This is a genomic window from Brevibacterium sp. 2SA, assembly GCF_005502845.1.
In the GTDB taxonomy this organism is placed as follows: domain Bacteria; phylum Actinomycetota; class Actinomycetes; order Actinomycetales; family Brevibacteriaceae; genus Brevibacterium.
Genome location: NZ_SCMW01000001.1, coordinates 173,015 through 227,149, shown reverse-complemented (window position 1 = coordinate 227,149; position 54,135 = coordinate 173,015). Strand labels below are relative to the sequence as shown.

Annotated in this window: 57 protein-coding genes, 1 tRNA gene and 1 pseudogene (2 of these 59 only partly in view); 19 read left to right on the top strand and 40 right to left on the bottom strand. The window is 68.8% G+C overall.

Annotation, left to right across the window (positions count from 1 at the left end; genetic code table 11):
* Positions 1-104: the 5' portion of a ubiquitin-like protein Pup gene (locus FFS20_RS01045; protein WP_137824073.1), read on the bottom strand. The gene continues 88 nt to the left of window position 1, outside the view; 104 of the gene's 192 nt are visible here — the first part of the coding sequence; the start codon lies at positions 102-104; its stop codon lies off the left edge, out of view.
* The gene (gene dop, locus FFS20_RS01040) at positions 104-1,642 is read right to left on the bottom strand and encodes a depupylase/deamidase Dop (RefSeq protein ID WP_137824072.1); all 1,539 of its coding nucleotides are present in this window, start codon (positions 1,640-1,642) and stop codon (positions 104-106) included. The genes FFS20_RS01045 and dop overlap by 1 nt, the downstream gene beginning before the upstream one ends.
* 32 nt (positions 1,643-1,674) lie before the next feature.
* Between dop and FFS20_RS01035 the strand changes: the two genes are divergently transcribed.
* The gene (locus tag FFS20_RS01035) at positions 1,675-2,070 is read left to right on the top strand and encodes a DUF3054 domain-containing protein (protein WP_137824071.1); all 396 of its coding nucleotides are present in this window, start codon (positions 1,675-1,677) and stop codon (positions 2,068-2,070) included.
* A gap of 37 nt (positions 2,071-2,107) precedes the next feature.
* On the opposite strand, the gene arc is transcribed toward FFS20_RS01035, so the two are convergent.
* The 3 genes from arc to FFS20_RS01020 are packed head-to-tail and all read right to left on the bottom strand — an operon-like array spanning position 2,108 to position 6,100.
* Positions 2,108-3,754 carry a proteasome ATPase gene (gene arc / locus FFS20_RS01030; protein WP_137824070.1) on the bottom strand — a complete coding sequence of 549 codons (1,647 nt, stop codon included), beginning with the start codon at positions 3,752-3,754 and terminating at the stop codon, positions 2,108-2,110.
* A 14-nt stretch (positions 3,755-3,768) separates the two neighbouring features.
* Positions 3,769-4,893, bottom strand: coding sequence for a tRNA (adenine-N1)-methyltransferase (locus tag FFS20_RS01025; RefSeq protein WP_137824069.1), 1,125 nt, complete (start codon positions 4,891-4,893; stop codon positions 3,769-3,771).
* A gap of 46 nt (positions 4,894-4,939) precedes the next feature.
* Positions 4,940-6,100 carry a site-2 protease family protein gene (locus tag FFS20_RS01020; protein WP_137824068.1) on the bottom strand — a complete coding sequence of 387 codons (1,161 nt, stop codon included), beginning with the start codon at positions 6,098-6,100 and terminating at the stop codon, positions 4,940-4,942.
* A gap of 142 nt (positions 6,101-6,242) precedes the next feature.
* Here FFS20_RS01020 and FFS20_RS01015 point away from each other — a divergent pair, with 142 nt between their 5' ends.
* A complete protein-coding gene (locus FFS20_RS01015; protein ID WP_137824067.1) occupies positions 6,243-7,052 on the top strand; it encodes a PD-(D/E)XK nuclease family protein in 810 nt (269 codons plus the stop codon).
* On the opposite strand, the gene FFS20_RS01010 is transcribed toward FFS20_RS01015, so the two are convergent.
* Positions 7,030-7,689, bottom strand: a complete 660-nt coding sequence (locus FFS20_RS01010; protein ID WP_137824066.1) for an HAD family phosphatase — start codon at positions 7,687-7,689, stop codon at positions 7,030-7,032. The genes FFS20_RS01015 and FFS20_RS01010 overlap by 23 nt on opposite strands.
* A 22-nt stretch (positions 7,690-7,711) precedes the next feature.
* Between FFS20_RS01010 and FFS20_RS01005 the strand changes: the two genes are divergently transcribed.
* On the top strand, positions 7,712-8,542 hold the full coding sequence (locus tag FFS20_RS01005; protein ID WP_137824065.1) for a PAC2 family protein: 831 nt from the start codon (positions 7,712-7,714) through the stop codon (positions 8,540-8,542).
* Position 8,543: 1 nt separating this feature from the next.
* Here the strand turns inward: FFS20_RS01005 and mshC are convergent, their stop codons facing one another.
* From mshC to FFS20_RS00990, 3 genes are read right to left on the bottom strand one after another with little or no spacing between them, the layout of a single operon-like run.
* On the bottom strand, positions 8,544-9,803 hold the full coding sequence (gene mshC, locus FFS20_RS01000) for a cysteine--1-D-myo-inosityl 2-amino-2-deoxy-alpha-D-glucopyranoside ligase (protein WP_137824064.1): 1,260 nt from the start codon (positions 9,801-9,803) through the stop codon (positions 8,544-8,546).
* Between the two features lie 40 nt (positions 9,804-9,843).
* A complete protein-coding gene (locus FFS20_RS00995; RefSeq protein ID WP_249356349.1) occupies positions 9,844-10,677 on the bottom strand; it encodes an SCO1664 family protein in 834 nt (277 codons plus the stop codon).
* Positions 10,664-11,227, bottom strand: coding sequence for a DUF3090 domain-containing protein (locus tag FFS20_RS00990; RefSeq protein ID WP_137824063.1), 564 nt, complete (start codon positions 11,225-11,227; stop codon positions 10,664-10,666). The genes FFS20_RS00995 and FFS20_RS00990 overlap by 14 nt, the downstream gene beginning before the upstream one ends.
* A gap of 95 nt (positions 11,228-11,322) precedes the next feature.
* On the opposite strand from FFS20_RS00990, the gene FFS20_RS00985 reads away from it, so the two are divergent.
* Positions 11,323-11,625, top strand: coding sequence for a hypothetical protein (locus FFS20_RS00985; RefSeq protein ID WP_137824062.1), 303 nt, complete (start codon positions 11,323-11,325; stop codon positions 11,623-11,625).
* Between the two features lie 56 nt (positions 11,626-11,681).
* Here the strand turns inward: FFS20_RS00985 and FFS20_RS00980 are convergent, their stop codons facing one another.
* On the bottom strand, positions 11,682-12,581 hold the full coding sequence (locus FFS20_RS00980) for an aldo/keto reductase (RefSeq protein ID WP_137824061.1): 900 nt from the start codon (positions 12,579-12,581) through the stop codon (positions 11,682-11,684).
* Between the two features lie 72 nt (positions 12,582-12,653).
* On the opposite strand from FFS20_RS00980, the gene FFS20_RS00975 reads away from it, so the two are divergent.
* Positions 12,654-13,487: an undecaprenyl-diphosphate phosphatase gene (locus tag FFS20_RS00975; protein WP_137824060.1), complete on the top strand. Its 834-nt coding sequence runs from the start codon at positions 12,654-12,656 to the stop codon at positions 13,485-13,487.
* 2 nt (positions 13,488-13,489) lie between these two features.
* On the opposite strand, the gene FFS20_RS00970 is transcribed toward FFS20_RS00975, so the two are convergent.
* Positions 13,490-14,230: a histidine phosphatase family protein gene (locus FFS20_RS00970; protein WP_137824059.1), complete on the bottom strand. Its 741-nt coding sequence runs from the start codon at positions 14,228-14,230 to the stop codon at positions 13,490-13,492.
* A 54-nt stretch (positions 14,231-14,284) separates the two neighbouring features.
* On the opposite strand from FFS20_RS00970, the gene FFS20_RS00965 reads away from it, so the two are divergent.
* Entirely contained in the window at positions 14,285-14,488 is a 204-nt protein-coding gene (locus FFS20_RS00965) for a DUF5703 family protein (protein WP_232623601.1), read from the top strand.
* A gap of 8 nt (positions 14,489-14,496) precedes the next feature.
* Positions 14,497-15,474, top strand: coding sequence for a DMT family transporter (locus tag FFS20_RS00960; RefSeq protein WP_249356347.1), 978 nt, complete (start codon positions 14,497-14,499; stop codon positions 15,472-15,474).
* Here the strand turns inward: FFS20_RS00960 and FFS20_RS00955 are convergent.
* From FFS20_RS00955 to FFS20_RS00935, 5 genes are all read right to left on the bottom strand, one after another.
* Positions 15,428-16,735, bottom strand: coding sequence for a M20/M25/M40 family metallo-hydrolase (locus FFS20_RS00955; protein WP_137824058.1), 1,308 nt, complete (start codon positions 16,733-16,735; stop codon positions 15,428-15,430). The genes FFS20_RS00960 and FFS20_RS00955 overlap by 47 nt on opposite strands.
* A 112-nt stretch (positions 16,736-16,847) precedes the next feature.
* Positions 16,848-16,935: transfer RNA gene (locus tag FFS20_RS00950), tRNA-Leu, on the bottom strand.
* Positions 16,936-17,072: 137 nt separating this feature from the next.
* Entirely contained in the window at positions 17,073-17,933 is an 861-nt protein-coding gene (locus FFS20_RS00945; protein ID WP_137824057.1) for a MaoC/PaaZ C-terminal domain-containing protein, read from the bottom strand.
* Positions 17,933-19,288 carry a 3-oxoacyl-ACP reductase gene (locus FFS20_RS00940; RefSeq protein WP_137824056.1) on the bottom strand — a complete coding sequence of 452 codons (1,356 nt, stop codon included), beginning with the start codon at positions 19,286-19,288 and terminating at the stop codon, positions 17,933-17,935. Before FFS20_RS00940 ends, FFS20_RS00945 begins: the two co-directional genes overlap by 1 nt.
* Complete coding sequence (locus FFS20_RS00935) at positions 19,285-20,574, bottom strand: acetyl-CoA C-acetyltransferase (RefSeq protein WP_137824055.1); 1,290 nt, start codon at positions 20,572-20,574, stop codon at positions 19,285-19,287. The genes FFS20_RS00940 and FFS20_RS00935 overlap by 4 nt, the downstream gene beginning before the upstream one ends.
* 62 nt (positions 20,575-20,636) lie before the next feature.
* Between FFS20_RS00935 and FFS20_RS00930 the strand changes: the two genes are divergently transcribed.
* Together FFS20_RS00930 and FFS20_RS00925 are read left to right on the top strand one after the other, a co-directional pair.
* Positions 20,637-21,290: a TetR/AcrR family transcriptional regulator gene (locus FFS20_RS00930; RefSeq protein ID WP_137824054.1), complete on the top strand. Its 654-nt coding sequence runs from the start codon at positions 20,637-20,639 to the stop codon at positions 21,288-21,290.
* Between the two features lie 55 nt (positions 21,291-21,345).
* Positions 21,346-23,382 (top strand): acyl-CoA dehydrogenase, encoded by a 2,037-nt coding sequence (locus FFS20_RS00925; protein WP_137824053.1) that lies wholly within the window; start codon positions 21,346-21,348, stop codon positions 23,380-23,382.
* Positions 23,383-23,395: 13 nt separating this feature from the next.
* Here FFS20_RS00925 and FFS20_RS00920 read toward each other — a convergent pair whose 3' ends face one another.
* The 6 genes from FFS20_RS00920 to FFS20_RS00895 all read right to left on the bottom strand — a co-directional run bounded on the left by FFS20_RS00920 (position 23,396) and on the right by FFS20_RS00895 (position 32,712).
* On the bottom strand, positions 23,396-24,430 hold the full coding sequence (locus FFS20_RS00920; RefSeq protein WP_137824052.1) for a homoserine O-acetyltransferase: 1,035 nt from the start codon (positions 24,428-24,430) through the stop codon (positions 23,396-23,398).
* Position 24,431: 1 nt separating this feature from the next.
* The gene (locus FFS20_RS00915) at positions 24,432-25,754 is read right to left on the bottom strand and encodes a bifunctional o-acetylhomoserine/o-acetylserine sulfhydrylase (RefSeq protein WP_137824051.1); all 1,323 of its coding nucleotides are present in this window, start codon (positions 25,752-25,754) and stop codon (positions 24,432-24,434) included.
* Between the two features lie 130 nt (positions 25,755-25,884).
* On the bottom strand, positions 25,885-29,295 hold the full coding sequence (locus FFS20_RS00910) for an error-prone DNA polymerase (protein ID WP_137824050.1): 3,411 nt from the start codon (positions 29,293-29,295) through the stop codon (positions 25,885-25,887).
* Positions 29,295-30,917 carry a DNA polymerase Y family protein gene (locus FFS20_RS00905; protein ID WP_137824049.1) on the bottom strand — a complete coding sequence of 541 codons (1,623 nt, stop codon included), beginning with the start codon at positions 30,915-30,917 and terminating at the stop codon, positions 29,295-29,297. The genes FFS20_RS00910 and FFS20_RS00905 overlap by 1 nt, the downstream gene beginning before the upstream one ends.
* Positions 30,907-31,626 (bottom strand): DNA recombination/repair protein RecA, encoded by a 720-nt coding sequence (locus FFS20_RS00900; RefSeq protein ID WP_249356344.1) that lies wholly within the window; start codon positions 31,624-31,626, stop codon positions 30,907-30,909. The genes FFS20_RS00905 and FFS20_RS00900 overlap by 11 nt, the downstream gene beginning before the upstream one ends.
* Positions 31,627-31,782: 156 nt before the next feature.
* A complete protein-coding gene (locus tag FFS20_RS00895) occupies positions 31,783-32,712 on the bottom strand; it encodes a cation transporter (RefSeq protein ID WP_137824048.1) in 930 nt (309 codons plus the stop codon).
* A gap of 211 nt (positions 32,713-32,923) precedes the next feature.
* Here FFS20_RS00895 and FFS20_RS00890 point away from each other — a divergent pair, with 211 nt between their 5' ends.
* From FFS20_RS00890 to FFS20_RS00880, 3 genes are read left to right on the top strand one after another with little or no spacing between them, the layout of a single operon-like run.
* Complete coding sequence (locus FFS20_RS00890; protein WP_137824047.1) at positions 32,924-33,610, top strand: class I SAM-dependent methyltransferase; 687 nt, start codon at positions 32,924-32,926, stop codon at positions 33,608-33,610.
* A gap of 24 nt (positions 33,611-33,634) precedes the next feature.
* Positions 33,635-34,099: a tRNA (cytidine(34)-2'-O)-methyltransferase gene (locus tag FFS20_RS00885; RefSeq protein ID WP_137824046.1), complete on the top strand. Its 465-nt coding sequence runs from the start codon at positions 33,635-33,637 to the stop codon at positions 34,097-34,099.
* Between the two features lie 35 nt (positions 34,100-34,134).
* Positions 34,135-34,959 carry a PfkB family carbohydrate kinase gene (locus FFS20_RS00880; protein ID WP_137824045.1) on the top strand — a complete coding sequence of 275 codons (825 nt, stop codon included), beginning with the start codon at positions 34,135-34,137 and terminating at the stop codon, positions 34,957-34,959.
* A gap of 139 nt (positions 34,960-35,098) precedes the next feature.
* Here the strand turns inward: FFS20_RS00880 and FFS20_RS00875 are convergent, their stop codons facing one another.
* Positions 35,099-35,353 (bottom strand): type B 50S ribosomal protein L31, encoded by a 255-nt coding sequence (locus tag FFS20_RS00875; protein WP_009375892.1) that lies wholly within the window; start codon positions 35,351-35,353, stop codon positions 35,099-35,101.
* Between the two features lie 177 nt (positions 35,354-35,530).
* Between FFS20_RS00875 and FFS20_RS00870 the strand changes: the two genes are divergently transcribed.
* Complete coding sequence (locus FFS20_RS00870) at positions 35,531-36,094, top strand: YbaK/EbsC family protein (RefSeq protein WP_137824044.1); 564 nt, start codon at positions 35,531-35,533, stop codon at positions 36,092-36,094.
* 89 nt (positions 36,095-36,183) lie between these two features.
* On the opposite strand, the gene FFS20_RS00865 is transcribed toward FFS20_RS00870, so the two are convergent.
* A complete protein-coding gene (locus FFS20_RS00865; RefSeq protein WP_249356341.1) occupies positions 36,184-36,969 on the bottom strand; it encodes a phosphatase in 786 nt (261 codons plus the stop codon).
* 272 nt (positions 36,970-37,241) lie between these two features.
* On the opposite strand from FFS20_RS00865, the gene FFS20_RS00860 reads away from it, so the two are divergent.
* Complete coding sequence (locus FFS20_RS00860; protein WP_137824042.1) at positions 37,242-37,739, top strand: hypothetical protein; 498 nt, start codon at positions 37,242-37,244, stop codon at positions 37,737-37,739.
* Positions 37,740-37,755: 16 nt separating this feature from the next.
* Here the strand turns inward: FFS20_RS00860 and FFS20_RS00855 are convergent, their stop codons facing one another.
* The 5 genes from FFS20_RS00855 to FFS20_RS00835 form a co-directional block, all read right to left on the bottom strand.
* Positions 37,756-38,358, bottom strand: coding sequence for a maleylpyruvate isomerase family mycothiol-dependent enzyme (locus FFS20_RS00855; RefSeq protein WP_137824041.1), 603 nt, complete (start codon positions 38,356-38,358; stop codon positions 37,756-37,758).
* 75 nt (positions 38,359-38,433) lie between these two features.
* A complete protein-coding gene (locus FFS20_RS00850; protein ID WP_283202117.1) occupies positions 38,434-39,456 on the bottom strand; it encodes an RNA polymerase subunit sigma-70 in 1,023 nt (340 codons plus the stop codon).
* Entirely contained in the window at positions 39,453-40,406 is a 954-nt protein-coding gene (locus FFS20_RS00845; RefSeq protein WP_137824039.1) for an RNA methyltransferase, read from the bottom strand. The genes FFS20_RS00850 and FFS20_RS00845 overlap by 4 nt, the downstream gene beginning before the upstream one ends.
* A 25-nt stretch (positions 40,407-40,431) precedes the next feature.
* The gene (locus FFS20_RS00840; RefSeq protein WP_137824038.1) at positions 40,432-41,250 is read right to left on the bottom strand and encodes a sulfite exporter TauE/SafE family protein; all 819 of its coding nucleotides are present in this window, start codon (positions 41,248-41,250) and stop codon (positions 40,432-40,434) included.
* A gap of 15 nt (positions 41,251-41,265) precedes the next feature.
* Positions 41,266-42,051 carry an ABC transporter ATP-binding protein gene (locus FFS20_RS00835; protein ID WP_137824037.1) on the bottom strand — a complete coding sequence of 262 codons (786 nt, stop codon included), beginning with the start codon at positions 42,049-42,051 and terminating at the stop codon, positions 41,266-41,268.
* Positions 42,052-42,094: 43 nt separating this feature from the next.
* Here FFS20_RS00835 and FFS20_RS00830 point away from each other — a divergent pair, with 43 nt between their 5' ends.
* Both FFS20_RS00830 and serB read left to right on the top strand, forming a co-directional pair.
* Entirely contained in the window at positions 42,095-42,829 is a 735-nt protein-coding gene (locus tag FFS20_RS00830; RefSeq protein ID WP_137824036.1) for a hypothetical protein, read from the top strand.
* A complete protein-coding gene (gene serB / locus FFS20_RS00825; RefSeq protein WP_137824035.1) occupies positions 42,826-43,485 on the top strand; it encodes a phosphoserine phosphatase SerB in 660 nt (219 codons plus the stop codon). The genes FFS20_RS00830 and serB overlap by 4 nt, the downstream gene beginning before the upstream one ends.
* Here the strand turns inward: serB and FFS20_RS00820 are convergent.
* From FFS20_RS00820 to FFS20_RS00810, 3 genes are all read right to left on the bottom strand, one after another.
* Positions 43,463-43,951, bottom strand: coding sequence for a histidine phosphatase family protein (locus tag FFS20_RS00820; RefSeq protein WP_137824034.1), 489 nt, complete (start codon positions 43,949-43,951; stop codon positions 43,463-43,465). The two genes, serB and FFS20_RS00820, sit on opposite strands and share 23 nt — an antisense overlap.
* A 4-nt stretch (positions 43,952-43,955) precedes the next feature.
* Positions 43,956-44,714, bottom strand: coding sequence for an enoyl-ACP reductase FabI (gene fabI / locus FFS20_RS00815; RefSeq protein WP_137824033.1), 759 nt, complete (start codon positions 44,712-44,714; stop codon positions 43,956-43,958).
* Between the two features lie 77 nt (positions 44,715-44,791).
* On the bottom strand, positions 44,792-45,502 hold the full coding sequence (locus FFS20_RS00810; RefSeq protein ID WP_137824032.1) for a beta-ketoacyl-ACP reductase: 711 nt from the start codon (positions 45,500-45,502) through the stop codon (positions 44,792-44,794).
* Between the two features lie 119 nt (positions 45,503-45,621).
* On the opposite strand from FFS20_RS00810, the gene FFS20_RS00805 reads away from it, so the two are divergent.
* From FFS20_RS00805 to FFS20_RS00795, 3 genes are read left to right on the top strand one after another with little or no spacing between them, the layout of a single operon-like run.
* Entirely contained in the window at positions 45,622-46,194 is a 573-nt protein-coding gene (locus tag FFS20_RS00805) for a DUF3099 domain-containing protein (protein WP_137824031.1), read from the top strand.
* The gene (locus FFS20_RS00800) at positions 46,191-46,403 is read left to right on the top strand and encodes a hypothetical protein (protein ID WP_137824030.1); all 213 of its coding nucleotides are present in this window, start codon (positions 46,191-46,193) and stop codon (positions 46,401-46,403) included. Before FFS20_RS00805 ends, FFS20_RS00800 begins: the two co-directional genes overlap by 4 nt.
* On the top strand, positions 46,403-47,299 hold the full coding sequence (locus tag FFS20_RS00795) for an SURF1 family protein (RefSeq protein WP_137824029.1): 897 nt from the start codon (positions 46,403-46,405) through the stop codon (positions 47,297-47,299). The genes FFS20_RS00800 and FFS20_RS00795 overlap by 1 nt, the downstream gene beginning before the upstream one ends.
* Positions 47,300-47,339: 40 nt before the next feature.
* On the opposite strand, the gene FFS20_RS00790 is transcribed toward FFS20_RS00795, so the two are convergent.
* The 8 genes and pseudogenes from FFS20_RS00790 to FFS20_RS00755 form a co-directional block, all read right to left on the bottom strand.
* A complete protein-coding gene (locus FFS20_RS00790) occupies positions 47,340-48,938 on the bottom strand; it encodes an ABC-F family ATP-binding cassette domain-containing protein (RefSeq protein ID WP_137824028.1) in 1,599 nt (532 codons plus the stop codon).
* Between the two features lie 266 nt (positions 48,939-49,204).
* A pseudogene (locus FFS20_RS18190) lies at positions 49,205-49,660 on the bottom strand (ribonuclease H); the annotation flags it as partial.
* A 277-nt stretch (positions 49,661-49,937) separates the two neighbouring features.
* Positions 49,938-50,948: a DNA-binding protein gene (locus FFS20_RS00780; RefSeq protein WP_137824026.1), complete on the bottom strand. Its 1,011-nt coding sequence runs from the start codon at positions 50,946-50,948 to the stop codon at positions 49,938-49,940.
* 430 nt (positions 50,949-51,378) lie between these two features.
* Positions 51,379-51,705, bottom strand: a complete 327-nt coding sequence (locus tag FFS20_RS00775) for a helix-turn-helix transcriptional regulator (RefSeq protein WP_171006932.1) — start codon at positions 51,703-51,705, stop codon at positions 51,379-51,381.
* Positions 51,706-51,710: 5 nt separating this feature from the next.
* A complete protein-coding gene (locus FFS20_RS00770; protein WP_137824024.1) occupies positions 51,711-52,037 on the bottom strand; it encodes a type II toxin-antitoxin system RelE/ParE family toxin in 327 nt (108 codons plus the stop codon).
* Positions 52,038-52,370: 333 nt separating this feature from the next.
* The gene (locus tag FFS20_RS00765) at positions 52,371-52,706 is read right to left on the bottom strand and encodes a metal-sulfur cluster assembly factor (RefSeq protein WP_137824023.1); all 336 of its coding nucleotides are present in this window, start codon (positions 52,704-52,706) and stop codon (positions 52,371-52,373) included.
* Complete coding sequence (sufU, locus tag FFS20_RS00760; RefSeq protein WP_249356339.1) at positions 52,706-53,209, bottom strand: Fe-S cluster assembly sulfur transfer protein SufU; 504 nt, start codon at positions 53,207-53,209, stop codon at positions 52,706-52,708. The genes FFS20_RS00765 and sufU overlap by 1 nt, the downstream gene beginning before the upstream one ends.
* On the bottom strand, positions 53,206-54,135 hold the 3' portion of the coding sequence (locus tag FFS20_RS00755; protein ID WP_137824022.1) for a SufS family cysteine desulfurase. Its footprint extends 354 nt past the window's final position; 930 of the gene's 1,284 nt are visible here — the last part of the coding sequence; its start codon lies beyond the right edge, outside the window; the stop codon is at positions 53,206-53,208. Before FFS20_RS00755 ends, sufU begins: the two co-directional genes overlap by 4 nt.

Below are 54,135 nucleotides of genomic sequence, written 5' to 3'. Positions count from 1 at the left end.
ACGTTCTCGGTGTTGATCTGGGCGGACACCACCTGCGGCGGATCGACCGGCGGCTCGTCCCCACCGGCCGAGTGGTCCTTGTTGATCTGTTCGTTCGAGCTCATCACAGCCTTCTCTCTTGCGTCTTGGCGCTCAGTCTAGTCACTCCCAGGGCCGTGAGCAGGCCGTCGACGTCGTCGACGTCGGCCAGTCGCTCGGCGAGGAGGGCGCGGGTTCCCTTGCGGGGTTCGCTCATCGGCAGGCGCACCAGCCCGGCGGTCCCGGCGTCGAAGACGAGGGAGTCCCAGCTCGCGGCGACGAGAGCGTCGGAGAACCGCGTCACCGCGAGTCCCCTGAGGTAGGCGCGAGTGCCCTCCGGCGGGGTGGTGACGGCGGCCTCGACCTCCTCCGGTGTCGTCAGGCGGGTGATCCGCCCGGCCCGCTCGAGCTTGTGGAAGAGGCCCTTCTCAGGGCGCACATCGTGGTACTGGACGTCGATGAGGGCGAGCTTGGGATGATCCCAGGACAGTCCCTCCCGCTGCCGGTAGCCGTCGAGGAGCACCCATTTGGCGACCCAGTCGATCGAATCGGCGAGCGTGGTGGGATCGGTCGCGAGACCGTCGAGGAAGCGGCGCCATTCGGCGAGCACCTCCTGCGTCTCCGGGTCGTCACCGGCCTGTTCCCGGCAGGCGCTCCAGTAGAGGTCCTGGATCTCCAGGGCGGTCAGGTGCGACCCGTCGGCCAGGGGCAGACGGGTGCTCAGCTCAAGATCATGGGAGACGTCCCAGAGCGCCTGGAGCGGGTCGGCGAGCTCGATCCGGGGAGCCAGACCCGCCTCGATGAGGCCGAGGACGAGGGCGGTCGAGCCGAACCGGACGAGGGTCGCAGGTTCGGCCAGGGTGGCGTCGCCGATGATGACGTGGAGGCGGCGGTACCGGTCGGGATCGGCATGCGGTTCGTCACGGGTGTTGACGATGGGCCGGCGCAGCGTCGTCTCGAGTCCGACCTGGGCTTCGAAGAAGTCCGCCCGCGAGGAGATCTGGAAGCCGGGGGTCTCCCCTTCGCGGCCGATCCCGACCCGCCCGGAGCCACAGAGGATCTGCCGGGTGACGAAGAACGGGATGAGCCCGGCGACGAGGTCGTCGAAGTCGACGGTGCGCTCGACGAGGTAGTTCTCATGGGTGCCGTAGGAGGCGCCCTTCGAATCGGTGTTGTTCTTGTAGAGGTTGACCGGGGCGTCGGTCGCGGCCAGGCGACGGACGGAGGCCAGGGCGACGAGGTCCCCGGCCCGGTCGTAGGTGACGAGGTCACGCGGGGTGAGCACCTCGGGTGAGGAGTACTCGGGATGGGCGTGGTCGACGTAGTAGCGGGCGCCGTTCTCGGTGACGACGTTGGCGAGGTACTCGGCTTCGACCGCCTCGGCGGGCAGGTGCGTGAGCTGGGAGACGTCGGCGTCGGCGACGTTCATGAGGAACCCGCGGGCATCGGCGAGCGGGGACTCGGTCTCGAAGTCCCAGAAGCTCTGGGACGACTTGAGACCGCGCGGCCCCGCATACGCGTCGACGACGCGCGCGGAGTCGCGCATCGGGTTCGCCCCGGGGTTGCCCGGCTGGCTCAGCCCGAACTCGGTCTCGGCTCCCATCACCCGGTGCACCGTGATCATGACCTGCTCCCTCCACCGTTAGACTCGCAGTCGTGGCTGCGAAGAAATCTCATCTCCCGATCGCCCTTGTCGTCGACCTCGTGCTCGTGATCCTCTTCACGATCATCGGTCATTACACCCACTCTAACGACCTCGACCCGCAGGGCATCGTCACGACCGCATGGCCGTTCGTCGCCGCCCTCGTCGTCGCGTGGGTGCTCGCCGCGGTGTGGGACCGACCGCTGTCCCCGCTCGCCTCGGGCACGGGGATCTGGGCCATCACCGTGCTCCTCGGACTCGTCATCCGCGGCCTCACGGGCGCCGGCGGCGATCCCGGGCAGGTTCCCGTGAGCTTCATGGTCGTCGCCACGACGCTCAACTTCATCACCCTCGTCGGCTGGCGGGTCATCGCCACCGCCGTCTCCGGCGGCGGCACGCACCGACGCTGATCCCGCGGCCCCGTCGGACCGGGACCGGCCACCGGTCTCAGAGCAGGTCGGGGTTCGGGGTCGCCTCGGCGATCTCCGACTCGAGCGTCGGGGCTCCGCGGGTCGTGTCGAGGTGCATCATCCGCAGATGGGTGACCCGCTCGCCCTTGCGCCCGGAGATCCGCGCCCACTCGTCGGGGTTCGTCGTGTTCGGCAGGTCCTCGTGCTCGCTGAACTCCTCGGCGATCGCCTCGGCGAAGTGCTCGGGGTGCAGACCCCGCTGCCCGGTCTCGAGCAGTGACTTGATCGCTCCCTTCTTCGCACGGTCGACGATGTTGTGGATCATCGCGCCCGAGGCGAAGTCGGAGAAGTGGAGGACCTCGCGGGAGCCGTCGGCGTAGGTGGCCTCGACGAACTCGTTCTCCGGCACGCTCGCGTACATCCGCTCGACGCAGTAGTCGATGAGGGCGCTGACCGTGGCCTCGGCTCCCCCGTGCTCGGCCACGAGGCTCTCCCGCAGCGGCAGCGCCGGGGTGAGGTACTTGCCGAAGATGTCGCGGGCGGCCTCGGCGTCGGGCCGTTCGATGCGGATCTTGACGTCGAGGCGACCGGGGCGCAGGATCGCGGGGTCGATGAGGTCCTCGCGGTTCGAAGCGCCGATGACGATGACGTTGTCGAGCTGCTCGACGCCGTCGATCTCCGTGAGCAGCTGCGGAACGATCGTCGTCTCGACGTCGGAGGACTTGCCGGTGCCGCGGGTGCGGAACAGCGATTCCATCTCGTCGAAGAAGACGACGACGGGGAACCCGGCCGAGGCCTTCTCACGGGCCCGGGCGAAGATCAGCCGCAGCTGCCGCTCCGTCTCTCCCACGTACTTGTCGAGGAGTTCGGGACCCTTGATGTTGAGGAAGTAGGTCCGGCGCGCCCGTTCCGAGCTGCGTTCGGCGAGCGAGTTCGCGACCGCCTTGGCGATGAGCGTCTTGCCGCAGCCGGGCGGACCGTAGAGGAGGATGCCCTTGGGCGGTTTGAGCCCGTGCTCGGTGTAGAGCTGCGGGTGTTCGAAGGGCAGCTCGACGGCGTCCTGGATCTGCCCGATCTGATCGGCGAGGCCGCCGATGTCCGAGTACGTGATGTCGGGGACCTCTTCGAGCAGGAGCGAGGACACCTCCGGCTTCTCGACGACCTCGAGGGCGAAATGGGTGCGGGTGTCGACGACGACGGCATCGCCGAGGCGGACGCCTGAGTCGAGGACCTCCTGTGTGAGGACGTAGACCTGCTCGTCATCGCCGGGAGCGCCGACGAGGATGCGGGTGTCGTCGATGAACTCGCGGACGGTGACGACGCTGCCGACCGAGCCGAAGTCGCCGGTGCCGATGATGACGAGACCTTCGGACAGGAGCACCTCGGTGCCGGGCCGCAGCGTCGCCGTCTCGACCTCGGGACCGACCGCCACCCGCATCCGCCGTCCGCCGACGATGACATCGGCGGACAGACCCTCGGCGTCGACGGCGATGAGAGTGCCCCAGCTGTTCGGGGGTTCGGTCAGCCGCCGGGCCTCCTCCTTGATCCGCCCGAGCTCCTCCCGGGCGGTGCGCAGCGTCGTCGACAGCGCCTCGTTCCGCTTGCCGGCGGTGAACAGCTGCTGGCGCAGGGAAGCGGTGTCCTCCCGCAGCTTCTTCACCTCGCTCGTCGGTGTCTCTGTCATCGGCTGTCCTCCTTCTACTCTGGTTCCGTGGCCGCTGCCGGTTCCGTGGCCGCTGCGGCCGGTTGGGCGGGGTCGGTCTGGTCTGCGACCGGCTGTGCCGAGTCGGTCTGGTCTGCGAACGGCTGGTCTGGCGCGGGCTGTGGCTGGTCCGTGCCGGGGGTCTCGAGCCGTCTGCCGGCCTCGCGCATCACGCGACGCAGCTTCTTGCCGGTCGCCACCCGGGTGCCGATCGCCGTCTCCGTCACCTCTCCCCCGGTCCACGCCTCGACGTCGGCGCTCGATGCCGGCGCGCCCTGGGGGCGCTTCTTCTTCTCCAGGGGAACCTCCCCCGGTGCCATTCTGCGGGCGATGACGAGGAAGCCGGTGTGGGCGATCATCCTGTGGTCGGGGCGGACGGCGAGTCCGTCGACGTGCCAGCCGCGGACCATCGACTCCATCGCGTTCGGCTCGCTGAAGCACCCGGTCTCCCGGACCGCCTCGACGAAGCGCGAGAGCTGCGGGACGGTCGCGACATAGGCGATGACGACTCCCCCGGGAGCCAGCGCCTGCGTCACGGCGGCGAGCACGTTCCACGGGGTGAGCATGTCGAGGACGACGCGGTCGACCGTGCCGGGAGCGAACTCGGCAGGCAGGGTCTCGGCGAGGTCGCCGACCGTGACCGCCCAGTTGTCGGGGGCGCCGTCGAAGAAGTCGGCGATGTTGCCGGCGGCGATGTGGGCGAACTCCTCCCGCAGCTCGAACGAGTGGAGGCGGCCCTGCGGTCCGACGGCGCGCAGCAGGGCGATCGACAGGGCGCCTGACCCGACGCCCGCCTCGACGACGGTGGCTCCGGGGAACACATCGCCGAGGGTGACGATGAGGCCCGAATCCTTGGGGTAGACGACGGCGGCCCCGCGCGGCATCGAGAGCACGAAGTCCTCGTAGAGGGGGCGGAAGACCTGGAAGTCCACACCCCCGGAGTTCGTCACGACGATGCCCTCGGGTCGGCCGATGATGTCGTCGTGGCTGATGAGTCCCTTGTGGGTGTGGAACACCTCTCCGGAGGCGAGCACGATCGTGTGCATCCGGCCCTTGGGATCGGTGAGTTGGATCTTCTCCCCCGCGCGCAGTGCGGTGTCGGGTCGGTGAGGCTCAGTCATGATGCTTCTACTCTACGCTGGTGAGGTGTGCCTTACGCACACCGGTTCAGGCCGCGAGAAGCTCGTCGAAGAACTCCTGCAGATCGATGACGCCGACGAGCGTGTTGCCGTCCATGACCAGGCAGAACTGCGCCTTGGGGCGGTGGGTCAGCGACTCGAGCAGGTGCGGTGCCGTGATGTCCTTGGGCACCCCGATCCAGCCGGCAAGGGGCCTGGCCACTTCGCCGACGGGGATGTGGGTCATCGATTCGGCAAGGCGGCCGGCCGCGGCGTGGCGGTCGACGAGACCGTAGGGCAGTCCCTTCTGGTCGAGGACGACGATGAGCGTGCGCTCCTTGGCGTGGCCGAGGGTGTTCGCATAGTCGAGGGTGTCGGCGAGATCGGCGTCCCAGGTCGCGGCGATCGCCGGCTGGATGACCTGCCGCAGGTCGTAGGTCTCCATCTTCCGGGCCCGCTTCGCATGGGTCGCGGCATCCCCGGCGGAGAACCACAGCATGATGGCGATGAGCGACATCCAGGCGACGTTGAGCGGATCGGGCCGCTGCCCGGCGAGCAGCGGGGTGATGACCGACCAGCCGATGAAGCCGATCGCGATGATCCGCCCCACCCAGCTCGCGACGATCGTGCCGAGGTACTGGGAGCCGGTGATCCGCCACATCAGCGCCTGCAGCGCCCATCCGCCGTCGAGCGGGATGCCCGGCAGAAGGTTGATCGCGCCGAGGGCGACGTTGGCGAAGGTGATCGCGATGAGGAGCAGCCACGGCACCGAGTACGGGGTGACCGCGCTCAGGCACCACCACCCGAGGAGGGCGAGGACGATGTTGACGATGGGCCCGACGATGGAGATGACGAAGCTCGTCATCGCCGCCTTGTCGCGCGGATTGTCCACCTGCGGTTCGAAGCGGGTGAAGCCGCCCCAGATGTTGAGCTCGATCGCCGCGACCTTCTGCCCGTAGAACTGTCCGGCGACGCCGTGGGCGAGTTCGTGGAGGAACACCGAGGCGAAGAGGAGGACGGCGTAGGCGAACGCCACCGCCCACGACCACAGACCGAGGTCGGGGCGCACGGTGTGCACCCAGGGGGCGAAGAGGATCGTGATGACGATCGCGGCGAGGAACCACGACCACGCGAGGATGACGGGGGCGCCGAGAACGGTCCCCAGGCGCACGCCGGATGAGGCGCCGGTCTGGTGGTTCTTCGCGGCCATGAAAAGGACATCCTCTTGCACGTCGGGGTCGGGATTCTCAGCCTAACAGCGGCAGAGGCCTTCACCATGTCAGACGCGTCGTGTCCGCTCAACTCGACGGCGGCGCCCTGCCCGTGTCAGGACCCCTCGCTAGAGTGGGTGCATGGCCGAGCTCACCAGTCTCTCTCCGTCCCGTGCGAACGACTTCGTGCAATGCCCCTTGAAGTTCCGCTTCCGCAGCATTGACAGGCTTCCGGAACCCCCTTCACAGGCGGCATTCAAGGGCACGCTCGTCCATTCCGTGCTCGAGCAGCTCTTCGCGCTGCCGGCGGCCGAGCGCACCGAGGACGCCGCCCAGGCGATGCTCTCCCCGAGCTGGGACGCACTCGTCGAGAAGGACCCGACCGTGCTCGAGATCTTCGCCGACGATGCGGAGAAGGAGACATTCTTCACATCCGCCCACAACCTCGTGCGCGCGTACTTCACCCTCGAGTACCCCGAGCATCTCGAACCGGAGACGACGGAGAAGTACGTGACGACGACGCTGGACAACGGCCTTGAACTGCGCGGATTCATCGACCGGGTCGATGTCGCTCCGGGCGGGGAGAAGCGCCTCGTCGACTACAAGACCGGCAAGCAGCCGAAACCCCAGTACGGGCGGGAGGCGAAGTTCCAGATGGGCTTCTACGCGCTCGTCGAGTACCGGCTCACCGGGGAACTCGTCCACACGCTCCAGCTCATGTACCTCGGCTCGCGGAGCATCCTCAAATCGCATCCGACGCCGGCCGACCTCGAGGCCAGCGAATTCGAGATCGCCGCGATCTGGAACGACATCGTCGCGGCGGCCGAAGCCGATCGCTGGCGTCCCCGGAAGTCCCCGCTGTGCAACTGGTGCTCGTTCAAGCCCCTGTGCCCGGCCTGGGGCAACGCCGCTCCCCCGACCCCGGAGATCACGCGGATAGTCGGGACGTGAGCGCGCGCAGATCGTCGACGTCGTGTCCGGCGAGGCTCGTCCACAGCGTCGTGCCCGGGGCGGGGTCGAGGTCGACGAGGTGCGGGATGCCGATCGCGATCGTGCCCGCCGCCTCGGCGCTGGCCAGTCCGGGCCGGGAGTCCTCGAGGGCGATGCAGCTGCCGGGATCGAGACCGAGCAGCGCGGCTCCCGCGAGGTAGGGCTCCGGGTCGGGTTTGCCGGCGCTGACCTCGTCACCGGAGATGAGCCCGACGAAGCTGCCGGGCGGGCACGCGGCGATGACCGCCTCGGCGAGGCTGCGGTAGGACATCGTCACCATCACGCACGGAATCCCCTCCTCCCGCAGCGCGCTCAGCAGCTCCAGCGCCCCGGGCCGGAAGGGCACGGACTCGGTGATGCGGGCGATGACGGCCGCGAGCAGGGTGTCGACGATGACGGGTGCCGGCAGGTCGAGCCCGGCCTCTCGCATGAGGTTGCCGGAGGTGAGGAGATCGTTGCCGACGAACTCGAGCCCCTGCTCCTCCGACCACGGCAGTCCGTGGGCGGCCATGAGCTCGGTCTCGGCCTCGATCCAGTACGGTTCGGTGTCGACCAGGGTTCCGTCCATGTCCCAGAGGACCGCGCCAGGATTCGTCATGGTTCCAGCGTAATGTGGTCGCATGACATTTCTCCCATCAGGTCACGGTGCGCTCGTCTTCATCGCCTTCGAGGGGCAGGATGCCGATGCTTCGGAGGCGGCGAGCTCGCTGGTCAAGGACATCATCGACACGTGGGGGCTCGACGACAGCGAGATCCTCGACACCGACGGCTTCTACGAGTTCCGCTTCTCCGAACCGGAGATCGAACGCGATGAGACGGGGCGGGCGAGCATCGCGTGGCCCGGTGTCGAGGTCCACCGCGGCACCCATGAGGGGCGCGCGGTCACCGTCATCCACGGGCACGAGCCCGGACTCAAGTGGCGGGAGTTCCTCTCCCTCATCCTCGCCGAGGTGGGTGAGGACGATTCCGTCGTCCTCCTCGGCGGTCTCCACGCCGAGGTGCCCCACACCAGGCCGCTGCCGGTCGTCGCGAACACCGAGGACCCCGACCTCGCCGCGCAGCTGGGCATCGAGATCAACAGCTACGAGGGGCCCATCGGCATCCTCGGACTCCTCGGGGTCGCGTGCTCGTGGCGGCAGCTCACCGCCATCAACCTCTGGGTGGGCGTGCCCGACTACCTCGGCGACTCGCCGTCGCCGAAGGCCGAACTCGCCCTCGTCCGGGCCGTCGAGAAGACCACGGGGGTGGAGATCGACATTCCCATCCTCGAGGAGGAGAGCCGGGCTTGGGAGCTCGGCGCCGATGAGGTCGTGTCGGCGAATCCGCAGCTGGGCGAGCTGCTCGGACGCCTCGAACAGCGCATCGACGCGACCGAGCTGCCCGAGGCCAGCGGCGAGGCGATCGCCGCGGAGTTCGAACGCTACCTGCGCGGTCGCGGCCGCGAGCGCTGAGTCAGTCGCGCAGTCGGATGCCGAGCAGGGCGTCGACGGCGTCGGCGACCCGCTCGCCCGTCACCGGGCCGGGCTGTCCAGCCGGGGTGTCGGCGTAGTGCTCGGCCCATTCGTCGAGGATCCCCAGGGCCCGCGGGCTGTCGAGGTCGTCGGCGAGGGCTTCGCGCAGGAGGCCGATGATATGGGTGCGCAGCCCCTCCCGGCACTCCGATTCGCACGTCGCCGCGTGTCGCCATGCGGCGAGGCGCTCGGCGGCGGAGTCGAGGAGGTCGCGGGTGAAGTTCCAGTCGCTGCGGTAGTGGTTCGACAGGAGCACGGTGCGGATGACCATCGGGTCGACGCCTTCGGCGAGCAGCTGCGAGACGAGGACGAGGTTGCCCTTCGACTTGCTCATCTTCTCGCCCTCGAAGCCGACCATGCCGGTGTGCATGAACGTCCGCGCCAGCGGCGTGTGCTGCCACGCCGCGGCATGGGCGGCGCCCATCTCGTGGTGCGGGAAGATGAGGTCGCTGCCGCCGCCCTGGACGTCGACGGGCAGTCCGAGGCAGTCGTCGGCGATGACCGTGCACTCGATGTGCCAGCCGGGGCGTCCCGGGCCGAGCGCCCCGCCGTCCCAGGAGGGTTCGCCCTCGCGGGCCGCGCGCCACAGCAGCGGGTCGAGTGGATTCTCCTTGCCGGGGGTCTCGGGGTCGCCGCCGCGTTCGGCTGACAGGCGCAGCATCGTCGCGCGATCGTCGTGGCTGACGCTGCCGAACGGCGGCTGGATCGGGGTGTCCACCCGGTAGTAGACGTCGCCGTTGTCCAGCGTGTACGCCGCCCCCTCGGCGAGGAGGGCGCTGACCGCGGCGGCGATGCGCGGAATCGATTCGACGACGCCGACGTAGTCCTGCGGCGGGATGACGCGCAGGGCCTCCATGTCGTCGCGGAAGAGCTGGATCTGCGATTCGGCGAGTTCGCGCCAGTCCACGCCCGTGGCCGCGGCGCGTTCGAGCAGCGGATCGTCGACATCGGTCGTGTTCTGGACGTAGACGACTTCGAGGCCGGCATCGCGCCACACCCGGCCGAGCAGGTCGAAGGCGACGTAGGTCGCGGCATGACCGAGGTGGGTCGCATCGTAAGGAGTGATCCCGCAGACGTAGAGGGCTGCTCGGCCGTCGCGTCCGCTCAGTCGCCTCGGGCTGCGCGCCCCGGTGTCGAAGACGGTGGGGACTGTGCCGGTGGTGGACAGCTGGGGCAGCTCAGGTGCGGACCATGATTTCACGCAGACCAGCCTAACCGAGACCGACGGTCGCGAGCACGTCCTAGATCGGCGGCCAGGGAATCGCCGTCCGGTCCTCGGGCGGGGCGGGGAACACCCCGGTGTCGGCAAGGGTCTGCGCCCGCTGCGCGAGCGCCGTGATCTCCGTCTCCTTCAGGCATCCGGTGAGCGCGTCCCCGAGCACCGCAGGCATGGCCGCGACCTCGTCGAGGGCAGCGCGCTCGGTGTCATCGAACGCGGAGTCGGCGAACCCCCAGAGCACCGTGCGCAGCTTCTCCTGCCGGTGGAAGCTCAAGCCGTTGTCGATGCCGAACGTCCCGAGTCCCCCGGCCGCCCCGGGCAGCACGCTGCCGGTGATGATGTGTCCGGCCTTGCGGTCGGCGTTGCCGGCGAGCAGATCGAAGAAGGCGACCCGACGCAGCTCCTCGCCGAGGCTGTGGGAGAGGACGAGGTCCCGTCCCTCCTCGGTGCGCAGAGCGAACATCGGGGCGAAGGCCTCGGGGATCCCGTCGATCTCGGTGAGGGCGACATCGGCGTCGTCGCCGGCGTCCTCGACGTAGGCCTGGAGGGAACCGGGGCCGTGCGGCAGGTCGGTGCGGAGCACGGTGGGCGGGACGACCCGCAGGCCGAGATGGGCGCTGAGCCGGTAGGCGGCGACTTCGCGCCGCCCAAGGGTCCAGTCGGGGAAGTCGCGAAGGGGTCTCTCGCCGGCGATCGGCTTGTAGACGGCCTTGAGCACGCGGCCGGCGTGGTCGACGACGACGAGCGAGGTCGCGTTGCTCGCCCGCGGGATGTCTCCCATGAGCGTCAGCTCCCCGCCGGTCAGCGCGGATTCGACGAGGCGGTCGACCGCCGCCGGACCCTCAGGCTCGTGCAACACCGTTGGCGCGCGGGCAGAGGTGGCCTTCGGGTTCGAGCGGCAGCGAGCAGAACGGGCAGTCCCCGCGCCCGGCGGAGACGACCTGCTCGGCGCGGCGCGCGAACTCGCGGGCACCGGCCGCGTCGAGGACGGTCCGCAGCACGTCGCGCTCGACCTCGTCGTCATCGGGGTCGGCCGAGGTCCCGGCCTGCGCGTCCTCCTCGGTGAGTTCGAAGCATTCGACGACGAGTTCGTGGGCGACGGTGTCCCACCCCAGGCTCATCGTCCCGACCCGGAACTCGGGGTCGATGGGGACATTGAGTCCCGCGTTGTCGATGCGGTCGTCGATCGCAGTCTGCGGCACGCGGGCGGCAGGGTCCTTGATCATCACCATGTCGAGGAGCTCGGTGATGCGGTCGGCGAGGATCTCGACCTGCTCCTTCTCGACGATCACCGTCGTCAGGGCGTCGCCGGACTTCGCTTGGAGGAGGAAGGTCCGCTCCCCCGGCAGGCCGATCGTGCCGACGACGAAGCGGTCGGGTGTGGGGTGATCGTAGAGTGAGGCCATGTGGCCCAGCCTAATCCACTGCCGCCCGGTGTTCGGAACCCCGGCCATCTGCGCCGACTCTAGGCGTGACCGTCGTGCTGGGATACATTTGACTCATGAGCACAGATCCTCGTGAGGCCCTGGACGCGTTCCTCGAAGCGGTGAGGGAGCACTTCGCCGCATCCGCACATCGCAATGGAGACCAAGACCCCCGAGTCGAAGCCGCCTACATGGCTTTGGCCGACGCCTTCGAGATCTACGAAGACGCCATCTACACCGCGTACGACGAAGTCACCCCGTTCGAGCTCTTCGACGATGTCGAGGATGCGAAGGCCGACGACGAGGACGAGGACTACGACGAGTTCGGCGTCGCCGATGACGACGATGACGAGGACGACATCGACGACGCCCGGCGCTGACGGCTGACGGGAGCTCACGACCTCACGGGAGCCGGTGCCTGTCGGGAGCCGAGGCCTCAGGAGATCTGCTCGAGCACCTCGGCGATCTCCGGTTCGAGGGTGACGTCGCTTCCCATGATCTGATTCAGCTGCTCCGGGGTGCGCGCGGAGACGAGGGTGGAGGCGATGCCGCGTTCGCGGTTGAAGGCCAGGGCGATGTCGGTCGTGCTCACCCCGAGGGCCGCCGCGGCCCGGCGCACCCCGGCGAGCACTCGCGACGCCCTGTCGTCGAGGTAGGGCGAGACGTAGTCGGAGAGCTCCCCCGCCAGCCGCGAGTCCTGCGGAGTGCCGCGCTGGTACCTGTCCGCGAGCACCCCGCGGCCGAGACCGGCACCGGCGATGAGGCCGATCCCCGCATAGTCGCAGGCCGGCCCGAGTTCGGCATCGGCGTCGCGGTTGAGCAGAGAGTATTCGCTGATCGCGCACGCGATCGGGATGCCGGCCCCGCGCATCTCGGCGAGCTGCCACCCCGTGTGGTGGGAGACGCCGACGTAGCGGACGGTGCCGAGCGTGAGCAGGGTGTCGATCGCCGAGGCGGTCTCGGACCTGTCGACCTCAGCGTCGAAGACATCGAGGACGAGGACGTCGAGGTGGTCCCGGCCGATCGCGCGCAGCAGCTCGGCGACCTGGTCGAGGATGCGGGCGCGCCCGAGCCCGAGCTCGATGTGGGATGACTCACTCAGCGACACCCCGACCCTGCCCATCACGCTCACCGCGTCCGGCAGGTCGACCTGTCCGAGGATCTCAGCCGCATGGAGGCCTGAGCTGGGAAGTTCGAGAAGATTGCCGCCCGCCTCGGCGTATGCGTCGACGAGCCTCTGCGCGTCCCGCCCGTCGACCCGGTGCCCCCACTCGAAGGTGCCCAAACCCACATCGCTGACGTCAAGACCGGTCGTTCCCAGGCGGTTGGAGTTCATGATTCTTGAGGTTACCCGATTCGCCGACTACCGTGGTCACGTTCCCACCAACCCTCTTCTCCTAGGAGACGCATGTACGAATGGCTCGTGGCCGCCGTGCTCGGAATCGTCCAGGCACTCACGGAATTCCTGCCGATCTCATCGTCGGCGCACGTGCGCATCGTCGGCGAATGGCTCCTGCCGGGTCGGGATCCGGGCGCGTTCTTCACCGCGATCATCCAGATCGGCACCGAGCTCGCCGTCGTCGTCTACTTCTGGCGCGACATCGTCTCCATCATCTCGAAGTGGTGCCTGGCGCTCGTCGGCAGGCATGACCGCAAGGACCCCGAGGTGCGCCTGGGCTGGCTCATCATCGTCGGATCGATCCCCATCGTCATCCTCGGACTCCTCTTCCAGGACTACATCGAGACGACCTTCCGCAGCCTGTGGATCACCGCGACGATGCTCATCGTCTTCGGCCTCATCATCGGCCTCGCGGACTGGGTGGGGAAGAAGCAGTACACGATCGAGGACATGACCTGGGGACAGGGCATCGTCTACGGCTTCGCGCAGGCCCTCGCCCTCATCCCCGGCGTCTCCCGCTCGGGAGGCACGATCATGGCCGGCCGGTTCATGGGCTTCGACCGGCCCGCGGCCGCGCGCTACTCGTTCCTGCTGGCCATTCCCGCCGTGCTCGGGTCGGGCCTCTACGGCATCGTAAAGAGCCTCGGCGACACCGAGATGGTGCTCGGCTGGGGTCCGACGATCCTCGCCACCGTCATCGCGTTCTGCCTCGGACTCGCCGTCATCCACTGGTTCCTGCGCTACATCCAGACGAAGTCGTTCGCGATCTTCGTGTGGTACCGCGTCGCGCTCGGCATCCTCCTCTTCATCCTGCTCGGCACCGGGGTCCTCGCCGCAGGCTGAGGTCACTCGGGGTCGCTGAGACCGCCGCCGCCGGGCACACCGGCCTCCGCGAGTCCGGCGGCGGTCACCGACATCGCCGTGAGCACCGGGAACGGCCCGGACCAGTCGATGATCGTGAACGAGCCGGGGGCGACCGCGAGCCGCTGGAAGTCATCGAGCGGCATGCCGAGCGCCTCGGCGATGATCGCCTTGATGATGTCGCCATGGGAGACGATCATCCCCCACGCGGGTTTCGGCTTCTCCCCCGCCGCCGACTCCGCGGTTCCTGGCGCGTCCGCCGGCTCGGTCCGCTCCGCTGCCTGCTCCCGCCTCTCGAGCTCCCGGAGTTCGCCGACGAGGAACCGCACGCCGGACACGGCCCGGTCAGCCGCCTCGGCGATGGCCTCACCGGCCGGGAACCGCATCACCGAGGCCCGCTCGGTCACCGTCTTCCAGTCGGGTGTCATGACGAGGTCGGCGAGGCTGCGACCGGTCCAGTCCCCGTAGTCGAGTTCGACGAACTCCTCGCCGATGCGCGTCTCGGTCACCTCGATGTGCCTCTGGGCGATCTCGGCGGTCTGCACGCAGCGCAGCAGCGGCGAGTGGATGAGGCGGGCGAAGGAGGTGTGCGGAAGCAGCCGCAGCGTCGCCTCGAGTGCGCGGGTACCGTCCTCGGTCAGCGACACGCCGGGCGTGCGTCCGGCGAGGATCCCTGCCGTGTTCGCGCTCGAGAGTCCGTGTCGGAGGAGGACGATGACGGGCATACGATCCAGATTAGCCCACATCGTCTACAGTGGCCCTATGAAGGAGGTGGGCGCATGAAACGCCAGCGACCGAGGATGACCTACGAGTTCCGGAAGGTCTCGTTCTCCAAGGACGTCCCGCGCTCCGTCAGTCTCCAGGAGCTCAACGACCAGGCCGAATACGGTCAGTGGGAGCTCGCACGGACCCGGATCTCCGCAGGCGGAACCCGCACTGTCTGGCTGCGCCGCAAGATCATGCCGCTCCCGACCGCCGGCTGACCGCGGGATTGGGAACGCACTCGGGCTTCCTGTCCCTCCTCCTCGCCGGCTCCGCGACGATCCTCGCGGGGGCGGCGATGTCGTTGCAGGGACGCGCCAACGGTCTGCTCGGGGCGGTGCTCGGAGGCGCCGTCTTCGCCGCCCTCATCTCGTTCGCCACAGGCCTCCTCGTCGTCGGTGTCGTCCTCGCCGCGTCCGCGCCGTCGCGGGCCGGCGCCCGTGAGCTCGTCGTTCGGGTGCGCTCGGGGCGGCTGCCGTGGTGGATGCTCCTCGGCGGGCTCAACGGCGCGTTCGTCGTCGTCGCCCAGGCCGTGACGGTCCCGCTCATGGGCGTCGCGATGTTCACGATGGCGTTCGTCGCCGGTCAGGTCACCGGCGGCATCATCGTCGACGGCACGGCGCTGCCGCCCGGCGGCCGTCAGCGGCTGACGGTTCTGCGCATCATCGGGGTCCTCATCGTCCTCGGAGCCCTCGTCGTCGGCGCCGCCGAGCGGCTCGACCTCGGGGTGCCGTGGTGGGCACCCCTGCTGCCGTTCATCGCCGGCGGTCTCGTCAGCGTCCAGCAGGCCTTCAACGGCCGTGTCCGAGCGGCCACCGGATCGGCCGTCGTCGCGACGACGGCGAACTTCGCGACCGGGTTCCTCGCCCTCCTCGCGGCGACCGCCGTCGTCATGGCCGCCGGTGTCCGGTGGCAGGGGTTCCCGACGGCGCCCGATCAGTGGTGGCTGCTGCTCGGCGGAGCCTTCGGGGTGATCTTCATCGGGATCACCGCGCTCACGGTCAGTCGCCTCGGCGTACTCCTCCTCAGCCTCTTCTCGCTGTTCGGGAACCTGCTGGGCGCGCTCCTCCTCGATTACCTGCTGCCCCTGCCGGGATCCCTCGTGAGCGTGACGACGGTGCTCAGCGCCGCGCTCGTCCTCGTCGGGATCGCGGTGACGATCACGCCCGCATCAGGAAGTCGCCGAGGACGCGGGTCCCGAACCTGAGCGCGTCGACGGGCACGCGCTCGTCGACGCCGTGGAACATCGCCGGGAAGTCGAGATCCCCGGTGAGCCGAAGAGGTGCGAAGCCGTAGCCGGCGATCCCGAGCTCCGACAGCGACTTGTTGTCGGTGCCGCCCGAAAGCGTGTACGGCAGCACCTTGGCGTCCGGGTCGGCGGCGAGCAGGCTCGCGTTCATCTGGGCCACCAGCGGGGTCTGATAGTCGGCTTCGAGTGCGGGGCCCTGTTCGCTGACCTCGATGTCGATGCCCGGACCCGCAAGCTCCTTGATCGTGAGCATGACGTCCTCGTGCTGGCCGGGCAGAGTGCGGCAGTCGACGTACCCGGTCGCGGTGCCGGGGATGACATTGTGCTTGTAGCCGGCCTCGAGGAAGGTCGGGTTCGACGTGTTCTGCAGGGTCGGGGCGACGAACTTCGCGACGGAGCCGAGTTCGGTGAGCAGCTCGCCGATCGTCTCCGAGGTGAAGGCGATCCCGGTGATCTCCGAGACCCCTTCGAGCAGCTGCCGTGTCGCCGGAGGGATGTCCTGCGGCCATTCGTGCTCGCCGATCCGGGTGATCGCCGCGGCAAGGCGGGTGACGGGATTGTCGTCGTTGCGCTGGGAACCGTGGCCGGCGGAGCCGTGGGCGATGAGGTTGAGCCACGCCAGCCCCTTCTCCGCGGTCTGGATGAGGTAGACCCGCTGTCCGCGGATGTCGACGGAGTAGCCGCCGACCTCGGAGATCGCCTCGGTGGCGCCGGCGAAGAACTCGGGGTGGTTGCGCACAACGTAGCGGGCCCCGTATTCGCCTCCCGCCTCCTCGTCGGCGAAGAAGGCGACGATGAGGTCGCGGCGAGGCTGCAGGCCCTGACGGATCATGTCGCGGATCGCTGCGATGATCATCGCGTCCATGTCCTTCATGTCCACCGCGCCGCGACCCCACAGCAGACCGTCCTTGATGACGCCGGCGAAGGGGTCGACGCTCCAGTCCTCGGCGGCGGCCGGGACGACGTCGGTGTGGCCGTGGACGACGAGGGCGGGGGCCGTCGCATCGACGCCGGAGATCCGGGTGACCAGCGACGCCCGGCCGGGAGCGGATTCGACGATCGTCGACTGCAGCCCCACCTCGGCGAACCAGCTCTCGATGAGCTCAGCGGCCGGCCTTTCCGGGTTCGCCTTGTTCATCCCCCAGTTCTGGGTGTCGATGCGGATGAGCTGCTGGCACAGTGATGTGACCTCGTCCTCGGCGGCACTGAAATCAAACATGGAGACTCCCCTTCGACGCGACGGTTCTGAACAGGATCAACGTTAACGCACGGGCGCGACGGTGAATGAGCGAAGGCCCTCCCGGATCACTCCGGAAGGGCCTTCCCTGTTGTGCGCGAAGGGGGACTTGAACCCCCACGTCCGATAAGTTGGACACTAGCACCTCAAGCTAGCGCGTCTACCAATTCCGCCACCCGCGCTGGCAACAGGAATTACTCTACACGCGTTCGGCGGCGGCGCAAAATCGAATCGGCCGTTTGTGACCGACCTCACTGACCACCGTCTCTGACCTCAGGCGATGCCGCTCGACAGGCTCAAACGATGCCGGTCGGCGGACTCAGACGCTGCCGGTCGGCGCGGCGACCTCGGTGACGCTCGAGAGCACGTGCGGCTTGCCCTTGGCCGGGTCGAAGACCGCGAAGTCCGCCGCTTCGTGCCGCGCTCCCTCGGTGAAGGCGAACCCGACGGTCCCGGGAAGCAGGATCGGCTTCGCGAAGGAGACATCCCAGCGGTAGGACTCGAGTCGGGGATCGGCCACCGCCAGCGCCCGGGACGCTGTGTACATCCCGTGCGCGATGACCTTGGGGAACCCGAAGCCGCGGGCGGCGAGCCCGTTGAGGTGGATCGGATTGTAGTCGCCGGAGACCTTCGCGTAGCGCTGTCCGATGATCGGATCGAGCCGCCAGCGCGCGGTCGGCAGCGGCGCGACGAAGTCCTCACGCTCCGGCTGCGGCTGCTCCTTCGCGCCGGCGAGCCGCTTGCCCTTCGCCAGGTACGTCGTCGTCTCCGTCAGCACCGTCTCGCCGTCGACCTGCGCGGTGACCTCGACGTCGATCGTCGTCCCCGACGGATGCCCGTACGGACCGGCCAGGGAGACGTGGAAGTCGACGACGTCGCCGATGCGCACCGGGCGCAGGACCTCGACCCGATTGCGGATGTGGACCATCCCGACGAGCGGCAGCGGCACCGCTGGGTCGCTGAGGAGCTGCATGCTCAGCGGGAACGCGAGCACGTGGAGGTAACCGGGATGGACGACGTCGCGCAGCGGGGCTTCGATGACCTTCGCGAACCCCGCATAGGCGGTGGCGTCGATGGCGATGCTGCGCCCGATAGTCCGGTCGGGCAGATCCGTGCCGGGACGCGTGCCGAACGGCAGGGCCTTGAGGACGGCCTTCGCATAGACGGGAAGCATGCTCATCACGCACCCACCATGTTCTGCCCGCACACCCGCAGGGTCTGGCCGTTGATGCCGCGCGCCGAGGCGGAGGCGAGGAACGCAATCGTCTCGGCGACGTCGACGGGCAGTCCGCCCTGCTGGAGACTCGAGAGGCGACGCGCGACCTGCCGGGTGAGCGGGGGCATCGCCGCGGTCATCTCGGTTTCGATGAACCCGGGGGCGACGGCGTTCGCGCTGCCGCCGAGTGCCGCGAAGTCCCCCGCCGAGGCGGCCGTGAGTCCGATGACGCCGGCCTTCGACGTCGCATAGTTCGTCTGCCCGCGGTTGCCGGCGATGCCGGAGGTCGAGGCGAGCGAGACGACCTGCGCGCCTTCGGCGAAGCGTCCGGTCTCGAAGAGGCGGGCGTTGATGCGCGCCTGGGAGGCGATGTTGACCGCGATCACCGAGTCCCACCGGGAGGCGTCCATGTTCGCGAGCAGCTTGTCACGGGTGATCCCGGCGTTGTGGACGAGGATGTCGACGGTGCCGTCAGCGGCTTCGGCGATCGCGTCGGCGGCCCCGTCGGCGGTGATGTCGAGCTGGAGGGACTTCCCGCCGACCTCGTTCATCACCTGCGCCAGGGCCTGCCCGGCCTGGGGCATGTCGACGCCGATGAGGTGGGCGCCGTCGCGGGCGAGCACACGGGCCACCTCGGCGCCGATCCCGCGGGCGGCCCCGGTGACGACGGCGGTGCGCCCGGCGAGCGGACCGGTCTGACCGGTGGCGAGGAACTCGGCGTCGGTCACGTTCGTGCCGGCATCCGAGGTCACAGTGATGAACTGACCGTCGACATAGGCCGATTTCGCCGACAGGAGGAACCACAGCGCCGACGCCACCGACGGGGCGTCGATGCCGACGCCGCGCCCGAGGAGGATTCCGTTGGCTGTTGCGCCGCGCCGCATCTCATGGGCCAGTGACCGGGTCAGACCGGTGATGCCCTGGGTGGCGGCGGCCACCTGCGGATCCTGAGCGGTCGGGTCGGGGGCTGCCGAGATCGTCACGACGCGACCGCACTTGGCCAGCGACCGCACCGCACCGCCGAGGCCGAGCGCGGTCTCGGAGAGCGCGGAGGGCGAGGTCACGTCGTCGAGGACGGCGATGATCGCCCGCAGCGACTCATCGGGTGCTGCGTGCCGCCGGACCTCGAATCCGTTGTCGAGGAGGAGGTCGGCGATCGTCTGGGCCCCGCTGCCGGAGCCGAGGACGAGGACGGGCCGGCGCAGATAGGACTCGGGAGTCGAGCCGAAGCGCTGGAGTTCGACGGGCTGCGGGAGACCGAGGGTCTTCGCGATCTTCCCGAGCGGGCCGCCCATGAGTTCGAGGTACTTGTCCTTCATGCCGCCTCCACGATCGCCGTGAGTCCCTGTCCGCCTGCTGCGCAGATCGAAACGAGGGAGCGCTTCTTGCCGGTCTCCTTGAGGTACTTCGCGGTCGTCGCGATGATGCGTCCGCCGGTCGCGGCGAACGGATGTCCCGCTGCGAGCGAGGAGCCGAGCGGGTTGAGCTTCGTGCGGTCGAGGGTTCCGAAGGCCCCGTCGAGACCGAGCTTCTCGCGACCGAACTCCTCGGACTCCCACGCCGCCAGATGCGCGAGCACCGTTGAGGCGAAGGCCTCGTGGATCTCGAAGACGTCGAAGTCGTCGAAGGTCAGACCGTTGCGGGCGAGCAGCCGGGGTACCGCGTAGGCGGGAGCCATGAGCAGGCCCTCGGCCCCGTCGACGAAGTCCACGGCGGCCGCCTCGGCGTCGATGAGCCGGGCCAGCGGGGTGAAGCCGCGCTCGGCCGCCCACTCCTCGCTGCCGAGCAGGACCGATGCGGCCCCGTCGGTGAGCGGGGTCGAGTTGCCTGCGGTCATCGTCGCCGGGGTCGGCAGGCGCTTGCCGAAGACCGGGGAGAGCTTCGCCAACGACTCCAGAGTCGAGTCGGGGCGGAGGTTCGTGTCGCGGCTGACTCCGAGGTACGGGGTCACGAGGTCGTCGAAGAAGCCCTCGTCCCACGCCCTGGCCAGTCCCTGGTGGGAGGCGAGGGCGAGCTCGTCCTGGGCCTCCCGGCTGATCTGCCATTCGGCGGTCGTGATCGCCTGGTGCTCACCCATGCTCAGGCCCGTCCGCGGCTCTCCCGTCGACGGCGCCTGCGGAGCGAGGTAGGCGGGCCGGATCTGCGCGGCGATGCGCACGCGCTGTGCCAGCGTCTTCGCCCGTGAAAGCTCGAGGAGGATCTCCCGCAGCGAGTCGTTGACGACGATCGGCGCGTCCGAGGCCGAGTCGACGCCCGCGGCGATGCCCGATTCGATCTGCCCGGCGTTGATCTTGTTCGTCAGGCTGACGACGGTCTCGAGGCCCGTCGCGCAGGCCTGGCCGATGTCGTAGGCCGGTGTCGTCGGGGACAGCGCCGAGCCGAGGACGGCCTCGCGGGTGAGGTTGAAGTCCTTCGAATGCTTGAGGACGGCACCGCCGGCGACCTCGCCGATCGTCTCTCCGGCCAGCCCGAAGCGGGCGACGAGGCCGTCGATCGTGCTCGTGAGCATGTCGAGATTGCTCGCCTTCGCGTACTGCTTGTTCGACCGCGCGAAGGGAATGCGGTTGCCGCCGAGAATGACGGCGCGTGAGGTGGGTGCGGGCATGAGCGCCTCCGTGTCTGTCGAGGAATTAGCTGTTACCGACAGTACCTGATACCGTCTGTATCATGAAATCGCTCACAGACGGCCGCTCGACGCGGTGGCAGGAACATCGCGACAGTCGTCGCCGCGAGCTGCTGCGGACGGTCCGCCATGTCGTCGACGAACACGGTGACGATCTGTCGATGGAGCAGATCTCCGAGCACTCCGGGACGACGAAGGCCGTGCTCTACCGCTACTTCACCGACCGCGCCGGGCTCCAGGAGGCGATGGGCGGCTGGGCGATGCAGGTGATTGCGAACTCGCTCGACGAAGCCAGCGCATCCCGCGTCCCGACCCCGGACTCCGCCGGTCCGACCCCTGACCGCCGCGAGACCCTCGAGGCGATGATCCGCGCGTTCGTCAGCCTCGCCGCCGAGTCGCCGAGCATCTACCGCTTCTGCGACCAGGCGGTGGGGCGCTTCGATCCCGGTGAGGAGGGCGGCTTCTTCCGCGAAGTCGCCGACCTCCTCGCCGAACGCCTCGACCTCGATGTCACCGACGGACGGTTCGCCGGTGACGACGGGAAGCTGTGGGCCGCCGGCGCCATCGGCTTCGTCCGCGCCGCGACGGAGACGTGGCTCTCGGCCCCCGGCTCCCCCGAGGCGTTCGCCGCCTCGGTGAGCACATGGCTGTGGGCGTCCCTGCCGCCCGAAGCCAGGGGCGCACCGCCGACAGCCTGAGACACTCCCTCCGATCCGACCACGCACCGCCATCGCACAGACCAGGAGCACACGCATGACCGACTTCGCGCTCGACCTCGATCCCACTGCCATCCAGACCGTCCTCGACGGACGCTGGGCCGATGCTCGCCGCCAGGGACGCAGCCTCGCCCTCGACGAGTCGACCCACCTCGACCCCGCTGACGACCTCGAGACCACCCGCGCGAACACCCTCGCCGCCGTCGGGCTCATGGCCGGCACGAAGCTGCCGATGGCCGCGCTGCCGGAGACGCTCGGGGGGACGAACGAACACGCGAAGACCGTCGCCGGGTTCGAGGAGACCGTGACCGCCTCGCCGAGCCTGCAGATCAAGGCCGGGGTGCAGTTCGGACTCTTCGGCGGCGCGATCCTCCACCTCGGCAACCCCACCCAGCACGCCGACTGGCTCGTGCCCGCCCAGCAGGGAGAGCTGCTCGGGTCGTTCGCGATGACCGAGATCGGCCACGGTTCCGATGTCGCCGCGATCGGCACGACCGCCACCTACGATGCCGCGACCGAGGAGTTCGTCATCGACACCCCGTTCCGGGCTGCGACGAAGGAGTACATCGGCAACGCCGCCCGGGACGCACGGGCCGCCGTCGTCTTCGCCCAGCTCATCACCGCCGGAGTCAACCACGGCGTGCACGCGTTCTTCGTGCCCATCCGCACCGCCGACGGTCAGCCGCTGCCGGGTGTGAGCATCGAGGACGACGGATACAAGGGCGGACTGCGGGGAGTCGACAACGGTCGGTTCGCCTTCGACGCCGTGCGCATCCCGCGCACGAACCTCCTCGACCGCTACGGCGCAGTGACCGCCGACGGCGAGTACTCCTCCCCCATCGATTCGCCCGGACGCCGGTTCTTCACGATGCTCGGCACCCTCGTCCAGGGCCGCGTCTCCCTCGACGGATCCGCGGTCGTGGCGAGCAAACTCGCCCTTGACATCGCCGTGCGCTACGGGCTCGAGCGCAAGCAGTTCACCACCGTCGACGACTACACCGAGACGACACTGCTCGACTACCAGCAGCATCAGCGCCGGCTCATGCCCGGCCTCGCCGCGGTCTACGCCTCGAGTCTCGCCCATGAGAAGCTGCTCACCTCGTTCGAGGAGGTGTTCTCCGGCGTCGACGACAGCGAGGAGAACCGCGCCCTGCTCGAGACCCGGGCCGCGGCGTTCAAGGCCGACTCGACGTGGATGGCCCTCGACGTCATCCAGGAGTGCCGCGAAGCCTGCGGCGGTGCCGGGTTCATGGCCGAGAACCGCCTCGTGGGTCTGCGGGCCGACCTCGACGTCTACGTGACGTTCGAAGGCGACAACACGGTCCTCCTCCAGCTCGTCGCCAAGCGCATCCTCGGCGACTACGCCAAGGAGTTCGCGCACATCGACGTCGGCGGAGCCGCCCGCTTCATCGGCACCCAGGCCGCCGAGCACACGCTCTACCGCAGCGGCCTGGCCAATGCCGGACGCGCGATCTCCGATGTCTTCACCCCCAATCTCAGCGAGAGGCGGATCCGATCGGGCCGACTCCAGCGCACCCTGCTCGAGACCCGTCTCGAGGTCATGGTCTCCGGGCTCGCCGCAGCGCTGCGTCCGGCGGCGAAGATGCCGGCGGCCAAGGCGGCCGAGCTCTTCAACTCCCAGCAGCACGAACTCGTCGAGATGGCCCGCGCCTACGTCGAGCTCGAGAAGTGGAAGGCCATCGACGAGGCGATGAGGGAGCAGAAGGATCCCGCCCAGGCGAAGATCTTCCGCCGACTGCGCGACACCTACGGGCTCAGCCTCATCGAGAAGCACATCGGCTGGCACCTCATGTACGGCCGTCTGCCGATGTCGCGCGCCCGCCAGGTCGGTGAGACGCTCAACCGCCTCTGCGCGAAGCTCGCGGCCAACGCCCTCGAGCTCGTCGACGCCTTCGGCTACGGGGACGATCACCGGCGGGCGACGATCGCCACCGGCGTCGAAGCCGAACGTCAGGCCGAGGCCGCCGCCCACTACCGGCGGGCCCGCGCCCAGAGCGACTACCCGGTCCCGGAGAAGCAGCTGAAGAAGGCCGCGAAGTCCCGCACCGCCTGATGAGGCGAGTGCCTCACGCGGTGAGGAAGTCCCGCAGCGCCGCGGACACGGCGGCGGCCTCGGTGAGGAAGCCGTCGTGTCCGACCGGGGAGTCGATGACCCGGTAGTCGACCCGCCCGGGCAGATGCCTCGCGAGCTGTTCGACCTGCGCCGGCGGGTAGAGCCGATCCGAGGACACGGAGACGACGAGGCTGTCGGTGCATGCCTGCGCGAGTGCCGTGCGCAGGTCGGCCGAGCGTCCCGTGCGCACATCGTGGTCGCGCAGCGCCTTCGACAATAGGACGTAGCTGTGCGGGTCGAAGCGCGCGGTGAGCTTCTTCGCCTGGTGGTCGAGGTACGAGCTCACCTCGTAGTAGCCGGCTGAGCGCAGCCGCCGGGAGAAGCGCTCGTTGAGGTCGGCGTCGTTGCGGTAGGTCAGGTGGGCGATCTGCCGGGCGAGTCCGAGGCCGGCGGCGGGGAACCTGCCGATCGCCGCATAGTCGCCGCCGCAGTAGTCGGGGTCGAGTTCGATGGCGCGTTCCTGCGTCATCGCCCACGCGATCTGGTCGGCCTCGGAGAAGGCGGGAGCGGCGATGATCGCACACTTCGCGGTCTTGCGCGCATCGAGGAGACCGAATTCGAGGGCCCTCGCCCCGCCCATCGATCCGCCGATGACGGCATGCCAGGTCTCGATGCCGAGGATCTGCGTGAGATTGTGCTCGAGGCGCGCCATGTCCCTGATGGTCACCGCAGGAAAGCGCGACCCGTAGGGCAGACCGTCGCCGAAGGCCGACTGCGGACCCGTCGTGCCGCTGCACCCGCCGAGCGCGTTCGCGCAGACGACGAAGTACTCGTTCGTGTCGACGGCCCGACCCGGTCCGACGACCCCCGACCACCAGTCGGTGGCCCGGGTGTCGCCGGTGAGCGCGTGTTCGACGAGGATCGCGTTCGACCGGTCGGCGTTGAGGGTGCCGAAGGTCTCGTAGGCGATCTCGACGGTCCCGAACGTGTGTCCGGAATCCGTGGTGAAGCCGAGGATCGACTCCACGGACGTGCTCTGGGTGGTCATCTCAGGCGGCGGTCTCGGCCGTCGCCGCTGCGGCGGCGAAGCCCGCATCGAGGTCGGCGAGGATGTCGTCGATGCCCTCGAGGCCCACCGAGAGGCGCACGAGTGCGGGGTTGACCCCGGAGGCGGCCTGCGCGGCGTCGTCGAGCTGGGAATGCGTCGTCGAGGCCGGGTGGATGACGAGCGAGCGGACATCGCCGATGTTCGCGACGAGGGAGTGGAGTTCGAGCGCGTCGACGAAGGCCACGGCCGCGTCGTAGCCGCCGGCGATGTCGAAGGCGAGGACCGAGCCGACGCCGTCGGGCAGGTACGTCTGCGCCCGGTCGTGCCACGGGCTGGATTCGAGACCGGCGTAGGCGACGCGCGTGACCTGGTCGTGGCCTTCGAGGTAGGCAGCGACCCGCTCGGCATTCGCGACGTGGCGTTCGATGCGCAGGCTCAGCGTCTCGAGTCCCTGGGCGATGAGGAACGCGTTGAACGGGCTGACGGCGGGACCGAGGTCGCGCAGCAGCTGGACGCGGAGTTTGAGGCCGTAGGACACGTTCGCTCCGAACGCGGAGTCCGCACCGAGGTCGCGGGCGTAGACGAGACCGTTGTACGACTCGTCGGGAGTGTTGAAGCCGGGGAAGCGCTCGGGGTGGGCGCCGTAGTCGAAGGTGCCGCCGTCGACGACGACGCCGGCGATCGAGGTGCCGTGACCGCCGAGGTACTTCGTCGCGGAGTGGATGACGACGTCGGCGCCGTGTTCGATGGGGCGCACGAGGTACGGGGTGGCGAGCGTGTTGTCGACGACGAGCGGCACCCCCGCGGCGTGGGCGATGTCGGCGACCGCGGTGATGTCGAGGACGTCGGAGCGGGGGTTGGAGACCACCTCGGCGAAGAAGAGCTTCGTGTTGTCCTCGACGGCGTCGCGCCAGGCGTCGAGGTCGTCGACGTCGACGAAGGTCGTGGAGATGCCGAGCTTGCGCAGGGTGACGTCGAGGAGGTTGTACGTGCCGCCGTAGAGGCTCGAGCTGGCGACGATGTGGTCACCGGCCTCGGCGATGTTCGCGATCGCGAGGAACTCGGCGGACTGGCCCGAGGCGGTGAGCACGGCATGGACGCCGCCTTCGAGGTCGGCGATCCGGTTCTCGACGACCTCGGTCGTCGGGTTGGTGATGCGGGTGTAGATCGGGCCGAGTTCGGCGAGGGCGAACCGGTTCTTCGCCTGGTCGTTGTCGGCGAAGACGTAGGAGGTCGTCTGGTGGATCGGCAGCGCACGGGAGCCCGTCGCGGGGTCGGGAACCTGTCCGGCATGGATCTGGCGGGTTTCGAATGACTGGGCCATGGCATCTCCTCTGAGTGAGCGGGTGCCTCCACTCTCACCTGTGACCGCTCCTGCTCTGCGCGTTCTCGTCATGGAGCTGTCACCGACCGTCATCTGCCGTCATGTGGCCGACCTCACCGAGGCGGCCCCGTCACCGGAAGTTGCGGGCCTTCGTCGGCAGCTGGACCTCGAGCGGGACGAGCTTATGGGCATAGAGGCTCACGACGTCTCCGCCGCGCTGGATGAGCCCGGTGACGACGAGGGCGTTGCGGGAGGTCGCGACCGCCCGGAACCGCTTCATCAGCCCGGCGGTGGCGACGACGTTGAGCATCCCGAACTCGTCCTCGAGGTTGATGAAGGTGATCCCCGAGGCGGTCGCCGGGCGCTGCCGGTGGGTGACGAGCGCGGCGACGGTCATCCGCTTGCCGTCGGGGGCAGCGGCGGCATCGGCCGTCGAGGCGTACCCGCGTTCGCGCAGCGACTGCCGGAGGATCTCCGTGGGATAGCCGTCGACGGTGATCCCGGTGGAGAAGAGCTCGGCCAGGGTCGTCTCGAAGGCGTCCATCGTCGGCAGGGCCGGGGCGTGGGAGACGGCGCCCGTGCCCGGCAGCACGCCCGGATGGGATCCGGCGACGCCCCCGGCCAGCCACAGCGCCTGCCGCCGGTCGAGGTCGAAGCCGGACAGGGCCCCGGCGGTGGCGAGTCCTTCGAGGGCCTGCTTCCCGATGCCGGTGCGTTCGGCGAGGTCGGCCACCGAGGCGAACGGCGCGTGTTCGCGTTCGGCGACGATCACCTCGGCGAAGGAGCCGACATGGGAGACCGAGTCGAGGCCGAGCCGGATCCCCAGCTCCCCGGTCTCCGTGGCCTCGAGATCGGTGCCGGCCGAGGAGCGGCTGAGGTCGACGGGCAGGATCGGCACCGCGTGCCGGCGGGCGTCGGCGATGAGCGACTGCGGGGAGTAGAAGCCCATCGGCTGGGCGCGCAGCAGGCCCGCGGTGAACGCGGCATGGTGATGGTATTTGAACCATGCGGACTGGTAGACGAGGTTGGCGAAGCTGATCGCATGCGATTCGGGGAACCCGTAGTTCGCGAACGCCGCGATCGTGTCGAAGATCTTCTCCGCGGTCTCCGCGCCGACGCCGCGCTCCTGGGCCCCGGTGCGGAACTTCTCCGCGAGCTCGGCCATCCTCCGCTGGGAGCGGCGCGAGCCCATCGCCTGCCGCAGCCGGTCGGCGTCGGCCCCGGAGAAGCCGCCGACGTCGATGGCCATCTGCATGAGCTGCTCCTGGAACAGCGGGACCCCGCACGTCTTGGCCAGGGACTTCTCGAGCAGCGGGTGGAGGTATTCGACCGCGTCGAGTCCCTGCCGCCGTCGGATGTAGGGGTGGACCGACCCGCCCTGGATGGGGCCGGGGCGGATGAGCGCGACCTGGACGGCGAGGTCGTAGAACTCGAGCGGTCGCAGGCGGGGCAGGGTCGCGAGCTGGGCGCGGGACTCGACCTGGAAGACGCCGACGGCGTCGGCCCGGCAGAGCATCTCGTACACCCGCGGGTCCTCATCGTCGATGAGGGCGCGGTCGATGCGCTCCCCGGTGTGCCGGTCGACGAGGTCGACCATCTCGTGGAGGGCGGTGAGCATCCCGAGGCCGAGGAGGTCGAATTTGACGAGGTCCATCGCCGCGCAGTCGTCCTTGTCCCATTGGACGACGGTGCGATGGTCCATCGTCGCATGTTCGATGGGCACGACCTCGCCGATGGGACGGTCGGCGAGGATCATCCCGCCGGAGTGGATGCCGAGGTGGCGGGGCGAGCCGAGCAGGTCACCGGCGACGTCGATGACCTGGGCCGGCACCGGGGAGTCCGCGGCCTCGGGCAGGGTCGACCAGCGGTTGCTCGCCTTCGAGAACGCGTCCTGCTGCCCCGGGGCAAAGCCGAGGCTGAAGGCGGCGTCGCGGATCGCCGACTTCGCCCGGTAGGTGATGACGTTGGCGACCTGGGCCGCCCGCTCCCGCCCGAAGTGGTCGTAGACGTACTGGATGACCTCCTCCCGCCGGCCCGATTCGATGTCGATGTCGATGTCGGGGTAGCCCTTGCGGTCCGGGGAGAGGAAGCGGTCGAAGAGGAGGTTGTGCTTGACCGCGTCGACGGCGGTGATGTCGAGGACATAGCAGACCGCGGAGTTCGCCGCCGATCCCCGGCCCTGGCAGAAGATCGCCTCCCGATGGCAGAAGCTCGTGATGTCGTGGACGATGAGGAAGTACCCGCAGAACCCGAGCCGGGCGATCATGTCCATCTCCCGGTCGAGCTGCTCCCAGGCCCGCGGATGCTCCGCCCGCGTCCCGTAGCGGGCGAGGCCGCAGTCGGTGACGAGCTCCCGCAGGTACTCCTCGGCCTCACGGTCATCGGGCATCGGCGCCTTGGGCAGTTCGGGGCGGGCCGAGCTCAGGGTGAACGCGCACTCCTCGCCGATCCGCACGGCCCCGTCGAGTGCGGCGGCGGGGAACTGCGCCGCCATCTCCTCTCCTGTGTGGATGCGGCCCACCGCTGTCGCCGGCAGCCACCCGGCGAGGTCGTCGAGGGAGCGCCGCGACCGCACGGAGGCCCGCACCTGTGCTGAGCGCCAGTGCGCCCGCGTGGCGAAGTGGACGTTGCTGCTGGCCGCGGTCGGCAGTCCCGTCCGGGCGGCCAGATCGGTCAGGTGACGCAGCCGCTCGTCGTCGTCCGGGGTGCCGTCGCGGCTGAGTTCGACCGCGACGTGGTCGGGACCGAAGAGCGCACTCAGCCGCCGCAGGGCGCCCAGCCCGCCGTCGGGGTCGCGCAGCGCCCGACGCAGGGGGCCCTTGCGGCAGCCGGTGAGGATCATCCAGTCCGCACTGGCCGCGGCGAGCTCCTCGAGGTCGAAGACGGGGCGGTTCTTCTCCCCGGCGAGGTTCGCCTGCGTGATCGCCGCCGAGAGGCTGCGGTAGCCTGCGACTCCGCGGGCGAGGACGAGCAGGTGCGTGGCCGCGGGATCGGTCTGGCCGGGGATCTTCTCGCTCAGCCCGACGGAGAGCTCGGCACCGAAGACGGTGGGCAGTCCCGCCTCGGCGGCGGCATGGGCGAAGCGGACGGCCCCGTAGAGTCCGTTGTGGTCGGTCAGGGCCATCGCGGTCAGGCCTGCGGCGGCACCGGCGGTGACGAGGTCCTCGGGGTCGGAGGCCCCGTCGAGGAAGCTGAACTGGGAGTGGACGTGCAGCTCCGCCCACGGTCGGGTCGCCGAGGGCAGGAGAATCGGGCCGCCGACGCCCGAGCTGTCTCCGAGGGCTCCCGGGTAGCGGGCGAGGCCGTCGGGGCCGCGCGGGCCGACGGAGACCGGGTAGCGGTCCGGGCGGGAGAAGGCCGGGGCGTCGGAGCCGTCGGCGTGCTTGTCGACCGGGGTGCGGTTCGAGCCGGAGGGGGTCGGCGTGCTGTCTGCCGGAGTGCCGCCGGTCTGTTTGCCACCTGCCTGCGTGCGTCCGGTCGGTTTGCCTTCGAGACGTCGGGCGAGTTCCGACCACGGGGTGCGCGGGTTCGAGAATCCCATCAGCGGTACCGTCCCGTGAGATACCACTGGCCGGATTCGCGGCTCAGCAGCAGCGCCTGACCGGACTCCGTGACGACCTGCAGCCGTGTCCGGTACGTCGACCGGGACGGATCCCACCACCCGGATTCGATCGGCCACGAGCCGGAGAAGTCGACGATCGCCTCGGTGGTCCCGGTCGGGAAACGGATCGTCTGCGGGGCGGCGCCGAGGCCTGCGGGACGCGCCTCGACGGGAAGGCCTCCGGCGGCGAGCACATCGACGGCGACCCGGTCGACGGTCGTCGGCCGCGGGGTGCCCAGCGATCCCGGCCAGGGAGCCTGCGGGTCCCGGGCCGGGGCGGCGGTCTGCTGCCACGGGGTCCAGAGGTTCGTCTCGGCTGGATCCCAGCCGCCCTGCAGGCGGGGCACGAGGACGGCGTCGGGGCCGAAGAGGCCCTGCAGGCGTTCGAGGGTGTGGGTGATCTGCCCCGTGTTCTCGTCGAAGAGGCTCTTCGTCGCACCCACCGGTGTCGTCAGCTCCGCGGCGATGAGGCCGAGCGCGGTGATCCCCTCCTCGGAGAAGTCCTCGGGATCGGGGCCGGGGTCATCGCCGTCGTCGGTCGGGCCGCCGAAGCTCCGGCCCCTGCCGAGGTTCCGGCCTCCGGTGCGGGGACGGCCGAGGCCGGCCAGCCAGCCTTCGGCCTGCCACCGCAGCCGGTCGGCGATGGCGTTCTCGGTCATGTCCTCGATGCGCCATGTCCGCCGCGCGGAGCGGTCGCCGGCGGCGCGGAGGTCGATGGTGATCTGCGTGCACACGAGGCCTCCCGCGCGCACCCGGGTCAGCAGGTCGGCGGCGAGCTGCCGGGCGAGGAAGCCGAGGGTGTCGCTGCGGGTGGTGGGGACGTCGAGGACGCTCTCGACCTGGAGGTCCTCCGTGCGGAGGTGGTCGCGCAGGGGCCTGCCGGGACGACCCGAGGCGAGATCGTGGGCGCGCCGACCGGCAGGGCCGAACCGGGACATCACATCGGTCGCGTCAAGGGCGGCCAAGGCGCCCAGACTCCGCAGGCCGAGGTGGACGAAGACGTCGATGAGGTCGGTCCAGTTCTCCCCGGTGACCTCGAGGGCGGTGATCGGCTGGGCGCTGAGGAACGCCACGGTCTCCCCCGGCGGGACACGTGTGGCCCTGCCGGCGGCGATCCGGGCGGCGAAGACGGTGTCGGCGATGCCGGGGAAGAACTCCCAGCCGGTCGTCGCGACGAGCGCGGAGATGAGGGCCTCGACGGCGTCGGCTTCGTCGGCATAGCCGTGCCGCAGAGCGTCGAGGGGAACGGCGAGGGTTCCCGGAGCGAGCAGGGTGAACCGGGCGACGAGGTCTTCGAGCGCCCCCACCCCGGCCGAGAAGTGCCGGTTGTCGACGTCTTCGTCCCACACGAGGATCTGCGCCTCGGGACAGCGGAAGCCCGCGGCGCGCTTGTTGTTGCCCACCGCGATGCCGGCGGTCCGGGCCGGAGCGTTGGCGGCGATGACCTTGCCGGCGTGGAGGACGGCGACCGGGGTGCCGGGACTGAGGTCATGCTCGACGGCAGCGGCCACCGCCGGCCAGTCGGGGACGGTGAGGACGAGGGTGCGCGTGTCAGCTGACACTGCGGATCACCGGCCTCTGCTCTGGGCCGGGCCCGACGGCTGGTTCGGCACTCGGCCCGGCACCCGGCACGGCATCCTGCCCGGCGGAGGCCGGCGCGGGGGTGCCGTCGGGTCCGGGGAGGAGGAAGCGGTGGACTCCGGTCTGCGAGCGGGCTTCGACGAGGCACGAGCGCAGTCGGCCGTGCCCGTGGTCGGTGCCCGACCAGTGGACGTCGGTGATCTCGATCTGCTCCGTGCTCCCCTGCAGCGGCGTGAGACTGATGAAGCTCATCTTCCTCTCGCGGACCTTGGCCAGCAGACGGGCGCGCTCGCCCGCGCTCGGCTGGTAGGCGGGATCGACGAGGAGGATGTCGAAGGATTCGATGAGGATCGAGGCCACCCGCAGCCAGTCCTGCGGTGGGGTGACGAGATTGACGAAGTGGTCGAGGTCGACGCCGAGGTCGGCGATCGAGGACACCGCCGGTTCGCCGAGGCCGATGCCGGCGCACCACTTCTGCTCCCGGGTGGCCGCCGCGACCGTCGCCAGGGCGCAGCTGAGCGACTGTCCGCCGGTCAGGGAGACGATCTCCCCGCGCGGCAGACCGCCGCGACGGAAGATCGGCGCGAGCACGGGATGCACGGGCCGAGGCGGATGGCCGTCGAACAGGGACGTTGCCGTGGAGATCCCCATCTCCCGGCTGAGCTGTTCGACGAGTGGTGCAGCGGACATGACATCTATTATCGAACTAGTGTTCGAAATAGGCAACATTCAGGCGGCAGCTGCGTTCGCTCGGGCGTGTCGCATCTTCGGCAGATACGGAATGTACGGGTTCATACGGACCCGAGCACTGAGCGCCCGAGTCCGGTCCCGTCCCTGCCCTCTGCCTCACTCGGGCAGCGCCGGGGCCTCCTTCGTCGTGAAGGACACCGTGATCCACGCGTGCGGATCGTCGCCGCCGAGGCGCGCCTCGGCCTCGTCGCGGATACGATCCCAGTCCTCGAGCGGACGGGCAGGCAGACCGCGGGGAACGTAGAAGACGATCTCGATCGTCCGCGCACGGCCCTGCGCCGTCGCATACACCCGGAAGTCGTCGAAGCCCTCGGCCGCGCAGATGTCTCGGGCGACCGCCTCGGCGTCCTTCCGCAGCGCGGGCGGGGTGACGAGGGAGACCTGGGCCAGGGCACGGCGCGCCGTCGACAGCGGCACGGGGATGAGGACGGCGGCGACGACGGTGAGGACGGCCGGGTCGACGTAGGGCATGAGCCAGGCGGCCTCGGTGCCGTCGATGAGCATGCCGATGATGAACGCGACGAGCAGGGCACCGGTGACGCCGCCGGCCATGATCCACCCCTTGACGTCCATCGCGACGAACTCGGAGCCGATCCGCCGGTTCGCCCGGTGTTCGAGGGTGCCCATGACGGCGGTGATGAGGACGACGACTGCGGCGTAGACGACGGCGGGGCCGAAGTCGACCGGGCGCCCGCCGCTGAGCAGCGCCGAGACCGCTTGGAACAGGGCGTAGGCGGCCACGCCCATCATGAGCACCGAATTGATGAGGAGGACGATCGGCTCGAAGTGCCAGAATCCCATCGTGAACGCGTTCTGCGTGCGCAGCGACAGTCGGTTCGTCACCGACCGTGAGATGAGACCGGCCACGGTGAGCGAGACGACCGACATCACCGCGTCCATGAGGGAGAACACGCCGTCGAAGAGGATCGCGAACGACCCGGAGACGAGTCCGAAGCCGATCCCGAGCACGGACACGAGGAGGATCGCGGCCAGGGAGACCTTGAGTGCCTGCTGTTCGGTGCGCATGTGGCGGCGAGCCCCTTCACCTCGGCGGATGTCCGATCTCCATCCTATAGAGCGCCGAGGCGGTCATCCGGTCCGCACCGGACGGACCCATCCGCACCGGACTGACCCATCCGCACCGGGCGAAGCGTCCCCACGGGGACACAGGGCCGTCAGGGCGCGCTGTCCCCGCGGAGGCGTTTCGTTTGTGCCCGGCACGGTCTAGGCTCAGGGCATGAACGCCTCCGACTACGTGACCGCGACCCGCACCTCCTATGACGCGATCGCCAAGACCTACACGGACTGGGTCTCCGCCGAGCTCACCGCCAAGCCCCACGATCGCGCCGTTCTCGGCGCCTTCGCCGAACTCGTCCTTGCCACCGGGCACCCCGAGACCCTCGATCTCGGCAGCGGACCGGGGCGGATCACGGCGTTCCTCACCGGGCTCGGCCTCGACGCGACCGGTCTCGATCTCTCCCCGGAGATGATCGCCTCCGCCCGCAGCCTCTACTCCGATCTCGAGTTCACGACCGGTTCGATGACGTGCCTGCCGTATCCGGCGAGCAGCTTCTCCGGCCTCGTCGCGTGGTATTCGATCATCCACGTCCCCGATGACGACCTCGATCAGGTCTTCGCCGAGGCGGCGCGCGTGCTCCGCGCCGGCGGGTACTTCCAGCTCGCCTTCCAACTCGGCGACTCCGTCGACCACTTCTCCGACCTCGCCGGGTTCGACGTCGACCTCGACTTCCACCGCCGCAGTCTCGACGACGTGCTCGAGCGCCTCCGTCCCCACGGCTTCTCTCCCGTCACCCGGCTCGAACGCGAACCCGACGCCGCCGGCCGCTTCCCCGAGTCGACCCGGCAGGGATACCTTCTCGTGCGCCGGGACTCCGGTGACCGCCTCGGCGAGGATCATTACTGACCGAGGTGAGATGATGTCAGTGATATGAGCATCGACATCGTCTTCCACACCCCCGAGATCCCCGGCAACACCGGCAATGCGATCCGTCTGGCCGCCGTCACCGGGGCACACCTCCACCTCGTCGAACCGCTCGGCTTCGATCTCACGGACGCGAAGCTGCGGCGGGCAGGTCTCGACTACCACGACCTCGCCCACGTCACGGTCCATCCCGATCTCGACCACCTGTGGGAGGTCCTCGGCGACAGGCGGGTCATCGCGTTCACGACGCACACGTCCGACTCCTTCGCCGAGGTGGCCTACGCGGACGGCGACGTCCTCCTCTTCGGTCAGGAGTCGACGGGTCTGCCCGATGCCGTCGTCGACGATGAGCACGTGAACCTGCGGGTGCGGATCCCGATGCTGCCGGGCCGGCGCTCCCTCAACCTCGCGAACTCCGCCTCGATCGCCGTCTACGAGGCATGGCGTCAGCGCGGATACGCGGGCGCGTAGACTTCTCGTCGACAGTTTTTCCCGAAAGGACCACCATGACCGCCAAGTTGCTCACCATCGCCGGCTCCGACGTCTCCGGCGGGGCCGGACTCGAAGCCGACCTGAAGATGTTCGAGGAGTACGGTGCCTTCGGCACCGCCGTCGTCACCTGCATCGTCACCTTCGACCCGGAGGACTCGTTCAACCACGCGATCGACTTCATCGAGCCCGAGGTCGTCAATCGCCAGCTCGCCTCAGCACTCGCGATCCACCGCTTCGACGCGATCAAGTCCGGCATGCTCGGCTCGGTCGAGTCCGCCCTCGTCCTCGCCGAGGACCTCAAGGACAATCAGCTGCCGTACGTCTTCGACCCCGTCCTTGTGTGCAAGGGCTCCGGGTCGATGGTCGACCTCCGCGACCTCTTCGTCGAGAACCTCGTGCCCCTGGCCACCGTCATCACCCCGAACCTCGAAGAGGCGGCCGTGCTCGCCGGCATCGACCCCATCGACTCCGTCGAGGGCATGATCGAGGCCGCGCAGATCATCCACGGGCAGGGAGCTCAGAACGTCGTCGTCAAGGGCGGAGCGCGCCTGGCCGGTGAGGACGCCATCGACATCCTCTTCGACGGCCAGACCGTGACGACCCTGCGCTCGCGCAAGGTCAACGACAAGCTCGTCAACGGCGCCGGCTGCTCGTTCGCCTCGTCGATCGCCGCCGGCATCGCCACGGGACTGTCGATCCCCGACGCCGTCGTCAAGGCCAAGGAGACCGTCGCCCACGGGATCGCAGCGAGCCTCGACAACGCCACCGGCGTGTCCTCGCTCCTCCACCCGGCCGCCCGCACGACGCCGTCGGCCGAGGTCGCCGTGACCGTCGCCTGAACGCCACTGCGGCCTGAGGCCCACCGCGCCCGGGGCCTCCCCGCGGGGACGCCCCTGGGATGCAGAACTGCCCCGCACACCACTTGGTGTGCGGGGCAGTTTCGCGTTCGCAGATTCGCGGTGGGAACCGCGAGGGGGATCAGCGCTTGCCGAAGCCCTTGTAGCGGTCCTTGAACTTCTCGACGCGGCCCGCGGAGTCGAGGATGCGCTGCTTGCCCGTGTAGAACGGGTGCGAGGCGCTGGAGATCTCGACGTCGATGACGGGGTAGGTGTTGCCGTCTTCCCACTCGATCGTCTTGTCGCTCTTCGCGGTCGAGCGCGTGAGGAACTTGGTGCCGGACGCGAGGTCGTTGAACACGATCGGCGCGTATTCCGGGTGGATGTCCTTCTTCATATTCTTACCTTTGCTGAATCCGCTCAGGCGCCTGGTATGGGTCCGACCCATCCGCCAGTGCCCGAATTCGTCTGCTGAAAACGCTTCGCGCCGTAGGAACCGGACGCGAACCGACAGTCCAGTCTAACCGACGCAGGCCCCCAATGCGATTCGACACCGGTCTCCTAGACTGTGGGCATGAACACTGCCCTCCCCACCCGGGCCCGTCTCAGCGCCCAGTTCGACGTTCGCCCCGCCGCGCAGGCACCCGACCTCATGGCCGCCCCGACGGCCGCGGCTCTGCCGACGGTCACCGGTGACGTCGAGGTCTTCGCGATCGATCCCGAGATCGCCGACACCGCGGCCCTTCTCGCCGCGACCGGGCTGGGCCCGGAGACCTCGGCGAACTGCGTCCTCGTCGCCGGTGCCCGCTCGGGCGAGGAGCGGATCGCCGCCTGCCTCGTCCTCGCCGACACCCGAGCCGACGTCAACAAGCGCGTGAAGAAGCTCCTCGACGTCCGCAAGGCATCGTTCCTGCCGATGGACCGGGCCGTCGGCGAGTCCGGCATGGAGTACGGCGGCATCGGCCCGATCGGTCTGCCAGGCACCTACCGGATCCTCATCGACTCCCGCGTCGCCGAGGCCGATGAGCTCATCATCGGCTCCGGCATCCGCGGGTCGAAGCTCCTGCTCTCCGGTGCGGCTCTCGCGTCGCTGCCGGGCGCCGAGGTGATCGAGGGCCTGGCGACAACGATCAACTGAGGACGGCGCCCGGACTCACCCGGCGGCGCCAAGTCTCACCTGGCGCCTTCCGCTCCTGCTCAGTCGAGTTCTGCTCAACCGAGTTCAGTTCAGTCGAGTTCTGCCCGTTCGAGGCCGGCCCGGTCGAGGACGAACTCGACGAGCGGACCGTAGAGGTAGGGGTCGACGTCGTCATCGAGGGGCACGACCGTCTCGATGGCACCCTGGGCCTCGGCGACGAAGAGCGCCGGATCGTTGCAGTCGGCATAGCCGACGGTGCGCAGTCCCCTCGCCGAGGCGGCCCCGGCCCAGCCGTGATCGGCGACGATGAGGTCGGGCAGCGGCTCGCCCCGGCGCGCGAGGTCGTCGAGCAGGGTCTGCATCGGTTCGGCCAGATGCGTGTGCGGGGTGCCGCCGTGGAGCTGCCAGACCCAGACCCGGTCGATCTCGCGCAGGTCGCCGCCGAGTTCGGGCAGCGGGACCGAGGACGACTGGCGCACGATCACAGCCCCGCGCTCCTCAGCCGCTTCGGCGATGGCCATGTGCACGGGCAGGAGGCCTGCCGGGTGGCCGGTGGCGAAGAGGATCCGTCCTCCGGTCCGGGCGACGTCGCCGATGGCGGCCGCGAGTCGTTCGAGGGCGTCGATGCAGCGCTCGGTCGAGATCGTGTCGACCCCGTGGGTGAAGTCCTTCTCCGGGCGCAGACCCGCACGCTCGACCATGAGCGCGAAGACGGAGTCGAAGTCCCAGTCCTCGGTGAGGGTCACCCCGAAGTCGAACTGGCGTTCTCCGGTGAGGAAGCGCCGCATGTGGTCGAGGTTGTTGTCCCGCGGAGTCGCCACCTCCCCTGTGATGCGTCCGGTCTCCAGGGCTTGGGCTAGGGTCGTGCGGTCCACTGATCTCCTCATACGGGGCGGCTGTGCTGTCACAGCGCCGGTCTCTCCGCCATCGCCTCTCTGTCTCCGGCAACGGCTCTCACAACTCTATACAGTCCCGCGACCGCGCGGCCCCAGCACGCCCGAGAGGGCGGAGGCGGCGACGGGTGTTCCCGAGGTGTTCATGCGGAGGTCACATCACCTCAGCGCTGAGGTCGTCCATCGGGACTGCTCGCCGAGGCGGGTCACCGCGGGACCTCCCCAACCGGGCGGAGTGCGCGTACCCTGGTGGCATGAGCTCAGCGATGCGCGTCATCAGTGATCCGGCCGCCTGGCTCGAGCGCGCCTTCGCCGCTCCCGACGAGGACGTCATCCTCGTCAGCCCTCACCTCGCCCGCAGTTTCGGTGAGCGCATCGCCGAGGCGGCCGCAGGCTCTCCGCGGACGTGGGCAGTGGTGACGACGATCGATCCCGTGGCCGTCGCCGGCGGTTATCTCTCGGTCGACGGTCTCCAGCGCCTCCTCGACACCGGAGTCCAGATCCAGCATGTCGACCGTCTGCGCACGCACTGCTTCTTCGTCGGCCGTCGCGCCCTGCTCGGGTCGCCGAATCTCGGTGCCGCGGCACCCGGGGCTGCCTACCTCGATGAGGACGATTCCCAGTCCGGTGAGCTCGCCGTCGAACTCACCGACGACGACCTCGCCGCAGCGTGGCGGGAGATCGCGGCGCTCCGCTCCGTCATCGTCGATGCCCGCGACCTCAACTGGCTGCGGCAGCAGGCCGGTCGCTGAGCGCGGGGCAATCCCGCTACACCACCGCGCCACCGGCACGCTTCGTCACCGTCAGCAGCATCTCCTTGGCGCTCATGCGGATCTCGCGCGGTCCCTCCCCGAGGGTGAGGTCGACGTCGTCGGCGATGAGCCGCGAACCGGTGAGGTCGACGCCGAAATGGGAGAGGTTCCGCTCCCCCGCGTTGTCGAGGACGAGACGGATCCGCTCGGGAGGCGCCGCCGGCAGTCCGAGTGGTTCGGTGATGTCGAGGCCGTGGATGACATCGTGGCTGAGCGCGCCGGCGACGCCGCCTCCCGGTGGCCGCCAGTCGGTGTCGATGTTGTTCCGCAGGACAGCGAGCAGCTGCGCATCCGAGAGCTGCTCCGTGTCGGCTCTCGCCCTCCGATCGGCGAACCGATCGAACCGGAAGCCGTTGCTCACCACGCCGAAGAGGAACTGGGGCACACTCAGCCGGAAGGGCATCGAGAGGTGAGCGGCGACCTCTCTCACCCGCCACCCCTCGCAGAGCGAGGGCGTCGCCCACTGCTCCTCGGTGAGGCCGGCGAGCAGATCGGTTAGCCGGGTGCGTTCGGCAATGGTCTCGCTGCGGATGAGCTTCTCATTCATGTTCTCAGTCATACTCCTGATACGGATGAAGGGCACGCGATTCATCGGTTCGGGGAAAATTTCCTCCCCAGATTCGATCGGTCCTGGTCAGCGGCGTTCCGACCCCACAGAGTCCGGCTCGAGGCGCAGCGGCAGCCCGAACTCCGTGAACCGGTCACCTGTGCCGAGGAACGTGACGATCTCGGCGATCGCCCCATCACTGATCTCGGCGACGACGAGCGCGAACGGGTGGAGGACACCGCCCTCGCGGCGGTACTGCCCGAACCCGGCCGTGCCGTTGATCGGCACGCGCAGGAGACGATCGCCGACGCAGGCATCGGCGGCGGCGAAGACAGCCAGGTACTCCTCACGACTCTCAAGCCGCCACGAGAACGGCGGCATCGACATCCGCAGGTCCTCCCGGAGCACACGTTTGAGCCCGGCGACGTCGTGGGCTTCAAAGGCGGCGACGTAGTCGTCAAGCAGTCGCTGCTGGTCGGGATCGGCGAGGGACTGCTGGGCGAGGGGTTCGGGCGACGCCGCGGACAGCCGCGCTCGGGCCCGCTGCAGGGCGCTGTTGACGGCGGACACGCTCGTGTCGAGGATGTCGGCGGTCTCAGCGGCGTCGAAGCTGAGCACCTCCCGCAGCAGGAGGGTCGCGCGCTGGCGCGGCGCCAGACACTGGAGGGCGGCGACGAAGGCGAGCCGCACCGACTGCCGTTGGGCGACGATGTCGGCCGGATCGTCGGCGCAGATCACTGCGGCGTCGGGCATCGGCTCGACGAAGCGAGCGGCGGGCAGCGGCTCGCCGAGGTCAGCGGAGTCGGCGCGCGTGCGGGCGGGACCGAGATCGACAGCGAGTTCACGGCGCGCGGCGCTGCGGGCGAGGTCGATGCAGATGTTCGCGGCGATCCGGTGCATCCACGTCGAGAGCCGGCCCCGGGCGGGGTCGAAGCGGTCGAGAGCACCGTGGGCGCGGATGATCGTCTCCTGCACCGCATCGTCGGTGTCGGCGGCACTGCCGAGCATCCGGTAGCAGAAAGCGGTGAGCCTGCCCCGCATCGCCTCGAGGTCGTCGACGGTCGGTGTGACGGACGTCATAGCGTCATTGTCGCACGCCCGCTGACTCACCGACCCTGCAGGGCGAAGCACGTGACCGCCGAGGCGGCGGCGACGTTGAGGGAGTCGACTCCCCCGCTCATCGGGATCATCACCGTCGAATCGGCGGCGGCGATCGTCGCCCTCGCCAGTCCGTCGCCCTCGGTGCCGAAGACGACGGCGGTGCGCTCCGGGGCGGTGGCCGCGAACTCCTGGATCGAGACCGAGTCCTCGTCGAGGGCGAGGGCGGCGACGTGGAACCCGAGCTCCCGCAGGGTCGCAGCCCCACCCGGCCACGGGTCGATGCGCGTCCACCGGACCTGGAAGACCGTGCCCATCGACACCCGGATCGACCGGCGGTAGAGGGGGTCGGCGCACCGCGGCGTGACGAGCACGGCGTCGACGCCGAAGGCCGCGGCCGAACGGAAGATCGCGCCGACATTCGTATGGTCGACGACGTCCTCGATGACGACGACCCGGCGGGCCTCGGCGAGCAGATCGGTGAGCGGGGGCAGGACCGGGCGCTCCATCGCCGCGAGTGCCCCGCGGTGGAGGTGGAAACCGGTGAGCACCTCGACGGCGTCGTCGGTGCCGATGTGGATCGGGGCGTCATTGCCGGCGATGAGATCGGCGAGATCGAAGAGCCACTTCGGGCTCGTCAGATATGACCGCGGTGCCATGCCCGCGGCATGGGCACGGCGGATGATCTTCGAGGATTCGGCGATGAAGAGGCCCTCGGCCGGTTCGCGGACACTGCGCAGGGCGACGTCGGTGAGGTCCGTGTAATCGGCCAGCGCCGCCCCGGCCGCGTAATCGGCCAGCGCCGCCCCGGCCGCAGCACCAGCGCCCCCGGCCGCACCCGCGTCTGCCCCGCCGACCTCGGCAGCGTCGAAGAAGTGCAGGCGGTCGGCAGCGATCCCGAGTTCCGCCGCCCGTGCGATGATCTGCTCCCGGGTCAGCGGAGCCTTCGCCGGAGTGTTCACTGCCTGTCCCCCATCTGAGCGCCGCTCACAGCGTGAGGATCCGCACGATCGCCACGATGCCGAGGACGACGATGACCGCCCGCAGCAGACCCGGGGAGAACTTCCGTCCCACCCGGGCACCGATGTAGCCGCCGATGAGCGAGCCCCCGGCTACGCAGACGACTGCCGTCCAGTTGATCCGGTCGTGACCGACGATGATGTACGTCGTCGCCGAGACGGTGTTGACGACGAGGACGAGGACGTTCTTCAGCCCGTTGAGCCGCTGCAGGTCGTCGGTGAGGACGAGCCCGAGCAGGGCGACGAGGATGATCCCCTGCGCCGCGGCGAAGTATCCGCCGTAGATCGCGGTGAGGAAGATGATGATGAGCGCGACCGTGTACTTCGCCGGTCCAAGCCCCGCACCCGAGCCGTCGAGCGCAGAGGGGGCAACGACCGCCTCGGTGGCCTCCCGCCGCAGCGCCCGCTCCTTGAGGTACCGGGAGAGGTAGGGCTGGCCGACGACCATGACGACGGCGAGGACGAGGAGGATCGGCACGATCGTCTCGAACGCGTCCTCGGGCAGGTGGAGGAGCAGATAGGCACCGAGGAGGGACCCGGCCAGGGAGGCGGGAACGAACCCGGCGAACCGCTTCCACTGCCCCTTGAGCTCCTCCCGGTACCCGAACGACGAGGCGATGTTGCCGGGGACGAGGCCCACGGCATTGCTCATCGTCGCCACGACCGGGGGCACCCCGAAGGCGACGAGGACGGGGAACGTGATGAGCGTCCCGGATCCGACGACGGCATTGATCCCCCCGGCGCCGATGCCGGCGAGGATGATGAGTGCGATCTGCCAGATCTCCACGCTGTCAGCCGCGGTTCACGACTGGGAGCGCGCGTGGAAGCGATCGCCGTCGCGGGTGAGCTTGACGTCGAGGCCGAAGGTCTCCGAGAGGTTCTCCGCCGTGAGCGTCTCATCGAGCGGACCCGCCGCGACCGCCTTCCCACCGCCGAGGAGGAGCGCGTGGGTGATGCCCACGGGGATCTCCTCGACGTGGTGGGTGACCATGATCGTCGCCGGAGCCCACTTCGAGGAGAGGATCTCCGTGAGCGCGCTCAGCAGCTCCTCGCGACCGCCGAGGTCGAGGCCGGAGGCGGGTTCGTCGAGGAGGAGGAGTTCGGGGTCGGTCATGAGCGCACGGGCGATCTGGACGCGCTTGCGCTCACCTTCCGAGAGGGTGCCGAAGGTGCGCTCGGCGAGGTGGGTGATGTTGAAGGCCTCGAGCAGATCCTTGGCACGGTCGATGTCGGTCTCGTCGTACTGCTCGACCCAGCGACCGGTGACGCCGTAGGCGGCGGTGAGCACCGTGTCGAGGGCGGCTTCGGAGTTCGGGATGCGCCCGGCCAGGGCGGTCGAGGCGTAGCCGATGCGCGGACGCAGCTCGAAGACGTCGACCCGTCCGAGGCGCTCCCCGAGGATGCCGACCTTGCCCGACGTGGGATGCATGCGTCCTGCTGCGAGTTCGAGCAGCGTCGTCTTGCCGGCGCCGTTGGGGCCGAGGACGACCCAATGCTGGCCTTCGGAGACGGTGAGGGAGAAGTCTCGGAGGAGGAAGCTCTCCCCGCGGCGCACGGACACGGAATCCACAGTCAGCACATCACTCATATCACCCAACTCTATCTCAGCGGTGGGTCTATTCTGGTCCGACATGGACTCACTGCTCGACTCGCTGCTGCTCACGCTCGCACTCAATCACCGCCTGTCGGGGACCCGGGCCCCCGACGAGGTCAGCACTGCCTTCCTCGACGCCGAACGTGATGTTCCTCTCATCGTCTCCGATGCCGTCCTGGAGACGCCTGGCCCGACCGGTCTCCTCCTCTTCGCCGCGGCCGCGCAGGCGGCTGGGATCACCCATGCCCGTCTCGCCCTCCACCATCCCTCCCTGCCGCACACCACCCCGCCGGTCGCGAAGGAGGACCGTGCGCGCGTCGGTCGTCACCCCGCCCCCATCGTCCTCCACCGGGGCGCCGATCAGGTGGGGATCATGCTGCTCGGCGCCGAGGCGAACGTCGAGGTCATCGCGTGCCGGGAGTCCGTCTATCGCCCCGTCACCGTCGAGACGCCCGCCGAGGCACTGCGCCGGCTGCGGCTGCTCGTCATGGAGGGTCTGTCGATCGTCGAGTCGATCGACGTGCCCGAGCAGTGGCGGACCGCGCCGTGGCGGGACTGGCAGGAAGAGCTGACGTCGACGCACCCGCTGACGACGCTCCTGCCGCTCGACGTCGATTCGCGGGCGATCTTCGCCGCCCTCGACATCCACGCGCGGATGCGCACCGTCCTCGCCCCGGCCACACTCGACCCGCCGGTCTTCGGCGAGCTGCTCTCCCGCCTCCACCCTGCCGCCGCGGACTACGTCACCGCGGTGGCTACGATGAGAGGGTGACTGACTCTCCCGCGCTCGCCGCCCCCGTCCAGCTGCTCGTCATGGACGTCGATTCGACGTTCCTCAACGAAGAGGTCATCGACCTCATCGCCGACCATGCCGGAGTCGGCGCCCAGGTCGCCGACATCACCGAACGGGCGATGGCCGGTCAGCTCGACTTCGCGGCGTCCCTGGCCGAGCGCGTGTCCCTGCTCGCCGGTCTGCCCGTCTCCGTCCTCGACGCGGTCCGGGAGCGGGTGACGCTCACCCGCGGAGCCGCCGAACTCGTCGCCGCCGTGCAGGCCGCCGGCGGAGTCGTCGCCCTCGTCTCCGGCGGCTTCACCGCCGTCATCGGCCCGATCGCTGAGACCCTCGGCATCACCGAGGTCCACGCGAACGGTCTCGAGGTCAGTGAGGGCCGGCTCACGGGACGCACGCAGGGTCCCGTCATCGACCCGGGGGCCAAGGAGCGGATCTTCACCGAACTCGTCACCCGATACGACTGCGACCCCGAGCGGACCGTGGCGATCGGTGACGGTGCCAATGACATCGGCATGATCGGCGCGGCCGGGCTCGGGGTCGCATTCTGTGCGAAGCCGGCGCTGAGAGCGGCGGCGGACGTCGTGATCGACACCCGCGATCTCGCCGAGGTGGTCAGATTCCTCGGAACGACGTGACCTCGGGGGCCGGGTAGGCTCCGGGTTCGACGTCCCACGACGGCAGGTCGAAGACCGCGAGCGACGAGGGACGGAACGACTCCGGGACTCCGGCGTCGGCGGAGAGGTGACCGACCACCTCGGCGACGGTGGGCTGGTGGCCGACGATGTACGCGCACGTCGCAGCCGCCGGGATCGACCGGATCACGTCCATCCAGTCCTCGACTCCCCCGCCGTAGAGGGACTCGTCGAGGACGAGCTCGAGGTCGCCGCCGGACACCCGGTTGACGGCCTCGACGACGGCCTGCCCGGTCTGCGTGGTGCGCCGGGCCGCCGAGGCGATGGCCACCTCGGGTGACCATCGCTCGGCGATCTCGGCCCCGGCCTCGACGGCTTGGGCCAGTCCGGTCGCGCTCAGCGAGCGCTCGAAGTCGGTCGGACCGTTCGGTTCGGCCTTCGCGTGCCGGGCGAGGATGAGGACGGGCATGGTCTCAGGCGCCGGTCGAGTGGAATCCGCCGTCGACGTGGACCATCTCGCCGGTCGTCGCGGGGAACCAGTCGGAGACGAGGGCGACGATGGCCTTGCCGGCCGGCGTCGTGTCCTTCTGGTCCCAGCCGAGCGGGGCGCGCTCGCCCCACATGTCCTCGAGCGTCCCGAAGCCGGGGATCGAGGTCGCCGCCGTCGTCTTCAGCGGTCCCGCGGAGACGAGGTTGACGCGGATGCCCTTGTCGCCGACGTACTTCGCGAGGTAGCGGGCGGTCGACTCGAAGGCGGCCTTGGCCACGCCCATCCAGTCGTAGACCGGCCAGGAGATCGTCGCGTCGAAGGTCAGGCCGACGATGCCCGCGCCCGGGTTGAGCACCGGGAGGGCGGCGACGGTGATCGCCTTGAGCGAGTACGCCGAGACCTGGATGGCGGCCTGCACCGACTCCCACGGGGTGTCGAGGAAGACGCCGCCGAGGGCGTCCTTGGGGGCGAAGGCGATCGCGTGGACGATGCCGTCGATGTTGCCCTCGAGGCGCTCGGGCAGAGCGGCGAGGTCCTCTTCGCTCGTGGCGTCGAGTTCGATGACGCGCGGGGTCACGGGCAGGCGCTCGGCGATGACCTGGGTGATCTTCATCTGGCGGCCGAAGCTCGAGAGGATGACCTCGGCTCCCTGCTCCTGGGCGATGCGGGCGGCGGCGAAGGCGATCGACGCCTCGGTGAGCACTCCGGTGACGAGGATGCGCTTTCCGTCAAGAATTCCCATGGTGGTCCTTTCTCAGTCTGTTCTCTGATGCTGGTGCAGCGTCAGGCTGCTCAGTGTCTGGGGTCAGGGGGTGGTTGTCAGTGTCCCATGCCGAGGCCGCCGTCGACGGGGATGACGGCTCCGGAGATGTAGGAGGCGTCGTCGGAGGCGACCCAGCGGACGACGCGGGCGACCTCGTCGGCCTCGGCGAAGCGCTTGGCGGGGATGGTCGCGAGGTAGTCCTTCTGCTGCTTCTCGTCGAGCTCATCGGTCATGTCGGTGCGGATGAAGCCCGGGGCGACGACGTTGGCGGTGATGCCGCGGGAACCGAGCTCGCGGGTGATCGAGCGGGCGAAGCCGACGAGACCGGCCTTCGACGCCGAGTAGTTCGCCTGGCCGGGCACGCCGTAGAGGCCGGAGACCGAGGAGATGAGGACGATGCGGCCCTTCTTCGCGCGGATCATGTTGGTGATCGCGCGCTTCACAGTGCGGTAGGCACCGGTGAGGTTCGTGTCGATGACCGCTGCGAAGTCGTCGTCGCCCATGCGCATGAGCAGGTTGTCGCGGGTGATGCCGGCGTTGGCGACGACCACCTCGACGGGTCCGAGCTTCTCCTCGACCTCGCTGAACGCGGCGTCGAGGGACGCGGAGTCGGTGACATCGGCGGCGACGGCCAGGGCGCCGTCGGGGGCATCTCCGTTGCGGGAGGTCACGGCCACCTTGTCGCCGTTGGCGAGGAACTCCTCGGCGATGGTGCGGCCGATTCCGCGGTTGCCTCCGGTGACGAGGACTACACGTGGTTCTGACACGGGACTCTCTTCTGTTGGAACGACAGTACGGAGACCAACCTACCGTGTTTGGTGCGGCCTCGACATGCTCCCACAAACGAAGCGTATGATTTTGTAGGTAGACCCGAGTGAAGAAGGTTATGGCCAAGCACCCGCAGCAGATCACCACAGCAGACACTGCGCTCGACGACGATATGAAGTCGAGGATCATCAAGTATTCGATCACCATGGGGATCCGCACACTCTGCTTCGTGGCGGCCTATTTCGCGTTCGTCGCCTCGCAGCACGTCCTCATGTGGATCTGCGTCGCCGGCGCCGTGCTCCTGCCCTATCCGGCTGTCATCTTCGCCAACGCCGGACGGGAGCGCTCCCGCGACGACCGCTCGGCGCTCATCGACTCCGCTCCCCTCGACCAGCTGCCGCCCGGCCGCGGCGAGACGATCAGCGGCGACACCCTCGGCGGAGAGCCCGGTGAGGCGACCGCGGAGGACTCCGGGACCGGGCGCGCGCCGCGAGGCGAGACGATCCCCGGCGAGACCGTCGATCCCGGGACAGGCGATGCGGGAACCGACGGGACCGACCCGGGCACCGCCTCGGCGGGTCCGTCTGCACAGCGATCCCCGCGGATGACCGAGAGCGAACACCACTTCACCGCCTCGAGCAGCGGCGAGATCGTCGAGGACGACGATGAGAGCGCGGGTGGCCGCCGGTGACCGAGGCACTGCGGTGCTCGGCCAAGGGGTGCCGAGCCGATGCGACACGGGCAATCCTGTGGAACAACCCCCGCCTGCACACGCCTGTCAGGCGCAAGGTGTGGCTCGCCTGTGACGAGCACCTCGACCAGCTGCGGGAGTTCCTCACCCTGCGCAGCTTCTATCGCACCGATGTTTCCGTCGACGAGATCCCGGAGGACGCCGGCTGATGGCCCGTTACTCATTCCTCTTCAGTGCCCGGTGGCTCAAGTACATCGCGATGACGATCATCGTCGTCATCGCGTGCGTGTTCCTCGCGCTGTGGCAGAAGGACCGCCGCGCCGAACGCCAGGCGGAGATCGACACGATCAATGCCAACTACTCGGCGGCTCCCGTCGACATCTCCGCGGTGCTCCCGTCGACCTCGGCGACGCTGCCGGAATCCGCGGAATGGACGCCGGTGTCGCTGACCGGGCGCTTCGAGACCGAGGACACGGTGCTCGCCCGCAACCGCACCGTCAACGACAAGGTCGGCTTCTACGTCGTCGTCCCGTTCACCCTGACCAGCGGAGAGACGATCGCGATCGTGCGCGGATGGGTGCCCGAATCGACCGCGGTGCCCGAGGCCCCGGCCGGTGAGCAGACGATCACCGCGCGGCTGAAGATCGCCCAGGACGGCTCCGACGATGACAATCCCGACGGCATGATCAAGGCGATCGACCCGGCCCGGATCCCCGGCATGGGCGAGGCGTACGCCAATGTCTACGCCGAGGAGGCGGCGACGGGGGCAACCCAGGCCGAGGGCCTCACTCCCCTGCCGGCGCCCGACCTCAACCCCGGCAACCACCTGTCCTACATGCTCCAGTGGTTCGCGTTCGGGATCATGATCATCATCGCCGTGTCGATCTCGGCGCGGAGGGAACGCAAGGCGAACGCCGAGGCGGTGGCCACCGCGACGACCGACACCGAGTACGTCGTCGTCGACAAGGCGGCCCTCGACGCCGGGGCCAAGGTCAGCCAGCCGGGCAGCCGGTACGGCCGCAATCGCTTCGTCAGTCCCACCGTGCGCGGACGGGACGAAGCCGAGGAGGACGAGCTCCTCGAGGAGCGCTTCCGGTCGAGGTGAGCCCCCTGCGGCTCTGCAGCTCGCTCAGGGGCTCAGCGGCTCAGGCGAGGGTGACGAGGTCGAGGTAGGTGTCGTTCCACAGGTCCTCATCGCCGTCGGGCAGGAGCAGCACCCGGTCGGGATCGAGTGCGGACACCGCGCCCTCATCGTGAGTGACGAGGATGATCGCTCCCTCGTAGCGGCGGATCGCTGAGAGGATCTCCTCCCGCGAGGCCGGGTCGAGGTTGTTCGTCGGCTCGTCGAGGAGGAGGACGTTGGCGCTCGAGACGACGAGGGTCGCCAGGGCCAGTCGCGTCTTCTCACCGCCGGAGAGGACTCCGGCGGGTTTGTGGACGTCGTCGCCGGAGAAGAGGAACGAGCCGAGGACGTTGCGCACCGCGGTGTCGTCGAGGTGCGGGGAGTTGCGCTGCATGTTCTCGAGCACGCTGCGGTCGAGGTCGAGCGTCTCATGCTCCTGCGCGTAGTAGCCGAGCTTGAGCCCGTGACCGGCGATGACCTCGCCGGAGTCGGGTTCGTCGAGTCCGGCGAGCAGGCGCAGCAGAGTCGTCTTCCCGGCGCCGTTGTAGCCGAGGATGACGACGCGTGAGCCCTTGTCGATCGCGAGGTCGACACCGGTGAAGACCTCCGTCGACCCGAAGCTGCGGGACAGCCCCTCGGCGGTCAGCGGCACCCGGCCGACGTCGGCGGGGGCGGGGAAGCGGAGGTTCGCGACCTTGTCGGCGCTGCGTTCCTCATCGAGGCCGGCGAGCATCCGTTCGGCGCGCTTGACCATCTGCTGGGCGGCGACGGTCTTCGTCGCCTTCGCCATCATCTTGTTCGCCTGGGCCGTCAGCGCCGCGGCCTTCTTCTCCGCGTTCGCCCGTTCGCGCCGGCGCCGGCGTTCGTCGTCCTCGCGCTGCTTGAGGTAGAGGCGGTAGCCCATCGAGTAGATGTCGATGGTCTGCCGGGTGGCGTCGAGGAAGAAGACCTTGTTGACGACTTCGTCGATGAGGTCGAGATCGTGGCTGATGACGATGAGCCCGCCGGAGTACGCCTTGAGGTAGTCGCGCAGCCAGAGCACGGATTCGGCGTCGAGGTGGTTCGTCGGCTCGTCGAGGATCATCGTGTCCGGGGCCGAGAAGAGGATCCGGGCGAGTTCGACGCGACGGCGCTGACCGCCGGAGAGTGTGCCGATCTCCTGGTTGACGAGGTCCTCGTCGAGGCCGAGGTTCGCGGCGATCGCGTACGCCTCGGACTCCGCGGCGTATCCGCCGGCGGCGACGAATTCGGCTTCGATGCGCGGGTAGCGGTCGATGGCCTTCGCCGCGACGTTCTCATCGGGTGAGGCCATCTGACGTTCGGCCTTGCGCAGGCGCTTGACGAGCACGTCGAGGTCACGGGCGCCGAGGATGCGCTCCTTCGCCGTCGCCTCGAGGTCGCCGCTGCGCGGGTCCTGCGGCAGATAGCCCACGGACCCGGAGATCGAGACGGTGCCCGAGGTGGCGGGGTGGCCGCCCATGATCACCTTCGTCAGCGTCGTCTTCCCGGCGCCGTTGCGTCCGACGAGCCCGACGCGGTCGCCCTTGTCGACGCGGAAGGACACGTCGGACATCAGGGTGCGGGCGCCGACGGCGACTTCGAGGCCGGAGGCCTGGATCATTCTCTCTCCAAACTGCGGCCAATGAGGTCGGCCAGGTATTCCTGTGGGTGGACTCCCTGGGCGCGGGCCCGGGAAACGAGTTCGTCGGCGACGGTGCGGGCCACGCGCGTGGAGACGACAGTGGTGTCGCCGCCCGGCGCGGGGGCCTCGGCGTGCGCCGGTGCCTCTGGCTCGACCGCAACGTGCGCCGGTGCTTCCGTGCCGGCCTCGGCGTGCGCCGGGGATTCCCCGCCGGCGTCGACGCTCACCGACGTCCCCACGGGGACGTATCCGGGTCCTTCGGGCACCGCTGTGCCCTTCTGGTAGGCGGTGGCGACGGCCCGGGCGCGTTCGTCGGCGGCTTCGTTCATCGCGTGGTTGTTGTGGCCCTTGACCCATTCGAACTCGACGTCGCGCCCGGTCAGCGCCTCGTCGAGGGATTCGAGGAGGTCGCGGTTGAGGACCTCCTTGCCGTCGGCCTTCTTCCAGCCCTTGCGCTTCCAGCCCGGCATCCATTTCGTCAGGGCGTTGATGACGTATTGGGAGTCGCAGAAGATCTTGAGGTCCTCGTCGACGTCGGCGGTCGATTCGAGGAGGTCGAGGACGGCCATGAGCTCGCCGCGGTTGTTCGTCGCGTTCTTCCAGCCCCCGGCGTGCCAGCAGTCGTCGTCGATGTACCAGGCCCACCCGGCGGGTCCGGGGTTGCCGAGCGCAGACCCGTCTGCGGCAGCGATGATCGTCAATGGTTCTCCTCTGGACGTCGGGCCCGGTCGTCAATGGGCCCGCACCATTGTTTCACGAACGTCGCGATGCCTGGGCACTTGTGACAGCGAGTCAAAGTTCATGATGCAGCGAAATCGCGGTCAGTGGCGTGCAGTTTATGGACGAAGTCTTTGACCGCTCGGCTGCAGAGACCAGCAGAGCAGTTCGATACGTACTTCAGAGCCGGGGCGCGCATATATCACCACCCTTTACGGTGTTGTCACAGCTCGCTCCGCTCGACAGCCTTGAGCATTTTCGTCAGCTCGTCTCTGCTTCATCGGATTCCCTATTGAGAAGGGACTGCGCGAACCAGTAGAGGCTTTGTCCCTGGTATTGCCAACCGTCGGCGGCTGAGAAGTTGTGCGAACTCACACCTGCCTGGGCGAATATCTCGTCGCGCAGCGCTGTAGGCGTCCACCGAGCGGAGGGATCCTCTGCCGCGGCCCAAAGTAGAGGCCTTACCTTGTCGTTCACCCAGGTGACCGAACGGCGGCTGGACTCAGCGGCGAGCCAATCATCGATCTGGGCGACGATCTCGGATTTCACCAGCGTGTCGAGATTTAGTTCGATCCGGGCGTGGTCAGGGATACCGCGACGCTCTGCAATGACTTTCACAGACCTGGCCCTCCGCTCCCGAGTGGCGATCCGTTCGCGCACCTGACCAGTATCCACCGCTGGAGCGGGTCGCAGAGTTCGCCCTTCGAGGTTCTCCACTGGGAAGATCTTCTGAAAGCTTGAGTAGAGCGCACCGTTATCTCGGAAGAGGCTGTATTCGTGACACTCGATCTCGAGGCCGTGGGCAACGGTGTCCGCAAGCCACTGCACGGTGGTGAGCACCTGGTCCGGAAAAGATTCGGCGACAAGGACGAGTCGCGGGAGCTTGAGGATCTCGTCGTCCCATCCGGATTCCAGATGCTCCGTCAGTTGTTCGAGGGCCTCCTCGGCGGTTGTCGCTGCGCCATTCTTGGTGAGCCAATGAGCATGCGCATCTGCGAGCATATGCCTGTCGAAGCCCGCAACAAGTGCCTCGTATGTAATCGCCTGGAGATGTACTTTGCGGTCGCTCCCCCGTTTGAGTTCGATCACCACAGTCTGACCGCTGGACGACAATGCCAGGACATCGAGAGCTTCCTTCGCCGAACCTCCCTCAACGGAGACCCAACGGTTGTACTGAGATGCGACAATCTTCAGTCCTTCGTCGATCACCTCAGGGTGGTGGACGATCCACTGCTCCAGGTGCCGCGTTTCCTCAAGGCATTCTTCGGACATGGTTGTCTCCACTGCAGGGGTAGCTGTGGCCTGGTCGATTCGAAGCAAGTGCGCCATGCACTCATCATGCCAGGGAAGCTCCTGCCAAACCGTCTGAGTTGCTCCGAAAGCCCTTTCGCGGACATCGGACGTTGAAGTCGAGCACTCGCATATTGTTGCTTGCGCCTTCGTTGACCATGGCCGGAATTCATGGAGGCAACCGCAGGCGCAAGAGGACGAAGCCCTGCCCGTATATCGAGTCGAGCACTGGTGTCTGCGCTCAACAAGCCGGGTGTCTTTTAATCTAGATTTTCGTTATCCCACGGACACGCCGTTGCGATATTCCGATGCCCGGGCGGTTGTTCTATGAACCCGCACATCCGACGTACGTTCCTCTACGCAACCTCGCCGAGGCGGCGCATCGGCCACCTCGGCGAGGAAGGTGCGGAGTTCATGAAGCGGCAAGTGCGCGGACGTACGTGGCCTGCTGGTCGATGTGCACTTCGATGACCCCGACTCGAGCCAATCGCTGAAGACTGTCCAGAGAAGGCACAGCGTCACCGCGCTCCAGTCTCGCCACTTGCGGCTGCTTCCAGTTGAGCATTCTTCCGAACGCCGTCTGCGTCAGGTTGTGCTGGGCCCGGTAGCGGACGACAGCGAGACTCACCGCGCCGGCCAAGGCGAGACGTTCCGCTTCGGCGGCGTATTCGGGATCGTCCTCCTGGCGTTCGCGGATCATCGCATCGTGGCTCTGCAGCTCCGAGAGCTTCATGATCATCACCCTCATTCCTCGATTTGATTCAGTCGCAGTTCGGCGTCTCGGCACGCTTTGGCGAAGCCCTTGCGGTCATGCTGAGCTTCCGGCCCGTAGGCCCCGACGACGAAAACCTCGCCGAACTGTCTGTACAGGGCACGTGTGATGCTCCGTCCGCCTCGAGGACGCAGTTCTCTGAGCTTCTCGGCACTTCGCACCGCACTGCTGTGCGGATATGGAAGCGATGGCCCGAGCAACGCCAGCTTCGCGATCGCGTTGTCTACGGCCACGGCCTCCCGAGCGTCAAGTCGTCTGTATTCGACTGCGGCATCGGGGTGGTCGACTACCCTCCACATGCCACGAGTATATCACTGCTGTTATACTCCGTAAGCCCCATTTTGGAGAGACGTCAACCGAGTGAACCTGGGTGAGCCCGCTGGCCGGGGTGACGTCATCATCTGCCACGACCCCAGCTAACCGAATCCACTTCCTGCAATGGCACCACTACGCACAAAACTACGCACAATTGACAGAGAATCACTCCCCGCCGCGAACAAGAGTCCCAAAGCGCCGAGACTGTTGCGACGTGCCCCGGAGGACGAACAGTTGTCCTGCGAGGGCAGCATCCTGGGACAGGAAAGGCCCTCCCACCGGCAGATTTGCTGGCAGGAGGGCCTTTTCGCGAGTGCTCAGATATTGAACCCGAGGGCGCGCATCTGCTCGCGGCCGTCCTCGGTGATCTTCTCCGGACCCCATGGCGGCATCCACACCCAGTTGATGCGGTACGCCGGCACGATGCCGTCGAGGCACTGCGCGGTCTGGTCCTCGATGACGTCGGTGAGCGGGCAGGCCGCCGACGTCAGGGTCATCTCGATGACGGCGGTGCCGTCGTCCTCCACGGCGAGGCCGTAGATGAGTCCGAGGTCGACGATGTTGACGCCGAGCTCGGGGTCGACGACGTCCATCATCGCTTCGCGCACTTCGTCGACGCTCGCGTTCTGCGGTGCATCAATGACTTCGGGCATCACTTCTCCTCGTCTTCGGTCGGTGCGGTGGGAGTCTGTTCCGGAGCTCCCGCCTGGGCTTGGCTGAGCGCGTCCTTGAACGCCATCCAGGCGAGCAGGGCGCACTTGATCCGTGCCGGGAACTTCGACACTCCGGTGAACGCCGCGGCGTCGCCGAGTATTTCCTCGTCGGCCTCGACGGTGCCCCGGGAGTGCATGAGCTCGTGGAAGGCCCCTTCGATCTCGAGCATCTCGGACACCGTCGCCGAGGCGGCGAGCTCGGTGAGCACGGACGCCGAGGCCATCGAGATCGAACACCCGTCACCGGTCCATCGCACGGTCACGGTGCCGTCGGCGGCGAGTTCGGTCTCGAGCTCGATCTCGTCCCCGCAGGTCGGGTTGACCTGGTGGGAGTGCCCGTGCGGTCCGGGCGCCGAATCGCCGAGCAGCGCGGCATTGCCGATCCGCGACCGCGAATGGTCGAGGATGACCTGCTGGTAGAGCTGCTGCATCTGGGTGGTCATGACGCCTGCGCCTTCTCCGCGGCCGGCGGGTCCTCGAGACCGAAGAACGGGCGCACCTCGGCCAGCGCGGTGAGGAAGCGCTCGACATCGTCGCCGTTGTTGTAGAGGTACGTGCTCGCCCGAGTCGAGGCGGTCACCCCGAACCGGCGGTGGAGCGGCTGCGCGCAGTGGTGACCCACGCGCACGGCCACACCCTGGGAGTCGAGGTACTGGCCGACATCGTGGGCGTGGACGCCGTCGACGTCGAAGGCCACGGTGCCGATCCGGTTCTCGGCATTGCCGAGGACCCGGATGCCGGGGATCTGCGCGATCCCCTCGAGGAGCCGGCGGCCGAGCTCGACCTCATGGTCGAAGACCCGGTCGAGGCCCACCTCGGTGAGGTAGCCGACGGCCGTCGCGAACGCCGCGACCTCGGCCACCGGCTGAGTGCCGGCCTCGAAGCGCTGCGGTGCGGGCATGAACTCCGCGGAGTCCATCGTCACGGTCGTGATCATCGACCCGCCGGTGAGCACGGGCGGGAGCGCGTCGAGGAGCTCGGTCTTCCCCCAGAGCACGCCGAGGCCGGTCGGCCCGAGCGCCTTGTGCGCGGAGAACGCGGCGAAGTCGACGTCGAGGTCGGTGAAGTCCACCGGCATGTGCGGCACCGACTGGCACGCGTCGAGAACGACGTACGCCCCGACCTCGCGGGCCCTGGCGACGAGTTCGGCGACCGGGTTGATCGTGCCCAGGACGTTCGAGACGTGGGTGAACGCGAGCACCTTCGTCGTCTCGTCGACGATCGTCTCGAGGTCGGTGAGGTCGAGCTCTCCGTCATCGGTGACCGGGATCCACCGCAGCTGCGCCCCGGTGGCCTGGGCGAGCTGCTGCCAGGGGACGACGTTCGCGTGGTGCTCCATCTCGGTGACGACGATCGAATCGCCCTCCCC

What these genes read in the sequence shown, in the direction of transcription:
- dop (WP_137824072.1), bottom strand. Translation starts at nt 1,642, where the DNA reads ATGATCACGGTGCACCGGGTGATGGGAGCCGAGACCGAGTTCGGGCTG.
- arc (WP_137824070.1), bottom strand. Translation starts at nt 3,754, where the DNA reads ATGACAGAGACACCGACGAGCGAGGTGAAGAAGCTGCGGGAGGACACC.
- FFS20_RS01025 (WP_137824069.1), bottom strand. Translation starts at nt 4,893, where the DNA reads ATGACTGAGCCTCACCGACCCGACACCGCACTGCGCGCGGGGGAGAAG.
- FFS20_RS01020 (WP_137824068.1), bottom strand. Translation starts at nt 6,100, where the DNA reads ATGGCCGCGAAGAACCACCAGACCGGCGCCTCATCCGGCGTGCGCCTG.
- FFS20_RS01015 (WP_137824067.1), top strand. Translation starts at nt 6,243, where the DNA reads ATGGCCGAGCTCACCAGTCTCTCTCCGTCCCGTGCGAACGACTTCGTG.
- FFS20_RS01010 (WP_137824066.1), bottom strand. Translation starts at nt 7,689, where the DNA reads ATGACGAATCCTGGCGCGGTCCTCTGGGACATGGACGGAACCCTGGTC.
- FFS20_RS01005 (WP_137824065.1), top strand. Translation starts at nt 7,712, where the DNA reads ATGACATTTCTCCCATCAGGTCACGGTGCGCTCGTCTTCATCGCCTTC.
- FFS20_RS00990 (WP_137824063.1), bottom strand. Translation starts at nt 11,227, where the DNA reads ATGGCCTCACTCTACGATCACCCCACACCCGACCGCTTCGTCGTCGGC.
- FFS20_RS00985 (WP_137824062.1), top strand. Translation starts at nt 11,323, where the DNA reads ATGAGCACAGATCCTCGTGAGGCCCTGGACGCGTTCCTCGAAGCGGTG.
- FFS20_RS00980 (WP_137824061.1), bottom strand. Translation starts at nt 12,581, where the DNA reads ATGAACTCCAACCGCCTGGGAACGACCGGTCTTGACGTCAGCGATGTG.
- FFS20_RS00975 (WP_137824060.1), top strand. Translation starts at nt 12,654, where the DNA reads ATGTACGAATGGCTCGTGGCCGCCGTGCTCGGAATCGTCCAGGCACTC.
- FFS20_RS00970 (WP_137824059.1), bottom strand. Translation starts at nt 14,230, where the DNA reads ATGCCCGTCATCGTCCTCCTCCGACACGGACTCTCGAGCGCGAACACG.
- FFS20_RS00965 (WP_232623601.1), top strand. Translation starts at nt 14,285, where the DNA reads ATGAAACGCCAGCGACCGAGGATGACCTACGAGTTCCGGAAGGTCTCG.
- FFS20_RS00955 (WP_137824058.1), bottom strand. Translation starts at nt 16,735, where the DNA reads ATGTTTGATTTCAGTGCCGCCGAGGACGAGGTCACATCACTGTGCCAG.
- FFS20_RS00945 (WP_137824057.1), bottom strand. Translation starts at nt 17,933, where the DNA reads ATGAGCATGCTTCCCGTCTATGCGAAGGCCGTCCTCAAGGCCCTGCCG.
- FFS20_RS00940 (WP_137824056.1), bottom strand. Translation starts at nt 19,288, where the DNA reads ATGAAGGACAAGTACCTCGAACTCATGGGCGGCCCGCTCGGGAAGATC.
- FFS20_RS00935 (WP_137824055.1), bottom strand. Translation starts at nt 20,574, where the DNA reads ATGCCCGCACCCACCTCACGCGCCGTCATTCTCGGCGGCAACCGCATT.
- FFS20_RS00930 (WP_137824054.1), top strand. Translation starts at nt 20,637, where the DNA reads ATGAAATCGCTCACAGACGGCCGCTCGACGCGGTGGCAGGAACATCGC.
- FFS20_RS00925 (WP_137824053.1), top strand. Translation starts at nt 21,346, where the DNA reads ATGACCGACTTCGCGCTCGACCTCGATCCCACTGCCATCCAGACCGTC.
- FFS20_RS00920 (WP_137824052.1), bottom strand. Translation starts at nt 24,430, where the DNA reads ATGACCACCCAGAGCACGTCCGTGGAGTCGATCCTCGGCTTCACCACG.
- FFS20_RS00915 (WP_137824051.1), bottom strand. Translation starts at nt 25,754, where the DNA reads ATGGCCCAGTCATTCGAAACCCGCCAGATCCATGCCGGACAGGTTCCC.
- FFS20_RS00910 (WP_137824050.1), bottom strand. Translation starts at nt 29,295, where the DNA reads ATGGGATTCTCGAACCCGCGCACCCCGTGGTCGGAACTCGCCCGACGT.
- FFS20_RS00900 (WP_249356344.1), bottom strand. Translation starts at nt 31,626, where the DNA reads ATGTCCGCTGCACCACTCGTCGAACAGCTCAGCCGGGAGATGGGGATC.
- FFS20_RS00895 (WP_137824048.1), bottom strand. Translation starts at nt 32,712, where the DNA reads ATGCGCACCGAACAGCAGGCACTCAAGGTCTCCCTGGCCGCGATCCTC.
- FFS20_RS00890 (WP_137824047.1), top strand. Translation starts at nt 32,924, where the DNA reads ATGAACGCCTCCGACTACGTGACCGCGACCCGCACCTCCTATGACGCG.
- FFS20_RS00885 (WP_137824046.1), top strand. Translation starts at nt 33,635, where the DNA reads ATGAGCATCGACATCGTCTTCCACACCCCCGAGATCCCCGGCAACACC.
- FFS20_RS00880 (WP_137824045.1), top strand. Translation starts at nt 34,135, where the DNA reads ATGACCGCCAAGTTGCTCACCATCGCCGGCTCCGACGTCTCCGGCGGG.
- FFS20_RS00875 (WP_009375892.1), bottom strand. Translation starts at nt 35,353, where the DNA reads ATGAAGAAGGACATCCACCCGGAATACGCGCCGATCGTGTTCAACGAC.
- FFS20_RS00870 (WP_137824044.1), top strand. Translation starts at nt 35,531, where the DNA reads ATGAACACTGCCCTCCCCACCCGGGCCCGTCTCAGCGCCCAGTTCGAC.
- FFS20_RS00860 (WP_137824042.1), top strand. Translation starts at nt 37,242, where the DNA reads ATGAGCTCAGCGATGCGCGTCATCAGTGATCCGGCCGCCTGGCTCGAG.
- FFS20_RS00855 (WP_137824041.1), bottom strand. Translation starts at nt 38,358, where the DNA reads ATGACTGAGAACATGAATGAGAAGCTCATCCGCAGCGAGACCATTGCC.
- FFS20_RS00835 (WP_137824037.1), bottom strand. Translation starts at nt 42,051, where the DNA reads ATGAGTGATGTGCTGACTGTGGATTCCGTGTCCGTGCGCCGCGGGGAG.
- FFS20_RS00830 (WP_137824036.1), top strand. Translation starts at nt 42,095, where the DNA reads ATGGACTCACTGCTCGACTCGCTGCTGCTCACGCTCGCACTCAATCAC.
- FFS20_RS00820 (WP_137824034.1), bottom strand. Translation starts at nt 43,951, where the DNA reads ATGCCCGTCCTCATCCTCGCCCGGCACGCGAAGGCCGAACCGAACGGT.
- fabI (WP_137824033.1), bottom strand. Translation starts at nt 44,714, where the DNA reads ATGGGAATTCTTGACGGAAAGCGCATCCTCGTCACCGGAGTGCTCACC.
- FFS20_RS00805 (WP_137824031.1), top strand. Translation starts at nt 45,622, where the DNA reads ATGGCCAAGCACCCGCAGCAGATCACCACAGCAGACACTGCGCTCGAC.
- FFS20_RS00795 (WP_137824029.1), top strand. Translation starts at nt 46,403, where the DNA reads ATGGCCCGTTACTCATTCCTCTTCAGTGCCCGGTGGCTCAAGTACATC.
- FFS20_RS00790 (WP_137824028.1), bottom strand. Translation starts at nt 48,938, where the DNA reads ATGATCCAGGCCTCCGGCCTCGAAGTCGCCGTCGGCGCCCGCACCCTG.
- FFS20_RS00780 (WP_137824026.1), bottom strand. Translation starts at nt 50,948, where the DNA reads ATGTCCGAAGAATGCCTTGAGGAAACGCGGCACCTGGAGCAGTGGATC.
- FFS20_RS00775 (WP_171006932.1), bottom strand. Translation starts at nt 51,705, where the DNA reads ATGATCATGAAGCTCTCGGAGCTGCAGAGCCACGATGCGATGATCCGC.
- FFS20_RS00770 (WP_137824024.1), bottom strand. Translation starts at nt 52,037, where the DNA reads ATGTGGAGGGTAGTCGACCACCCCGATGCCGCAGTCGAATACAGACGA.
- FFS20_RS00765 (WP_137824023.1), bottom strand. Translation starts at nt 52,706, where the DNA reads ATGCCCGAAGTCATTGATGCACCGCAGAACGCGAGCGTCGACGAAGTG.
- sufU (WP_249356339.1), bottom strand. Translation starts at nt 53,209, where the DNA reads ATGACCACCCAGATGCAGCAGCTCTACCAGCAGGTCATCCTCGACCAT.